50 protein-coding genes and 1 riboswitch (2 of these 51 only partly in view) are annotated in these 57,671 nt (G+C 59.3%); of the genes, 31 read left to right on the top strand and 19 right to left on the bottom strand.

Annotated features, from left to right (window positions below; genetic code table 11):
* On the top strand, positions 1-666 hold the 3' portion of the coding sequence (gene zigA, locus EC836_RS12855; protein ID WP_123333655.1) for a zinc metallochaperone GTPase ZigA. It extends 555 nt beyond the left edge of the window; only the last 666 of its 1,221 coding nucleotides appear in the window; the start codon falls outside the window, past its left edge; it ends in the stop codon at positions 664-666.
* 94 nt (positions 667-760) lie between these two features.
* On the opposite strand, the gene EC836_RS12850 is transcribed toward zigA, so the two are convergent.
* Positions 761-1,168 (bottom strand): Exc2 family lipoprotein, encoded by a 408-nt coding sequence (locus tag EC836_RS12850; RefSeq protein ID WP_123333653.1) that lies wholly within the window; start codon positions 1,166-1,168, stop codon positions 761-763.
* Positions 1,169-1,344: 176 nt separating this feature from the next.
* Here EC836_RS12850 and EC836_RS12845 point away from each other — a divergent pair, with 176 nt between their 5' ends.
* The 9 genes from EC836_RS12845 to EC836_RS12805 all read left to right on the top strand — a co-directional run bounded on the left by EC836_RS12845 (position 1,345) and on the right by EC836_RS12805 (position 9,276).
* Entirely contained in the window at positions 1,345-2,076 is a 732-nt protein-coding gene (locus EC836_RS12845) for an HPP family protein (protein ID WP_123333651.1), read from the top strand.
* Between the two features lie 331 nt (positions 2,077-2,407).
* On the top strand, positions 2,408-3,370 hold the full coding sequence (locus EC836_RS12840; RefSeq protein WP_123333649.1) for a LysR family transcriptional regulator: 963 nt from the start codon (positions 2,408-2,410) through the stop codon (positions 3,368-3,370).
* A 290-nt stretch (positions 3,371-3,660) separates the two neighbouring features.
* Complete coding sequence (locus EC836_RS12835; protein ID WP_123333647.1) at positions 3,661-5,130, top strand: NAD(P)-binding domain-containing protein; 1,470 nt, start codon at positions 3,661-3,663, stop codon at positions 5,128-5,130.
* Positions 5,127-5,609 carry a hypothetical protein gene (locus EC836_RS12830; RefSeq protein ID WP_123333645.1) on the top strand — a complete coding sequence of 161 codons (483 nt, stop codon included), beginning with the start codon at positions 5,127-5,129 and terminating at the stop codon, positions 5,607-5,609. The genes EC836_RS12835 and EC836_RS12830 overlap by 4 nt, the downstream gene beginning before the upstream one ends.
* Positions 5,606-6,172, top strand: a complete 567-nt coding sequence (locus EC836_RS12825; protein WP_123333643.1) for a peroxidase-related enzyme — start codon at positions 5,606-5,608, stop codon at positions 6,170-6,172. The genes EC836_RS12830 and EC836_RS12825 overlap by 4 nt, the downstream gene beginning before the upstream one ends.
* Positions 6,173-6,214: 42 nt before the next feature.
* On the top strand, positions 6,215-6,952 hold the full coding sequence (locus tag EC836_RS12820) for an amino acid ABC transporter ATP-binding protein (protein ID WP_123333641.1): 738 nt from the start codon (positions 6,215-6,217) through the stop codon (positions 6,950-6,952).
* A gap of 22 nt (positions 6,953-6,974) precedes the next feature.
* Positions 6,975-7,793 (top strand): transporter substrate-binding domain-containing protein, encoded by an 819-nt coding sequence (locus EC836_RS12815; RefSeq protein WP_123333639.1) that lies wholly within the window; start codon positions 6,975-6,977, stop codon positions 7,791-7,793.
* 84 nt (positions 7,794-7,877) lie between these two features.
* Entirely contained in the window at positions 7,878-8,570 is a 693-nt protein-coding gene (locus EC836_RS12810) for an amino acid ABC transporter permease (protein WP_199735169.1), read from the top strand.
* Positions 8,571-8,583: 13 nt separating this feature from the next.
* Complete coding sequence (locus EC836_RS12805; protein ID WP_123333635.1) at positions 8,584-9,276, top strand: amino acid ABC transporter permease; 693 nt, start codon at positions 8,584-8,586, stop codon at positions 9,274-9,276.
* Positions 9,277-9,415: 139 nt separating this feature from the next.
* On the opposite strand, the gene EC836_RS12800 is transcribed toward EC836_RS12805, so the two are convergent.
* The gene (locus EC836_RS12800) at positions 9,416-10,018 is read right to left on the bottom strand and encodes a LysE family translocator (RefSeq protein WP_123333633.1); all 603 of its coding nucleotides are present in this window, start codon (positions 10,016-10,018) and stop codon (positions 9,416-9,418) included.
* 180 nt (positions 10,019-10,198) lie between these two features.
* Between EC836_RS12800 and EC836_RS12795 the strand changes: the two genes are divergently transcribed.
* The gene (locus EC836_RS12795; protein WP_123333630.1) at positions 10,199-11,071 is read left to right on the top strand and encodes a DMT family transporter; all 873 of its coding nucleotides are present in this window, start codon (positions 10,199-10,201) and stop codon (positions 11,069-11,071) included.
* 261 nt (positions 11,072-11,332) lie between these two features.
* On the opposite strand, the gene grxB is transcribed toward EC836_RS12795, so the two are convergent.
* The 6 genes from grxB to EC836_RS12765 all read right to left on the bottom strand — a co-directional run bounded on the left by grxB (position 11,333) and on the right by EC836_RS12765 (position 17,171).
* Positions 11,333-11,968, bottom strand: coding sequence for a glutaredoxin 2 (gene grxB, locus EC836_RS12790; protein WP_123333628.1), 636 nt, complete (start codon positions 11,966-11,968; stop codon positions 11,333-11,335).
* A gap of 250 nt (positions 11,969-12,218) precedes the next feature.
* Positions 12,219-12,911: a DUF421 domain-containing protein gene (locus EC836_RS12785; RefSeq protein ID WP_123333626.1), complete on the bottom strand. Its 693-nt coding sequence runs from the start codon at positions 12,909-12,911 to the stop codon at positions 12,219-12,221.
* Positions 12,912-12,995: 84 nt separating this feature from the next.
* Entirely contained in the window at positions 12,996-13,907 is a 912-nt protein-coding gene (locus EC836_RS12780) for a nucleotidyl transferase AbiEii/AbiGii toxin family protein (protein ID WP_123333624.1), read from the bottom strand.
* Positions 13,908-14,687 carry a type IV toxin-antitoxin system AbiEi family antitoxin domain-containing protein gene (locus tag EC836_RS12775; RefSeq protein WP_123333622.1) on the bottom strand — a complete coding sequence of 260 codons (780 nt, stop codon included), beginning with the start codon at positions 14,685-14,687 and terminating at the stop codon, positions 13,908-13,910.
* A gap of 268 nt (positions 14,688-14,955) precedes the next feature.
* Positions 14,956-16,368, bottom strand: a complete 1,413-nt coding sequence (locus EC836_RS12770; RefSeq protein ID WP_158612789.1) for a porin family protein — start codon at positions 16,366-16,368, stop codon at positions 14,956-14,958.
* Positions 16,369-16,418: 50 nt separating this feature from the next.
* Positions 16,419-17,171: a Slam-dependent surface lipoprotein gene (locus EC836_RS12765; RefSeq protein WP_158612788.1), complete on the bottom strand. Its 753-nt coding sequence runs from the start codon at positions 17,169-17,171 to the stop codon at positions 16,419-16,421.
* A gap of 413 nt (positions 17,172-17,584) precedes the next feature.
* A riboswitch (TPP riboswitch) is annotated at positions 17,585-17,709 on the top strand.
* 99 nt (positions 17,710-17,808) lie between these two features.
* On the opposite strand from EC836_RS12765, the gene EC836_RS12760 reads away from it, so the two are divergent.
* The 6 genes from EC836_RS12760 to EC836_RS12735 are packed head-to-tail and all read left to right on the top strand — an operon-like array spanning position 17,809 to position 23,606.
* Positions 17,809-18,894 carry a long-chain fatty acid--CoA ligase gene (locus EC836_RS12760; protein ID WP_123333616.1) on the top strand — a complete coding sequence of 362 codons (1,086 nt, stop codon included), beginning with the start codon at positions 17,809-17,811 and terminating at the stop codon, positions 18,892-18,894.
* Entirely contained in the window at positions 18,891-20,339 is a 1,449-nt protein-coding gene (locus tag EC836_RS12755; protein ID WP_123333614.1) for an acyl-CoA reductase, read from the top strand. The genes EC836_RS12760 and EC836_RS12755 overlap by 4 nt, the downstream gene beginning before the upstream one ends.
* Complete coding sequence (locus tag EC836_RS12750; protein ID WP_123333612.1) at positions 20,329-21,090, top strand: ABC transporter ATP-binding protein; 762 nt, start codon at positions 20,329-20,331, stop codon at positions 21,088-21,090. Before EC836_RS12755 ends, EC836_RS12750 begins: the two co-directional genes overlap by 11 nt.
* Complete coding sequence (locus tag EC836_RS12745) at positions 21,087-21,836, top strand: ABC transporter permease (RefSeq protein WP_123333610.1); 750 nt, start codon at positions 21,087-21,089, stop codon at positions 21,834-21,836. Before EC836_RS12750 ends, EC836_RS12745 begins: the two co-directional genes overlap by 4 nt.
* A 1-nt stretch (position 21,837) precedes the next feature.
* The gene (locus EC836_RS12740; RefSeq protein ID WP_123333608.1) at positions 21,838-22,842 is read left to right on the top strand and encodes an ABC transporter substrate-binding protein; all 1,005 of its coding nucleotides are present in this window, start codon (positions 21,838-21,840) and stop codon (positions 22,840-22,842) included.
* Entirely contained in the window at positions 22,839-23,606 is a 768-nt protein-coding gene (locus EC836_RS12735) for an SDR family oxidoreductase (protein WP_123333606.1), read from the top strand. The genes EC836_RS12740 and EC836_RS12735 overlap by 4 nt, the downstream gene beginning before the upstream one ends.
* Positions 23,607-23,648: 42 nt before the next feature.
* Here EC836_RS12735 and EC836_RS12730 read toward each other — a convergent pair whose 3' ends face one another.
* Complete coding sequence (locus EC836_RS12730) at positions 23,649-25,679, bottom strand: choline transporter (protein ID WP_123333604.1); 2,031 nt, start codon at positions 25,677-25,679, stop codon at positions 23,649-23,651.
* A gap of 165 nt (positions 25,680-25,844) precedes the next feature.
* Here EC836_RS12730 and betI point away from each other — a divergent pair, with 165 nt between their 5' ends.
* The 3 genes from betI to betA are packed head-to-tail and all read left to right on the top strand — an operon-like array spanning position 25,845 to position 29,625.
* Positions 25,845-26,435: a transcriptional regulator BetI gene (gene betI / locus EC836_RS12725; protein WP_123333601.1), complete on the top strand. Its 591-nt coding sequence runs from the start codon at positions 25,845-25,847 to the stop codon at positions 26,433-26,435.
* Between the two features lie 18 nt (positions 26,436-26,453).
* Positions 26,454-27,926 carry a betaine-aldehyde dehydrogenase gene (gene betB, locus EC836_RS12720; RefSeq protein ID WP_123333599.1) on the top strand — a complete coding sequence of 491 codons (1,473 nt, stop codon included), beginning with the start codon at positions 26,454-26,456 and terminating at the stop codon, positions 27,924-27,926.
* Between the two features lie 22 nt (positions 27,927-27,948).
* Positions 27,949-29,625, top strand: a complete 1,677-nt coding sequence (gene betA, locus EC836_RS12715; protein WP_123333597.1) for a choline dehydrogenase — start codon at positions 27,949-27,951, stop codon at positions 29,623-29,625.
* 81 nt (positions 29,626-29,706) lie between these two features.
* On the opposite strand, the gene EC836_RS12710 is transcribed toward betA, so the two are convergent.
* Complete coding sequence (locus tag EC836_RS12710) at positions 29,707-31,086, bottom strand: diguanylate cyclase (RefSeq protein ID WP_123333595.1); 1,380 nt, start codon at positions 31,084-31,086, stop codon at positions 29,707-29,709.
* An 865-nt stretch (positions 31,087-31,951) separates the two neighbouring features.
* Between EC836_RS12710 and EC836_RS12705 the strand changes: the two genes are divergently transcribed.
* Positions 31,952-32,890 (top strand): omptin family outer membrane protease, encoded by a 939-nt coding sequence (locus EC836_RS12705; protein ID WP_123333593.1) that lies wholly within the window; start codon positions 31,952-31,954, stop codon positions 32,888-32,890.
* Positions 32,891-32,938: 48 nt separating this feature from the next.
* On the opposite strand, the gene EC836_RS12700 is transcribed toward EC836_RS12705, so the two are convergent.
* The 3 genes from EC836_RS12700 to EC836_RS12690 are packed head-to-tail and all read right to left on the bottom strand — an operon-like array spanning position 32,939 to position 38,325.
* A complete protein-coding gene (locus EC836_RS12700) occupies positions 32,939-34,528 on the bottom strand; it encodes an ABC transporter substrate-binding protein (RefSeq protein ID WP_123333591.1) in 1,590 nt (529 codons plus the stop codon).
* Between the two features lie 3 nt (positions 34,529-34,531).
* A complete protein-coding gene (locus EC836_RS12695; protein WP_123333589.1) occupies positions 34,532-36,217 on the bottom strand; it encodes a hydantoinase B/oxoprolinase family protein in 1,686 nt (561 codons plus the stop codon).
* Positions 36,214-38,325, bottom strand: a complete 2,112-nt coding sequence (locus EC836_RS12690) for a hydantoinase/oxoprolinase family protein (protein WP_123333587.1) — start codon at positions 38,323-38,325, stop codon at positions 36,214-36,216. The genes EC836_RS12695 and EC836_RS12690 overlap by 4 nt, the downstream gene beginning before the upstream one ends.
* Positions 38,326-38,552: 227 nt before the next feature.
* Between EC836_RS12690 and EC836_RS12685 the strand changes: the two genes are divergently transcribed.
* From EC836_RS12685 to EC836_RS12675, 3 genes are read left to right on the top strand one after another with little or no spacing between them, the layout of a single operon-like run.
* Complete coding sequence (locus EC836_RS12685; RefSeq protein ID WP_123333585.1) at positions 38,553-39,539, top strand: ABC transporter permease; 987 nt, start codon at positions 38,553-38,555, stop codon at positions 39,537-39,539.
* 3 nt (positions 39,540-39,542) lie between these two features.
* On the top strand, positions 39,543-40,415 hold the full coding sequence (locus EC836_RS12680; RefSeq protein WP_123333583.1) for an ABC transporter permease: 873 nt from the start codon (positions 39,543-39,545) through the stop codon (positions 40,413-40,415).
* On the top strand, positions 40,415-42,127 hold the full coding sequence (locus EC836_RS12675) for an ABC transporter ATP-binding protein (RefSeq protein ID WP_123333581.1): 1,713 nt from the start codon (positions 40,415-40,417) through the stop codon (positions 42,125-42,127). Before EC836_RS12680 ends, EC836_RS12675 begins: the two co-directional genes overlap by 1 nt.
* Here the strand turns inward: EC836_RS12675 and EC836_RS12670 are convergent.
* Both EC836_RS12670 and EC836_RS12665 read right to left on the bottom strand, forming a co-directional pair.
* Positions 42,124-43,389 (bottom strand): type II toxin-antitoxin system HipA family toxin, encoded by a 1,266-nt coding sequence (locus tag EC836_RS12670; RefSeq protein ID WP_123333579.1) that lies wholly within the window; start codon positions 43,387-43,389, stop codon positions 42,124-42,126. The genes EC836_RS12675 and EC836_RS12670 overlap by 4 nt on opposite strands.
* Positions 43,386-43,733 carry a helix-turn-helix domain-containing protein gene (locus tag EC836_RS12665; RefSeq protein WP_123333577.1) on the bottom strand — a complete coding sequence of 116 codons (348 nt, stop codon included), beginning with the start codon at positions 43,731-43,733 and terminating at the stop codon, positions 43,386-43,388. Before EC836_RS12665 ends, EC836_RS12670 begins: the two co-directional genes overlap by 4 nt.
* Positions 43,734-44,062: 329 nt before the next feature.
* On the opposite strand from EC836_RS12665, the gene EC836_RS12660 reads away from it, so the two are divergent.
* From EC836_RS12660 to EC836_RS12630, 7 genes are all read left to right on the top strand, one after another.
* Positions 44,063-46,120, top strand: a complete 2,058-nt coding sequence (locus tag EC836_RS12660; RefSeq protein ID WP_123333575.1) for a hydantoinase/oxoprolinase family protein — start codon at positions 44,063-44,065, stop codon at positions 46,118-46,120.
* A complete protein-coding gene (locus EC836_RS12655; RefSeq protein ID WP_123333573.1) occupies positions 46,117-48,138 on the top strand; it encodes a hydantoinase B/oxoprolinase family protein in 2,022 nt (673 codons plus the stop codon). Before EC836_RS12660 ends, EC836_RS12655 begins: the two co-directional genes overlap by 4 nt.
* Positions 48,131-49,207: a PotD/PotF family extracellular solute-binding protein gene (locus EC836_RS12650; protein WP_123333571.1), complete on the top strand. Its 1,077-nt coding sequence runs from the start codon at positions 48,131-48,133 to the stop codon at positions 49,205-49,207. The genes EC836_RS12655 and EC836_RS12650 overlap by 8 nt, the downstream gene beginning before the upstream one ends.
* Positions 49,204-50,298, top strand: a complete 1,095-nt coding sequence (locus tag EC836_RS12645) for an ABC transporter ATP-binding protein (RefSeq protein WP_123333569.1) — start codon at positions 49,204-49,206, stop codon at positions 50,296-50,298. Before EC836_RS12650 ends, EC836_RS12645 begins: the two co-directional genes overlap by 4 nt.
* Entirely contained in the window at positions 50,282-51,145 is an 864-nt protein-coding gene (locus EC836_RS12640; RefSeq protein ID WP_199735139.1) for an ABC transporter permease, read from the top strand. The genes EC836_RS12645 and EC836_RS12640 overlap by 17 nt, the downstream gene beginning before the upstream one ends.
* Positions 51,138-51,956: an ABC transporter permease gene (locus EC836_RS12635; protein ID WP_123333567.1), complete on the top strand. Its 819-nt coding sequence runs from the start codon at positions 51,138-51,140 to the stop codon at positions 51,954-51,956. The genes EC836_RS12640 and EC836_RS12635 overlap by 8 nt, the downstream gene beginning before the upstream one ends.
* A 124-nt stretch (positions 51,957-52,080) precedes the next feature.
* Positions 52,081-53,691 carry an ABC transporter ATP-binding protein gene (locus EC836_RS12630; RefSeq protein WP_123333565.1) on the top strand — a complete coding sequence of 537 codons (1,611 nt, stop codon included), beginning with the start codon at positions 52,081-52,083 and terminating at the stop codon, positions 53,689-53,691.
* On the opposite strand, the gene EC836_RS12625 is transcribed toward EC836_RS12630, so the two are convergent.
* The 4 genes in view from EC836_RS12625 to EC836_RS12610 are tightly spaced (at most 8 nt apart) and all read right to left on the bottom strand, a layout consistent with a single transcriptional unit that may run on beyond the window.
* Positions 53,674-54,492, bottom strand: a complete 819-nt coding sequence (locus tag EC836_RS12625) for a sulfurtransferase (RefSeq protein ID WP_123333563.1) — start codon at positions 54,490-54,492, stop codon at positions 53,674-53,676. The genes EC836_RS12630 and EC836_RS12625 overlap by 18 nt on opposite strands.
* A complete protein-coding gene (locus tag EC836_RS12620; RefSeq protein WP_123333948.1) occupies positions 54,489-55,457 on the bottom strand; it encodes an ornithine cyclodeaminase in 969 nt (322 codons plus the stop codon). Before EC836_RS12620 ends, EC836_RS12625 begins: the two co-directional genes overlap by 4 nt.
* A gap of 8 nt (positions 55,458-55,465) precedes the next feature.
* On the bottom strand, positions 55,466-56,464 hold the full coding sequence (locus EC836_RS12615; RefSeq protein WP_123333561.1) for a 1-aminocyclopropane-1-carboxylate deaminase/D-cysteine desulfhydrase: 999 nt from the start codon (positions 56,462-56,464) through the stop codon (positions 55,466-55,468).
* Positions 56,461-57,671: the 3' portion of a M20 family metallopeptidase gene (locus tag EC836_RS12610; RefSeq protein ID WP_123333559.1), read on the bottom strand. The gene runs 196 nt beyond the window's last position; the window shows 1,211 of its 1,407 coding nt (coding positions 197-1,407); the start codon falls outside the window, past its right edge — the gene reads right to left on this strand; the stop codon is at positions 56,461-56,463. The genes EC836_RS12615 and EC836_RS12610 overlap by 4 nt, the downstream gene beginning before the upstream one ends.

Here is a 57,671-nt window from a genome sequence, read left to right as displayed (position 1 = left end):
TTCTGCGACGTGCTGATTATCAACAAAACCGACCTGATTAGCGAAAAGCAGCGCGAGCAGCTTACCGGCATCCTGCGCAGCCTTAATCCCCGCGCACGCATTGAAATCGCCCGCTTCGGTCAGGTGGCGCTGGATAAAGTGCTGAATACCGGCCTGTTTGACTTTGCTGAAGCGTCGCAGGCACCCGGCTGGATGCAGGAACTGCGCGGTACCCACGTGCCGGAAACGGAAGAGTACGGCATCAGCAATTTTGTCTGGCGGGCGCGCAGGCCGTTTCATCCGGAACGCTTCTGGGACTTTTTCGGCGGCGAACTGCCGGGCGTGGTGCGTTCAAAAGGCTATTTCTGGCTGGCGAGTCGCCCGGAGTTTGCCGGCAGCTGGTCGCAGGCGGGCGGCGTATCCCGCCAGGAAATGGCCGGGCGCTGGTGGGTGGGCGTGCCGCGCGATCGCTGGCCGCAGGATGAAGAATCCCTGCGCTGGATCATGCAGCACTGGCAGGATGGCGTGGGCGATGCGCGGCAGGAACTGGTGTTTATCGGCATGCAGATGGATGAGGGGGCACTGCGTCGTCAGCTGAATGCAGCACTGCTCACCGACAGCGAACTGGCCGCCGGGCCGCGCAGCTGGGTGAATCTGCCCGATCCGCTGCCGCACTGGTTTAACTGACCTTCAATTTCAGGGTAATGAGCCGCTGGCTAAATGCGGCTCGTCGGGGCCAGATGAATCGGTGGATCTGGCCCCGGCACCGCAGTGGTTTCGATCAGCGCCCGTCAAAACCGTCCAGATAGGCACCCATCGCCTCGTTGATAAACAGCGCCCGCTGCTTGTCACTCAGCGTGCTGGCATAGCTGCTGTTAATAAAGGTGTGCTGGCTTTCCATCTTTTCTGAGGCTTTTTCTTTTTTGAAGTTGTCCACTTTCTGCAACGCCACCTCACGCGAGATTCCCGCCTGACGATCCTTTATACCGTCGTCATGATACGCTTTAAAAACCGGCTTCATCAGCTGGATGGTGCCGGAAATCTGGGTGGTATAGTTGGGGTCAAAGTCGCTTTTGGATTTAAAAACATAACTTTTGGTATGGGCGGTGACGCTATCCGTGCACTGACTGCAGGCGGCCAAAGAACCCACTAACATCAGCATAAATCCCTTCAGTACGAAACGACGCATTACAGCTCCTTGAAAATAACACAGCGATTTTATAAAGATAAAAAAATACCGTAGCCGAAAAACGGTCGGTTGAATATGAATAACCTTACTTTTTTGCAGGTTGTCTGCGGGGCGTAATCGGAGGAGAATCGCCCGCTCATAATATAAGAATTTTCTATGGATTAGTCACCTGCGCTATGAATCACACCCCTCCAGATAATCTTCTCGCGAAGGTTCGAATTTTCTTCGGCCGCCTGAAACCCCACCCGCTGGCAGTTGCCAGAAAGCAGATGGTTCTTGCCAGTATCGGTGCCGGTATCGGGCTGGCGATCACCAGCCTGTTCAGCCACTGGGTGCTGGGTGAGGTTAACTTGTGGTTTGTCGCCCCGGTGGGGGCCTCGGCCGTTTTATTATTTGGCGTGCCCAACAGCCCGCTGGCCCAGCCGTGGTCGATCGTTGGCGGTAATTTTATCTCCGCCCTGACCGGGGTGACCGTCGGGATGTGGATCGACAACCCGGCCATTGCCTGTGGTGTGGCGGCGTGCCTGGCAATTGCGCTGATGTTTAAGCTGCGCTGTCTGCATCCGCCTGGTGGAGCCGTGGCGCTGACCGCCGTACTCGGCGGGCCGGGCATCCACAGTACGGGCTATGAGTTTGCGTTTACCCCGGTTCTGCTGAATTCGGTGTCGCTGGCGCTGCTGGCCATTGTGTTTAATAACCTGGCCGGGCGCCGCTATCCGCATCCGCTGGGTGCAGCAGAACCCGCGCCGCCGCCGGTTGCCATCACCGTCTCGATCACCCGTGACGATCTGCACGAGGCGCTGCTGGCAGGCCAGCTGCTGGATATCGATGAAGGCGACCTGCAGGAAGTGCTGCTGCACGCCGAGAAAATTGCTGAACGTCGGCAGTTCAGTCGTACAACCGCGTAGTTAACTGAGTTCCCTGCGAAACCGTGGGGAAATCAGTCATCACAAAATCTTATTCCTTCCGCTGCCGCGATGTTATCGCGGCCTTCTTACAGGACGGATCCGGATGCCCTGCGCGGCTGTCCTGCGGAATTACAACGGTCGTGCCTGCGCGCCGATCGTCATCTTGAAACCGATAGCGGGATAACGCAAGATGTGCTCCGGTCAGCGTTAACCTGCCATGAGCAGGGAAATTAGCTTACCGCAATCGTTGCCGCGCTGAAGGGCGGCTTTGCCAACGCGCCGGTGATTGATACGCTGCTGGCCGAAACCCAATCAGCACAGGAATAAAGCCGTGACGCCACTGCAGGATTTGGATTTAAAACAGCTTGAGGCCTTTGCCGCGGTGATCTCCGCCGGGAGCGTGACGGCGGCGGCGAAAGCGCTGGATCGCTCACAGCCCGCTGTTTCAAGGCTGATTCAGGATCTGGAGCAGTCGCTGGGCTATCCGCTGTTTATTCGCAACGGGCCGCGCATCCACCCCACGTCGGAAGCGCTACAGCTGCATCAGTACGTGCAAAAAGCGCTGCTGTCGCTACAGCAGATCCGCCTGCGGGCGCAGGAAATTGGCAGTCAGCAGCATCGCCCGCTGCATATCGCCGCCACGCCCGCCCTGGCGGCGGGGCTGCTGCCGCTGGCGCTGGCCTCGCTGAGCCTGCAGAACAAGGTGCAGATTATCAGTGAATCCGCCGAGCACACGGCGCACGCGGTGATCTCCGGCGAAGCGGACATTGCCCTGTGCAGCCTGCCGCTGGAGCATCACGCGGTGGAACTGCACTGGATCGGCCAGTCGCGCTGCGCGGTGGCACTGCCGCAGGACGACCCGCTGGCGGCGCAGGAGCAGGTCACGCTTAGCGATCTGGCCGGGCGGCGGCTGATTGCGCCGTGGAACCCACTGCGCCTGCGCGGCCGCTTTGAAAAAGCGCTTAAAAAACTGAAAACGCCGCTGCACGAAACCATCGAAACTAACTCCTCCGCCAATATTCTATCCTGCGTGCGCGCTGGGCTGGGCGTAGCGATACTTGAGCCGGTTACCGCCTGGGGCATGCCGCTAGCGGGCGTCATCATCCGCCCGCTGGAGGAGGAGATCCCCTATTTCTTCGGTGTGATCACCCCGCAGGGGAGACCGCTTTCCAGCGCCGCACAGTCGCTGGTCAGCGCGCTGGCTGCGGCGGCCGCCACGCTGCTGCCCGGCTTCCAGCAGCTGCCTGCCGCTGAGCACCCGCGCGTGATGCGGCTGATCAATCAGGACAGTTGACGGGTAAACGGCGCGTTTACCTGAGGAAGGCGCCGTTATTCTTCCCTTCCGCATTCCGCCTATATATCAATTTCGGCATAAGATATAAGAAATCCGTCGTTCGAAATGTAAGCACTTTCTTGACACAAATCATGGTGCAGAGGATTATCCGAACATTGCGCATGATTATGTGAATATCTGATTGTTAGCGCCTAATCATGCTTTATTTGAATAATAGAAAATGATGATCTCCGGGCTTTTGCAGGCAGGCTGCCCGCCGCCCGAGGGAGACAGCATTCAGGAAAATAACCATGACGCATTCTGCTGCATCAGCAACGGCACTCGGCCTGCAGGCTCTGGAAGAGCGGCTCCGATCCGATCTTGAACTGCTTGAGCTTCCGGCAAAATCCTGGGTGCCGCCGCGCACCCTGCACGGTGAAGCCGTGCGCGACGTGGTGGTGATCGGGGCCGGGATGTGTGGCCTGGCGGCTACGGCGAAACTGCTGTTCACCGGCATTAGCAACGTGGTGGCCTACGACGCCGCTCCGGCCGGGCAGGAAGGGCCGTGGATCACCTTCGCCCGCATGGAAACCCTGCGTTCACCAAAAACGCTGCACGGCCCGGCGCTCGGTCTGCCGCAGCTGACTTTCCGCGCCTGGTTCACCGCCCAGTGGGGCGCAGAGGCCTGGCAGGAGCTGGATAAAATCCCGAAAGCACAATGGATGGATTATCTGGTGTGGTATCGCCAGGTGCTGGATCTGCCGGTGCGTAACAACGTTCGTATTACCGCCATCACGCCAATCGACGACCTGATTGCGCTGGACCTGACCGGTGCCGAAACCGCGCGAATTTATACCCGTCGGCTGGTGCTGGCCACCGGACGATCCGGTCTGGGCGGCGCTGCCGTTCCTGACTTCCTGCAGGGCGTCGATCGCCGCTTCTGGGCACACTCCGCTGACGATATCGACTTCGCGGCGCTGAGCGGGAAAAACGTGGCGGTGATCGGTGCGGGCGCATCCTCAATGGATAACGCCGCCACGGCGCTGGAAGCCGGTGCCTCTGCGGTAGATATGCTGATCCGCCGCGCTGAAATGCCGCGCATCAATAAAATGACCGGCATTGGCAGCCAGGGCGTAGTCCACGGCATGCACCGCCTGCCTGACGACTGGAAGTGGAAGTTTGTCGACTACACCTCTGCTTCACAGACGCCGCCGCCGCGCTCCTCCACGCTGCGCGTTTCCCGACATCCGCAGGCACATTTCTATCTGAACTGCGGCATCGTGGGGGTACGGGAAGAGGGCGACGGCCTGGCGATTACCACTACCCAGGGCGAGAAGCATTACGATTTCCTGATTGCCGCCACCGGCTTTGCCAACGATTTTAACGGCCGGCCTGAGTTCGCCGCCGTTGCATCGTTTATCCGCAGCTGGTCTGACGGCCGCTACGCGCCGGAAATGGGCACCCCGCGTGCCAGCATGCTGGATGCGCCCGACCTCGGGCCGGATTTTGAGTTCCGCGAGAAAGTACCGGGAAGCTGCCCGCAGCTTGCCCAGATTTACTGCTTTAACGATGCCGCCATGCTGACGCACGGCAAGGTATCCGGTGATATCCCGGCGGTCAGCGCCGGAGCCGAGCGCCTGGTTCGCGGCATTACCGCGTCGCTGTTTGCCGAGGACGTCACCCGCCATTACGCCAGTTTACAGGCATACGACACCCCAGAACTGCAGGGCGACGAGTGGGTAGATGCCTCGCCCCTGCTGAAAAAGGAGAACGCGTTGTGATCGACGCTATAGATAACGCCGCCGGGCTGACGCCGGACGATGCGCTGTTCCGCGCCCGTCGCTTTCGTACCGAATTCGTTGACGGCGCAGAAGCCTGCCGTCGTTCCGTACTGACGCCCGAACACGATCTGGGACTGAATGCGGCCCTGCGCCTGGCGCTGGCCCGCCGCATCGCCGCGCTGAACGGCGATGACCCGCTGATCGCCGAATATGATGCGCGGCTGGCAGAACAGCAGCCGGACGCATCGCTGCTGGCGCTGGCCGCCGGGGAGTCTGCGCTGGCGGAACCGCTGGCAACCCTGGCCCACCACAGCGACCTGATTACCCTGACGCCGGACCGCGCCGACGCCGACGCAATTCGTCGGCTGGAGCAGGCCGGGCTGAACAACCCGCAGATTGTCGCACTGTCCGAACTGATTGCCTTTGTGAATTTCCAGACGCGCGTCGCCGCGGGTCTGCGCCTGATGAGGTCCGCATGATCCCGTCCGTTACTTTGAAACCGCTGAGCTGGCACCCATGGATCGCCCCGGTTGAACTGGCCGATGCCACCCCGGAACAGCTGGCCGCCATGCAGGTCACGCCGTCGAACAAAAAGGTCTCGGAGTACGTGCGCACCCTGGCCCATGACCCGGAAAGCTACGTGGCCCGCACGCTGCTGTTCAACGCGATTATGTACGTGGAGGGCGGTCTGGACCGCGCCGACCGCGAACTGGGTGCGCTGGGCGCATCGCTGGTCAACGGCTGCAAATACTGCGCGGTGGTGCACGCCCGCCGCCACGCGCAGCTGCGCAAAGATAACGCGCTGGTCAGCGCCCTGTATTACCACCGCGAAGACCAGCTCGGCCCGCGCGATGCGGCCATCTATCGCTTCGCCCGCCGCCTGTCGGTCACGCCGTCGGAAGCCACGCCGGAAGATGTGGCGGCGCTGCGCGAGGTGGGTATGAACGACCACGAAATTATCGATCTGATCCACGCCACCGCCATTTTTGGCTGGGCAAACCGCCTGATGCACGTCCTCGGCCATGCCGGGGTGGAAAAATAAACCCGTTCTGCGCCCGGCACAGCCGAGAGGACACTGAATTCCATGCTTGAACTTAACGATATTACGCTTTCCTACGGCAGCACCCCGATCCTGAAAGGCGTCAACCTTTCGGTCAATCGTGGCGATGTGGTGTCGATTATCGGCCCGAGCGGCACCGGTAAAACCACGCTGCTGCGCTGCATTAACTATCTGGCCAAACCGTCGTCAGGCACCATCACCTTCGACGATATCCGCATGGACTATCGCGCGGCGGATAAAGCGGCGATTCAGGCTATCCGCCTGCGTACCGCCATGGTGTTCCAGCAGTTCAACGTCTTCAAAAATATGACGGTGATTGAAAACGTGATGGATCCCCTGATGGTGGTTCAGCGCAAATCGAAAGAGGAAGCGCGGGAAATTGCCCGTCAGGAACTGGATCGTGTCGGCCTGTCGTCCAAGCTCGACAATTACCCGTCGCAGCTTTCCGGCGGGCAGTTGCAGCGTACCGGCATCGCCCGCGCGCTGGCAGTGCGCCCGGATGTGATTCTGTTTGATGAACCGACCTCATCGCTGGACCCGGAACTGGTGGGCGAAGTGCTGAAGGTGATTAAAGATGTGACGTCTTCCGGCATTACCTCGCTGCTGGTGACGCACGAAATGCAGTTTGCCAAAAGTATCTCGAACCGAATTGTATTTATGGATCAGGGCGTGGTGGCCGCAGAAGGCAGCCCGGCGGAGATCTTTGATAATCCGTCAACGCCAAGACTTGCGCAATTCCTTAACGCTGAACGCATCATCTAATAATTAAAAGGAAACGAAGACAATGCCTGCATTCAAAACTGTTTTACGCCGTCTGGCCCTGCCGGTTGCCGTCACGCTGGCGATGACCGCCGCCGGTGCCAGTTACGCGGAATCCGTACGCACCATCAAAATCGCCACTGCAGCAGAATCCAAGCCGCTCTCCTGGGGCGCGATCGGCGTGGAGCCGCAGGGCTACGAGCCGGACGTGCTGAAGGCGGTTAACGCCAAGCTGCCGCAGTACAAATTTGTGATGGAAGGCGCGGCCGATATCGCGCAGGAAACCGGTCTGGTCACCGGAAAATACGATATGGCCACCGGCGGCTATTACAAAGCCCCCGCGCGCAGCAAGCAGTTCCTGATCCCGGACAGCCCGATGGGCGCCAGCCTGATGAAGATCTACAGCCGTAAAGACGACAAGATCGTTGATATGAAATCGCTGGTCGGCAAGAAAATCGTACCGGTCACCGCCGGTGGCGGCGTGTACAAGTTCATCACCCAGTGGCAGCAGGAAAACCCGGCCGACAAGATTGATATCAAAGCGTCCAGCGCCGGTATCCCTTACCCGGACCGCCTGAAAGAAGTGCAGAACGGCAAATACGATGCGCTGATCCTGCCTTCCAACCTCGGCGAGCAGACGGTTATCGACAACCAGAAGCTAAACATCGTGGCCAGCGAGCCGGTGGTGATCAACAACACCTACGCCCTGATCCACAAATCGGATGAGAACAAAGTCCTGAGCGATGACATCAGCAAAGCGCTGAAAGAGCTGAAGGAGGACGGCACGCTGGATAAGCTGTCGGTGAAATGGTTTGGCGAAGACGTCAGCAAGTACATCAAGTAACGCCGCCGCTTTAACCCGAAGTCTTCAGCCGGGCACACCGGCTGAAACTGTATTCAGGAGTAGTGTAACGTGGATCTCGCTTCCATGATTCCCGAGCTGCTGTCGGCCCTGCCGCTGACGCTCGGGATTATGTTCGTCGCCATCATCGTCGGGTTTTTCCTCGCGCTGATCGCCACAACCCTCCGGGTTTACCGGATCCCCGTGGTCGGCCAGTTGGCCGACCTGTACGTATCCTATGCGCGCAGCGTGCCGGTGGTACTGCAGCTGTTCGTCGCCTTTTACGGACTGCCGCTGGTGACATCACTGCTGGGTCTGGGCGATGTGTTCTCGGCCAACGTGGCGGCGATGATCGGGCTGAGCCTGTATCACGGCGGTTATCTGTCTGAGGTGCTGCGCCCGGCCTGGCTGGCAGTTGAACGTGGACAGCACGACGCGGCAGACAGCCTCGGCTATTCGTTCCGGCAGAAAATGTTTCGCGTCATCGGCCCGCAGGCGGTGCATATCGCGCTGCCCGGCTACGGTAACGCAATCATCTACCTGATCCACAACGTGGCGCTGGTGATGTACATCGGAGCCGCCGACATTATGGCAACGGCGCACCTGATTATGGAACGCGACTATAACCAGTATCAGTTCGGCACCTATCTGGTACTGGCGGTGATCTACTCGCTGCTGTGCCTGGTGGCCTGGCTTATCGTGCGCTTCTTTGAACGCCGTCACGCGAAGTACAGCTCAAGAACGGCCGCTTCGAAGGTGAAGTTCACGACGAGTCTCTGACCGGGAGAGAGTGATGTTTGATATTGATGTATTACTGCCGGACTTCTGGAACATTCTGGATGCCGTGCCCGTTACGCTGGCAATGGCGGTGCTGATTTTTATCACCTCCACGCTGGTCGGTGGCCTGTTCGCGCTGGTGGAATACCGGCGCATCCCGGTGCTGCGTCAGATGGTGATTGCCTATAAGGTGGCATTCAAAGGGATGCCGATGGTGGTGGTGATATTCCTTGCCTACTACGGCCTGCCGCCTGCATTGCACTTTGTTGCCTCGGTGCTGGACGTGGAAGTGAACGCCCATTCCCTGCCGAACTGGGTCATCATCATCGTGGCGCTGACCGCCTGCGTGTCGGCGTTTCAGGCCGAGGTGGTTAAGGGCGCGCTGAACGCCTTCGACAGCGGCCAGTCCGACGCCGCGCATTCGCTGGGCTACAGCAACTGGCAGCTTTTCCGCCGTGTGATGTTCCCGCAGATTATCGTCTCGGCGATACCTGACCTGGCGAACTCGTTTATGGTGATTATGAAGGCGCTGTCGCTGGCCTTTGCGATTGAGGTGGTGGATATCTTCGCCCAGGCACAGCTGACCGCCGCGCTGAACTTCTACTATCTGGAAGCCTTCGCGATTGCGGTGCTGTTCTATATGGTGATTGCATGGGTGGTGACCAAGGTTGCCGACAAGATAGAGGCGGCGCTGCGGGTCAGGACGTAACGGGTTAGTCGTTCCGCTTAGAAAACACCGCTGGCGTTGTGCTGGCGGTGTTTTTATTTCGACACAGTAAATTCACGACCTCTGGCGGATGCACCTCAGCAGTAGTACCGTCTGCAACGGTAGCCATAGCTGAAATCGCTCAGTGAAAAGCCGCCAGAATTGAAAAGATAATTAACAGCGCACCACCGGCAATATTCACAGTTTTTTTAATCTTCACCGGATCGGCTTTGCTGGCGGAGAAAATCAGTAAATAGCTGACAACAATCAGCCATGCCACCATCACCACGATATGCACCGACGCCAGAACCAGATAATCGGTGATATCACCCTGTCGCCCGGCAAACTGCGACACCACGGTCAGATAAAACACGATGGCCTTGGGGTTGAGTACGTTCGCCAGCCAGGCACTCTTTAGCGTGATGGCCCCTTCACCGCCGCTGAAATCCTTCGCGTCCGCTTTTAAACCGCTGCGGATCAGCTGTACCCCGAGCCACAGCAGATACAGTGTCCCGGCCACTTTCAGCACGCCGAACATCGCGGGGGAAGCCACCAGAACGGCCGTCACCCCCAGCCCGATCAGTAGCGCGTGGGTATAAATCCCCAGCGCGGTGCCCACCAGCGTGCGAACCAGGCCGCTGCGGCCACCGGCGAGGGCGCTGTTCATCGCCAGCGTAAAGCTGGCTCCAGGCGAAAGCGCAACGGGGAGCAGAGCGGGGAGAAAGCCCGTCAGGTTAACATCCATCACCAGATCCTGTTTCTATCAGATTTTAGTGAATTAATATTTTCGCTCGATATATAAAGCGGAAGAAAAATTCCATACAATTTACCGGTATCATGACTCATCCTGGCAGAGAACGAGCGAAAGCCAGCATCGCCGCACCAGCAAAGCATACATCATTTTTCAACGACTTAAGGACTGAACATGTCGTCACGGCAGGGCAACGCAGATATCTTTTTGGTATGTACCACGCTGATTGCCGCATTCGGCTGGATCTGTTCCAGAGAGGCGGTGTCCGGTATGCCCACCATGGCATTTCTTGGTTTGCGTTTCCTTCTGGCCGGCCTGCTGCTGCTTTGCTTTTGCAAACGCAGCGAATTAAGACAGGCTCTGCACCACCGTCGGTCGGTACTGATCAGCGGGCTGCTGCTGGCCTGCTGTATGCTGCTGTGGATATACGGCGTCGCCACCACCCGATCGCTGGGGGAGGGGGCATTTATTATGAGCCTGTCGATGCTGTTTGTTCCGATTGTCGCCTGGGTGATTTTACAGGCTCGTCCGTCGGCGTCATTCTGGATTTCGCTGCCGGTCGGGATGGTTGGCCTGGGCCTGCTGACTCTGAAAAAGAACATTGTATTTGAGCCAAGCCAGTTCTTTTTCCTCGGCTCGGCCATCCTGCAGGCCATCTACTTTTGCTATAACACCAAATACGCCAGCTTTGTTTCCGTGCGTCCGCTGGCGTCCTTCCAGCTGATCTGTACCGGCGTTATTGCTTCCGTACTCTCCCTGCTGCTGGAAACCTGGCCGCCGCAGGTTGCGCTGTCCACATGGGGATGGCTGGCCGCCAGCGTGCTGATCGCCACCAGCCTGCGCTTCTGGCTACAGCTGAAAGGGCAGAGTATGACCAGCGCCGCCAACGCCGCGCTGATTATGCTGCTGGAACCGCTGCTGACCGTGGTCGCCGCCGCACTGTGGTTTACCGAGATGATGAGCCTGCAGCAGATGCTGGGATGTGCGCTGATCCTGCTGTCGCTTTTATATTATCGGGTGAGGGCGGGAAAGCAGGTAAGCAGGTAAGCAGGTAAGATTTAAAGACAACGCAAATATCTTCGAGTGGGCTGGGGGCTGCTTCACCAGGACAATCCGCAGCGCAGAACGAAATAAGGAAGCCCGGATTCGCCCTCAGGGAAGAGGGCGAAAGGCACCGCCGGGCCAGGGATGGACCGTCTGTGCCGGTTCGTCAGGCTGACGAATGCAGTGATGGGACCGCGTAGCGGCGCGAGGACCCGTCCAGGTGGAGCAACCCCCAGCCCGCGTGCTCCGGGACGAAAGCGTGAATCAGAGCGCCTTCTCAATAAACAACGGTACCTTGCTCAGCGCAGAAACCTTCTGCAAATAGGCTAAACAGGCCGGGCTGAACGGAAAATCTTTCACGATGCTCAGGCTGTTCAGCACGGGGAAAAGAATAAACTCGCTGGTTGAAACCTTACTGAAGTTTTGCAGATAAGGTTCAATCTCGGTCAGCTTTTCCACCGTCTCAGCAATAAACGCCTCGCTCTGCGCCTGCAGCTCTTCCAGATTACCGAACGCATTAATTTCGCGTTGGGTATAGGCGGCGCGGGCTTCCGGCGTTGCCAGCTCAGCAAAATCAGCGCGGGTAAAGCGCGGGATCGCCAGCTTATAAATCGCGCCTGATGCCTGCTTGCTCCACTCAACAATGGCTTCATCCGCTGGCTCTGCCGCCACGCGATCGCCCTGCAGACCATCGACGTAGTGAACGATATCCATGCTCTCCGGCATGTAAGTTCCGTCATCTTTCTCAAGGATCGGCACCACTTTTTTACCCACCATCCGGGTTGGTGTTTCCACATCACCTTCCATGATCACCGACAGCTCAACGGGCTGATTTTTAAAACCAAAAATCATGCGCGCACGGTTACAGAAAGGGCAGTGCTGATAGATATGTAGCTTCATCGTGTTTCCCATAGTTGATTCAGAAAAATGTCTGCGGCCTGGTAATTTAGTATCACCATCGCACTGAGCTAAGTTATACGAGGTTCTGGTGAGTAATCACAACAGACTATCGCAAAAAACGCTGATTTTGAGATAGTTGAAAGATTTCAGTCTGTCTCTACTTTTTTGATTCTGTTCCTGATTGCCACAAGGCACGCACGTTCGAGTTCACGTGTATCGATAACGTTAGCAACTGAACTCTCATTAACTGCTACTGCGCGCGTCGGGTCGCCAGTGCCGCCGACCAAAGCGTATTTTTGCAGCGGGGGCAGGGTGGGCTTTCACCGCCGGTAATTTGCCCTGTTTGTCCGCAGCGGGTGCAGGCATATAACCCCGTATTGGGCACCCGGGTAAACGCGGGTCGATGCTCCGGCGGCAGCACGCTGAGGCCGGGTCGCACGTCCTGAGCATCGAAATAATACAGGCTCAACTGCCCGTCCAGTTCAATCAGCGCCAGCCGCACCTGTCCCAGGTGCTCAACCCCGCTCTGGCGCAGCTCCATAAAGAATTCATCTTCGGAAATGTTCAGCCCGTCCAGGCTTTTCAGTTCGTAGAGGCCGTTAACGATCAGCGTAATGACTTCGCCCTCGATCAGCTTCGACAGCTTTTCACTGTGGGCAATGCCCCAGGTGGTCAGGCGATAAAGCAGCAGCAGAACCAGGAAAACCACCAGCACCGGCAGCACCGGCACGTCGTCATAAAAAGTGACATCACCCGACGCTGAACCCAGGGTTAAGATCACCACCAGCTCGAACAGGGAAAGCTGCTTGATGCCCCTCCGCCCGGACACCTTGAGAAATACAAACACCACCACATAGGCAATCAGCACCCTCAGGCTGACCTCAATCAGGAAAGAAAGCGGTTTATCATCAAGAAAGAATCGATGCCAGTCGAAAGCGTCCATTTACGGTCGTCACCTTGCTGTGCCGGAGAAGAGGGAGTGACATAAGCATAGTTGAGGACTTTGCAATCCCGCAGAAAGTGACGGTCAAGCTAATAATTTACGAAGCCGCTCCAATGCTACAGCGTGTTTGTCCGCAGACATCTTGCCAAGATTTTGTAGCTTCCAGCGAACGGCGGGAAGCTGGTCTACACCTTGCAGCCCCAACAGCGTCCAGTCTGGCGACCTGCTTTTGAATGACAGCAAAAACTGACGTTCAGAATCGGTGAGTGAGGAATTAACCAGGGAGATTAATGCTGACCTGCAGTTTTCCAAATCGCTAAGAGGGACATCTATCTCCGCCATATGACTAAATTCACCTTCATATATAGCGGTAATATCCTTTAACTGGGGTTGCAGCAGCTCTGAGATTGGACGAGGATGGCTGATGATATACACCAGCAAAGCCTTACGTAGCTCATCGGAAAGACCTTCATTTTCGAGTAACCACTTAACGTCAAAAAGATCCCTGGGATGTTGGCGATCGAGGGCGGCACAAATTTTACCGGCAAATAAATCAGCAAATGCCACAACCTGCATTTCTGCAAATCCAAACTCATCTTCAACAGTTTCACTTACTACCATGATCTGACTTTCATAAACCGTTCCGCGTAACACAGGTGAAAGCTCAATCTTAACGATTACGCCCTCCCGGTCGATGGTCAGCCGCAATGCATCATTTTTATCCTCATAAGACTTCGCCACCCGACAGCCAGAGATAATTTCCGTCGCTTCATTTGCGATTTCATCCAGTGCCGACTTGATCGCCTTTAGCGAGTCATCCCTTTCCATCACGGGCAAAAAGACCAAATCTATATCAACAGATAAACGCGGCAGGTCCCGAACAAAAAGATTGATTGCCGTGCCGCCTTTTAAGGAGAAGCAACTGTGCTGCGCAATGACAGGTACCAACCTTAGCAGCAGTTGAACCTGACGATAGTAGATATTCTCTCTGTCCATTTAAAACGACATCTCCCTGGGTACGGTAATATTCCATGCTTTGTCTAGACGTCCACCCGATGCAAGTTCACGCTTGCCGCTGCCAAAGTCATAGTTCTCCGGCTTCAGATGTTTAAGCCAGGGATGATTATGCCGCTCGGCCAGCCACATGAATAACCGTTTTGACTTAATACTCGTGCTGGCCTGCAAAATAAGGTCAAGACGTCGGGGGGAAAGGGTAGACAATCCTTCCATCAGCCGATCGGCGTGTTCGAAGCTGATGGATTTAGGGACATCGGAAAGTAGCTCAATAATGGCTTTTTCCGGCACTGAATAGATAACGGGTGGAAGTGTTTCACGCCAGGCGTCCTGACGAAAAAATTTTGCTTCATCAGTCTTAAGCGGCTGCCATAGCTGACGTGTCCCATGCCATTTAAAGCGAGTATTCCCGTCAAGTTTTCCCAACCATGCCGGTGGTGGAGCATCCGAATAGAGATGCACCAGGCTGAGTTTTCCCCTTGCCTGATAATGGGCCAGCCCTTCAAGGTTTAGCGCTGACAGCCCTCCAACCGCGATGGGATCCTCAGACATACGCTGGAGGGAGGCAATTATGCCTTTCCAGGTTAACGTGGATTCATATCGTGCATAGACGCCGGGTACCAGGACTTTCAGCAGACGGCCTTTTACCGCATTATCAATAAAATGCAGGCTGAGCCCCTCCTGGCGCAACCATGTTTTTGTGGCGATCAGTTCATGAGGAACCAGCGTAGTTAGCCTTTTCCTGCTTTCAAGATCGAGCATAGCGCCTCGGGTTTACAAAAAATGAAATATACGGCAATTATCGCCGCGTTTGGTGCGTTTGTAAAACCAGAAGAGATAGTGAGTTTATAAAAAAACAAATACACGGCAATTATCGCCGCGTATTTATCGTCATGTAAACCTTAACGACCCTCACCATCAGGCCTGTGGTGGACGTATTCCACGACCGAGCCATCAGGATAAACGCCATTGCGTCACCGAGTGATCCACATTAGCCGGAAGCCGGATAACCCGGACGGCGGTCCGGTTATCAGAAGTTTTTATCCAGCGAAATACTGATATTGCGCTGATGGTAGTCGTAAAAATCGATGTTGCTGTTGACCCGTTTATAGGTGAAATTCAGCTTTGGCATCACACCAAACAGGTCGAGATCGCGGTGCCAGACGGCCAGGCTGTAATACTGCTCGTTGTCCCTGCGCCGGATGGAAAAGATATCGCTGTCTGCCTCGTACTGACGGCGGGAAAACGCGCCCATCGCGGAGAATGAGAGTTTCCAGGGCAAATCAACCTGGGCGCCGGTGCGCAGCCCGATGCGGCGGTTATTTTCGCTCTGCGTCAGCGTTTGCTGGTCCAGCAAATCCACCCCGCCAAACAGGGAAACCCGCGAATTCAGCGCATGGGAAAGCGTGGTGGAGGAGAGCCGGTTATGGCCGCGCAGGAACGCATAGTCGCCGTTGTCATAGCCGAGTTTCTGGTACTCCAGCGCCTGGCTTATCTGCCAGCGGGGAGAGAGAAGATAGCTGTATTCGGCGCGCACGCCGGGACCGGAGGAGTAGCTTTCGGTACCGTACCAGCGCTGTTCATAGAACGGTAAAACGGCGAACTGCTGACGGAAATCGCGCCACTGATAGCCGGCATACACGCGCCCGGTAACGTCGTCAAAACGGTGGTTGTTCCAGTAGCTTTTGCCATACACCGTGCCGAGGAAGCGCAGGCCGTGCTGGTTGTACAGCTGCACATCTTTTTGCAGCGCGCCGCTGAACTGCACCCCCTCACCGCGCTGCGGGAGGCTGTCTTTATCGCGGATAAACAGGCGATCGCCGATGCGCACCGTGTCACCCGATGAGGCATTATTCACGTTGCTGTCGTTAAGGTAGCTGACGCTGAAACTTCCCGTTAGCGGGCTGCCCTGGTGAATACGATCCAGATATTGCGCGATAATGTGCTGAATATTCTCGGGCGGGTCACTTTTCAGCACCCGGCGGAACTGATATTCCGCGGCGTCGGTCTGGCGGTTTTCATACATCGCCCGCGCCAGCTCCAGGCGCACCGCATCAAAATCGGGGTGGGCGCTGAGTATCGCGCGGTAGTGTTTTATCGCCCGATCGTAATGCCCCTCGCTGCGGGCCAGACCGGCGCGGGCGAAGTGAATCAGTATCTCGTCCGGCTGCGGGGAAGCGGCGTAAACCGGTAAAATCGCACGAACAACAGGCCACTGGCCTTCACTGACGGCACGGTCCAGCATCGCTTTGGCCAACTCAGGCTGCGCCGCAAGATCGCTGTTGTTGATGCGTTGCGTAGGGCGACCGTCACCGGTAGCGGCCGTTTTCTCAAGGCGGTCTAAATGACTGGCCGCGGGGAGATAATTAATTTCAGGTGGCGCAGCAAAAAGCGCGCTGACCGGGCATAAAAATCCCAGTACAGCTAAGGCCCGGACTTTCATAGAGATTACCATCGCAGGAATACCGGCCAGGCGGGCTGGCCGGAAAGGGATTATTTTTTCGTCGCACCAAACGAGGTGTTTTTAGTGGCATCGCTGAACTGCGCAACGCCACCCAGCTCTTCGGCTGCCGGGCCGTTGAAGTGGCCGATAAAGGTGCCGTTCTGGCCGCCGGACTGTGCGTCGCCGCTAAAGCCGCCGTTGCTGATTTTGCCCTGCATGGCGACCGCGCTGCCGTAATCGCCGCCGCCGGCGATACTGCCGTTAATTGTTTTCGCACCAAAATCAACGTTGAAGGTGGCGTCGCTGCGGGTGCTTTCGCGCATGCCGCTGCCGGCATAGGTTGCCGTTCCCTGCGTCGGTACGTTGGCCGCCAGCGTGGCATCGCCGGTGTAGAACACGTCATGCGTGCCCTTTTCAAAATGCGTCCAGGTGCCGTAGGTGGTATAGCTCATCGTGCCGCAGCACCAGGACGTGGCGGAAACCTGGGTGCCGTCGGTGCGGGTCAGCATCTGGGTGAATACGCCAGTCACGACGAGACCCGGTTGGCGCATGGTGTATTCACTGCCGTCCGGCGTAGTGTAGGTGTAACCGGAAATTGTCCCGCCGGTGGCGTAGCTGGCTGCCGGTGAAGTGGGCAGCGTTGGGGTGGTGCCGCCGCTATTCTCGCCGCCGCTGCCGTTATCGGTTTCGCCCGGCGAGGTGGTGACCGGCGGTGCGCTGTCGTCGCCACCGCCACCGCCGCCTCCACCGCAGGCGGTGAGAGCAATAACGGAAAGTAACAAGGTCGTTTTAAAGTTGAACATTAATGAAAGCCCTTTGTTTGTAATAATCCATGTCTTTTTACGTCTTTTTGTATACATAAAGTTACACGGAAAAATTGGTCCTCCCCTATAAATAATCCTTACCTGACAGCATTATGAGAATTATCCGAACCCAGGTGCGTAATTAATTAAACAGGGAAGCGATAACTCAAGAAAAAGTGAATGAGTTGATGAGGTTGAAGACAGAATCAAGGCAGGAATAATCTTATTCTCTGTTTAATAAAATAAACACTTCTGCCTGGAAAGACATATTATCCATCACCCTCCGGAATTAATTACCCGTTCCGTTTCACCCGCCAGCCGCGAAGAAACGGATCCTCCAGCCTCTTAAACCCGACAGTTTGTGACGAATTGTAATCATCTTGACACCCGGTCCACGCGCGCCCTAGACTGCGCCTTGTTCCAAGGGGTGCCCTGTCAGGGGGCTGAGATTCCACCGGTTTGATACGTTCAGACAGCGTGGTGACCCTCCGAACCTGATCCGGCTAATACCGGCGTAGGGATGCGGGACAATGGGTGCCCACACGCCCTTTTTCCATCTTTGTGCTTTGCAGCGGACAGATCTCGCTCTCCATGCTTTACCGGGGAGCCGTTGCACAATACCTGGATGGAAACGGACATGACCGAAGCGGCAATCATTTCAGCCTTACTGACCTTTCTGCAGCGCGACGATACCACCGACGCCGACTTCAACCGGCTGGCGCTGGATATCTTCAGCTATCAGTTTGAACACAATCTTTCCTATCGTCGCTTCGCCATCCAGCGAGGGCGCACCCCGCTGACGGTAAAAAGCTGGCAGAAAATCCCCGCCGTGCCGATCACCGCCTTCAAGGATCTGACGCTCAGCTGTCGCCCGGTGGAAGAAATCTCCACGGTGTTTATGACCAGCGGCACCACCGGCAGCGTTCGGGGCCGCAGCTACCATCCCACGCTGGACGTATGGAAGCAGTCAATGCGTCTGAACTTCCGCCACCGCTTTATGGCCGGAACGGAACGCATCCGCATGGGGATCCTGTTTCCGGATAACCGCACGCTGCCCAACTCTTCGCTGGCGCACTATCTGACCCTGGCGGTGGCGGAATTTGGTACCGCGGACAGCGAGGTGCTGGTCAGCGCCGACAGCGGGCTGGAACTGACGCGCCTGTTTGCCGCACTGGAAAATGCCGAAAGCAGCGGCGAACCCTATGCGCTGCTGGGGGCCAGCTACAGCTTTGTCCACCTGCTGGATGAGATCCAGCGCCAGCAGCGCCGCTTCCGCCTGCCCGCAGGCAGCCGAATTCTTGATACCGGCGGGTTTAAAGGCCAGTCGCGGGAAATTCAGCCGGACGAATTCTATGATGCGCTGGCGGAAGCGCTTGGCGTACCGCGCAGCCACTGCATCAATATGTACGGCATGACCGAACTGAGCAGCCAGTTCTACGACGACGGTAACGCCGTCTGCCCGCCGGTGAAATCCGGCCCGCACTGGATCCGATCCCGCGTGGTCAATCCGCTGACCGGAGAGGATGTCCCCGAGGGGGAGGTTGGCGTGCTGGTGCATCACGATCTAGCGCACTTTAACTGTGCCGCCGCCATCCTGACCGAAGATGCGGGCGTGAGAGTTGCGGGCGGTTTCCGGCTGCTGGGCCGGGTGGCCGGAGCGGATGCCCGCGGCTGTTCGCTGGCGATGGAAGATTTTCTCCGCGCGGCGCAGGTGACGCCGTGAGGGAGGTCGCCGGTTATCTGCCGGGCCTGGACCCCAGCGAGGTGCAGTGGCGCAGCCTGCACTTCCGCCGCGATGGCGAAAGCCTGGATGTCTGCGTACCGGAGCTGACCGAAGCGCAGATTGAGGCGCTGTCCACGCACATCCGCCGCCATGCCCGCGACTACCTCAGCACGCTCAGCGTCGCGCAGATCGTAACCATCATCGACCGGGCGGTGGCGAAGCTGCTGGACCGCAGCCATCCGCTGCGTATCCGCGCCGAACGGCTGCTGCCGCTGGTCACCGGCTATGACGCTGAGACGATCCGCCTCGGGCTGACCGGCTACCTGAAAACCTTTCGCCAGCCGCAGCTGAAGCGGTTTCTGGCCGAGGATTTCGCCGATCCGCAAATGCTCGACGATTTCCAGCCACGGCCAAAAGGCGGCTTTGCCCGCGCGTACGGCCCGTCGCTGCTGCTGCATATCTGGGCAGGAAATGTTCCGGGCCTGCCGCTGTGGAGCCTGATCGGCGGCCTGCTGGTCAAGGCCGGAACCCTCGGCAAGCTGCCGGGCAGCGAGCCGCTGATGGCGGGCTGGTTCGCGCAGCTGCTGGCGGAAGTCGACCCGAAACTCGGCGACTGCCTGGCGGTGGTCTGGTGGAAGGGCGGCGAAATGGCCACCGAAAACGCCTGGCTGCGGCAGGCGGATACCGTACTTGCCTACGGCAGCAACCCGACCCTGGCGGCCATCCGGCAGCGGCTGCCGGTCACCACGCGATTTTTGCCTCACGGTCATAAAATCAGCTTCGGGCTGGTTTCACGCTCGGCGCTGGACAGCCGTAAAGGCCCGGATCTGGCTCGCCGCGCGGCTTTTGACGTGATGCGCTACGACCAGGCAGGCTGTTATTCCCCGCAGATGCTGTTCGTGGAGCGCGGCGGCACGCTCTCGCCCGAAGAATTTGCTGCCCGCGTCGCCCACGCGCTGTCCGCGCTGGAGCGCAAATACCCGCGTGGCGCGCTGACACTGGCTGAACAGAACGCCGTTGCCACCTGGCGCAGCGCGGAAGAAATGCGCGCGCTGAGCGGTGACCGCACGCTGTTTGGCGATCCGGCCGCCGGCTGGGCGGTGGTGTATGCCCACCAGGCTGAACCGCTGTCGCCTTCGGCGCTCGCCCGCACGGTGAAAATCGTGCCGGTTGACTCGCTGGACGAGGTGACTGGCCTGATCACCCCGCAGCGCCGCTTTTTGCAGACCGCCGGCGTGGCGGCTTCGCCGGAGGAGCTGTTCACCCTCGCAGGCAGGCTGGGGCAGGTCGGTGTGACCCGCATCGCCGCGCTGGGTGCCATGACCTTGCCGGAAGCGGGCTGGCATCACGATGGCCGTTTCAGTCTGCTCGATCTGGTTACCGTCACCGAGATCGACGGGGCCGCCGAGGCCGCCAGCGAGGAGTACGCCGCCTATGCCGACTGATGCTGACGCTGCGGCGTTTGTCGCGATTGACGAGGTGCGTTTTTCCCACGGCAGGGCGCAGCCGGTGGTGGATCGGGTCAGCTGGCACATCCCACGCGGGGCCTTTCACTGCCTGGTTGGCCGTAGCGGCTGCGGCAAAACAACGCTGCTGAAACTGACGGCCGGACTGCTTTCGCCGGACGAAGGCCACATCCGGGTGAACGGGCGGGCGCTGCACGGCCCGGATCCGTCCACCGGCTTTGTTTTTCAGTCACCGACGCTGCTGGCGTGGCTGAGCGTGCTGGACAACGTGCTGCTGCCGCTGGCCCTTAAACGTCAGCAGAAGCAGGGCGTTGAGAAAGCCGTGGAACTGCTGAACCTGCTGGGTATTGGCCACCTGGCGGAGCGCTTCCCGCACCAGCTGTCCGGTGGGCAGCAAAGCCGGGTTGCCATCGCCCGCGCACTGATCGGCGACCCGCACCTGCTGTTGCTGGATGAGCCGTTTGCCGCGCTGGACGCCCTGACCCGCGAACAGCTGCAGGACGACCTGCTGGTGCTCTGCAACAGGCAGCAGATCGCCGCGCTATTTGTCACCCACGATATTGCCGAAGCGGTGTATATGGCGCACCGCGTTGCCGTGATGGACGAGGGGCGGGTGAACTTCGTGCTGGATATCGACCTGCCGAGGCCGCGCACTGGCGATATTCGCTACGGTCAGCCCTTTAACGCTTTGTGCAGGCAGCTGCGGTACGCCATGGACAGTCTGCGATGAGGGCCAGGCTCTGCGCGATCCTGCTGCTGCTGATCCTGCTGGCGGGCTGGGAACTGGCCTGCCGCATGGGTGGGGTCTCCCCGCTGGTGGTCCCCGCCCCCGGCCAGGTTTACCAGACCCTGTGGCAGGAACTCGCCAGCGGACGGCTGTGGCCGCATATTTTTACCACCGCGCTGGAGATGTCCTTCGGCCTGGCGCTGGGCTGCGCCATCGGCCTGCCGGTTGGAATCGTGCTGGCTGAGGTTGGCTTTCTGCGGCGGCTGCTGCACCCGTATATCGTCGCCAGCCAGGTGATCCCCAAACTGGCGCTCGGCCCGCTGTTTATTATTTGGTTCGGTTTCGGTATGACCTCAACGGTGGTAATCACCGCCCTGATCTGCTTCTTCCCGCTGATGGAAAACACCGTGGTTGGCCTGACGCGGGTCGATCCCGCCCGCCTTGAACTGTTCCGCATGCTCGGGGCAACGCGCCTGCAAACGCTCTGGCGGCTGAAGCTGCCCACCGCGCTGCCGGTGATTCTCGCCGGTCTGCGGATGGCGGTAGTGCTGGCGCTGGTCGGGGCCGTCGTCGGTGAGTTTATCGGCGGTCGCGCCGGGCTGGGGGCATCGATCATCGCCGCACAGGGGGTGATGGATTCGGCGCTGATGTTTGCCCTGCTGGTCGTTATCACCGTGCTCGGAATGCTTTTTTATCACGCCGCGCTGACGCTGGAACGCGTTCTGCTGCGCCATCACAGGAATCATTAAAATGTCCCGACCGTTCTGCCGTCTTAGCTCGTCGTTCTCCCTCGTTTTTGGCCTGCTGTTCGGCAGCCTGCCCGCGCTGGCGCACGGCGAAGAAACCGTCACCGTGGCGGGCTGGAGCCAGCCGATTAGCGAAATCACCAACCTGCTGGCCGAACCGGATAAAGGGTTCTTTAAAAAGCAGGGCATCGCGCTGGATTACGTGCCCGGCACCGGCGGTGCTTCGGCCATCCAGACCATGCTGACCGGTAGGGCGGACGTTGCCTTCACCGATCCGGCCTCCTTCTATCACGCTCTGGATAAAGGGGAGAAGCTGATCGCGATTTACAATATCTATCCGCAGAACGTGTTCAACGTGGTGGCACCAAAAGCGTCCGGCATCACCAGGCCTGCCGATCTGAAGGGCAAGCGGATTGGCGTTTACAGCCTGTCCAGCGGTACGCGGCAGAACCTGCAGGTGCTGCTGAACCAGGCGGGCATGGGCGAAGCCGACGTGAAGCTGGAAGTCACCGGGCTGCTGAACTTCGCGCCGCTGATCCAGGGACAGGTGGATGCCACCGCCGCCACCGATACCGGCCTGCTGACGGGCCGCCTCAAGGGGCTGCCGGAGGTCAATGTGATCGAGGTGAAAGACTACCTCAACGTGCCCAGCGATATCTTTGTGGTCACCGAGCAGACCTGGCGGACGAAAAAACCGCTGCTGACGCGCTTTCTGAGTGCGTATCGCGACAGCGCCGCGTGGATGATTGCTGAACCGCAGGAAGCGGCAAAAATTGCCGTGACCCGGGCGATTAACGGACGGGATGAGGCGATCAACCTCGAAGTGATTAAGCTGCGTAATCTCTCCAGCGTTTCCGCCACCACGCAAAAAGCGGGGCTGGGGCATTTCGATATGGCACTGATGCAGCAGGGCGCGGATGCCTTTACCCGCCTTGGAATCATTTCACGCTCGCTGGATATGAGTGAGGTGGTGAAATCCGACCTGATCCCGAACGGAGCCGCCCAGTGAAATTTGCCAATCGTACAATCCTGGTCAGCGGTGCCAGCCGGGGAATCGGCGCGGCGATCGCCAAAGCCTTTGCCGCCGAAGGGGCGCTGGTGGTAGTGAACTACCTGCGTAATGCCGCCGCCGCCGGGGAGGTGGTGGCAGAATGCCGGGCGCTGGGCGGGGAAGCGCTGGCCGTCCAGGCCGATGTCACCTCGGCGGAACAGGTGGCCGCGCTGATGGATCGCATCGCCACGTCTTGCGGCCGCCTGGATGCGGTGGTCAATAACGCCTTTGCGCCTTACGTTTTCGATACCGATAACCGCCCGCGCTTCTGGGAAACGCCGTGGTCCGCCTGGCAGACGCAGTTTGACGGCGCGGTCGGCGCGGCGTATCAGGTCTGCCAGGCCGCGCTGCCGCTGATGCGGTCCCGCACGCGCGGCAGCATCGTCAATCTGGTCAGCGATCTGGTTGCCCGCCCGTCCGTTCCCTATCACGACTACATTACCGCCAAGGCGGCGCTGATCGGCTTCAGCCGCACGCTGGCGGCCGAGCTGGGTCCGCTGGGTATTCGCGTCAACTGCGTGGCGCCCGGGCTGGTTTACCCAACGGATGCCAGCCGCACAACGCGGCAGGATGTCCGCGCAGCGCTGGAGGCACAAACCCCGCTCAGGCGGGTGGCAGGCGTGGAGGATATCACCGGGCCGGTGCTGTTCCTGGCGTCGGACTGGAGCGAATTTGTTACCGGACAAACGCTGAATGTGGATGGCGGGCTGGTAATGAACTGAGGGGGGAAAGCACGCGGCAGAACGCCGCGTGCGGGACTGCATTTACATATCCGGGAAGGTCAGGTTGTTACCCGGCGCTTCGCGGTTAAGGTGGATAAAGTTCAGGTGACGCTCGTACTGATCGAGAATATCGATAATCACCTGCTCCTTGCTGTAGTCCATCAGGTCGTTGCCCTGGCTGCCCTCCAGCAGGAAGGTTTCCAGACGGAAGTAGCTGGATTTGCCGCTGCGGGCGCGATAGGTAAAGCCCGGCACCGAGTATTTCTGCGGCCACACCTGATAGACGAAGTCCTGCTCGTCACCAAGGTGTACGCGAAGCTCGAGATGGCCGAGATCTTCCCCTTCCTGCGCCGGCAGGCTTTCCAGCATCACTTTGCCACCGCGCAGCTCAAGCTCCTTCGCCACGTCCTGCATCGCCGGATAAACCACGCCCTGCATCATCTGCTCGGTATAGCGCGAGCCGGGATAGTTCATCAGGCGCGACAGGCGTTTCTTCCAGGTCAGGCGGTCATGCGCGCTAGCCAGATACGGTGCCGTATCACGGTTGGCGCTTACCCGGCGGTAGTCTTCTACCTTCAGGGATTTATACAGACCGGCCATCACAAAGAAGATCACAAAGCTGAACGGCAGCCCCATAATCACCGTGGCATTTTGCAGCGCGGAAATACCGTTCGTCATCAGCATACCCAGGGTTAACAAACCGATGGTGACCGACCAGAAAATACGGATCCAGTTCGGCGCGTCGCTGTTGATGTCCTTCAGTTTGCAGGTAAAGTTCCCCAGCACCAGCGATCCGGAATCCGCCGAGGTGACGTAGAACAGCATGCCGGTGATCGTTGCCACCGAGGCGCTGAATTTAAACGCCGGGTACTGAGCCAGCAGGCTGTAGAAGCCGCGCTCGGCGTGGTTCATCACTTCCTGACCGAAGCCCGCATCGCCGTGAATAATCTCGTACAGCGCGGCGTTACCAAACACCGACAGCCACAGCAGGGTAAAGGTGAACGGAATAATCAGCGTGCCGAGCACGAACTCACGAATGGTACGGCCGCGTGAAATACGCGCGAGAAACAGGCCAACAAACGGTGACCAGGCTACCCACCACGCCCAGAAAAACAGCGTCCAGCTGTTCATCCATTCGACCGGGCGATCGAAGGCGAAGGTATTCAGCGTCATGCCGGTAAAGCGGTTGATGTAGTCCCCGACGTTCAGCACCAGCGCGTTCAGCAGGAATTCGGTGTTACCGAAGAACAGCACGAACAGGATCAGGAACAGCGCCAGCGCCACGTTCAGCTCGGATAAAATGCGGATGCCCTTATCCACGCCGGAGGTGACGGAAATCGTGGCAATAATCACCGACAGCACGATTAACGCAGTCTGCGCCCCCAGCCCTTCCGGGATATCAAACAGCACCTTCAGCCCGTAGTTCAGCTGAACCACGCCAATTCCGAGCGTGGTGGCGATACCGAAGATGGTGCCGATAACTGCGGCGATATCCACGGTGTGGCCGATGGGGCCGTTGATACGTTTACCAAAGATCGGGTAGAGCGCAGAGCGAATGGTCAGCGGCAGATTGTAGCGGTAGCTGAAGTAACCCAGCGCAATGCCCATCAGGGCGTACATCGACCAGCCGGTCAGGCCATAATGGAACAGCGTCCAGACCATCGCCTGACGGGCCGCTTCGATCGTCTGCCCCTGGCCTTCCGGCGGCTGCAGATACTGCGTCACCGGCTCGGCCACGGAGAAGAACATCAGATCGATACCGATACCTGCGGCAAACAGCATCGCCGCCCAGCTCAGAATGCTGAACTCCGGCTTCGACTGTTCGGGACCCAGTTTGATCGCCCCGTAGCGCGAACAGGCCATATAAATCACAAACACCACGTACAGCGTGGCGGCCAGCATGTAATACCAGCCAAACGTGGCGGAAACCCAGTTAACGGCGCGCAGTATCCAGCTCGCCATGAGGTCGCTGTAGAGAATCGTCATCAGGGAAAACAACAAAATCAGCCCGGCGGACGTGTAAAACACCACGGGATTGATTTTGTCCTTTTCACTGGCAGGTGGATTATTCATCAATTACCTCTGGTTTTGACTCAACAAAAGAATTAACAACAATTACTTGCGGTTCGTAACGAATCGCCTGCAACACATACATACTAGCAACAAAACATTTTATATTGAACGTTCAATCAATAAAAAGTTACACTAGGGTCTCGTTTTACTCGTGGAGTTGAGGATATGCCAAAGGTAGGGATGCAGCCAATCAGGCGGAGACAGCTGATAGATGCCACGCTGAATACCATCAATGAAGTCGGCATTAACGATGCCACCATTGTGCAGATTGCAAAGCGGGCTGGCGTGTCTACCGGCATCATCAGCCACTACTTCAAAGACAAGAACGGTCTGCTGGAAGCGACCATGCGTGATGTGACCCGCCAGCTGCGCGACGCGGTAGCGGCGCGGCTGGATAAGCTGGTCGATGCCGGGGCAGAAGCCCGCTTGTGCGCCATCGTTGAAGGGAACTTTGATAAAACGCAGGTCCACAGCGCCGCCATGAAGGCCTGGCTGGATTTCTGGTCCAGCAGCATGCATCAGCCTTCATTACACCGCCTGGAGCGGGTCAGCAGCGGCAGGCTGTTCAGCATGTTAGTGGTGGAATTTCGCAGGGAACTGCCGCGAGAAGCGGCGCGCATTGCCGGGCACGGACTGGCCTCGTTGATTGATGGCCTCTGGCTACGTGCCGCGCTAAGCGGCAAACCGTTTGACGAAGAGCTGGCGCTGACGCTGACCAGCCGCTTTATTCGTCAACAGCTTGCACGAACCGAATAACCTGAGAAAGGAGATACCATGTCACGATTCCCGGAGCAGAAACTCTATATTGATGGCGGCTACGTCGCAGCAGAAAGCGGTGAGCGTTTCGACACCATCAACCCCGCTAACGGTGAAGTGCTGGCCCAGGTGCATGCCGCCGGTGCCGCCGACGTCGATCGCGCCGTGAACGCAGCGCGTAAAGGCCAGAAAATCTGGGCCGCGATGACCGCCATGGAACGCTCACGCATTTTACGCCGTGCGGTCGACATCCTGCGCGAGCGCAACGACGCGCTGGCGGAGCTGGAAACTCTCGACACCGGTAAACCGCTGAGCGAAACCGCCAGCGTCGATATCGTTACCGGTGCGGACGTGCTGGAGTATTACGCCGGTCTGGCCCCGTCGCTGGAAGGCCAGCAGATCCCGCTGCGTGAAACCTCATTCGTTTACACCCGCCGCGAACCGCTGGGTGTGGTCGCCGGCATCGGCGCGTGGAACTACCCGATCCAGATCGCCCTGTGGAAATCCGCCCCGGCGCTGGCCGCCGGTAACGCGATGATCTTCAAACCAAGCGAAGTCACCCCCCTCACTGCGCTGAAGCTGGCCGAAATCTACACCGAGGCGGGCGTGCCGGACGGCGTGTTTAACGTCCTGCCGGGCATCGGTGCGGTCACCGGACAGCTGCTGACCGAGCATCCGGGCATCGATAAAGTCTCCTTTACCGGTGGCGTGGTGAGCGGCAAGAAAGTGATGGCCAACGCCGCAGGCTCGACCCTGAAAGAGGTGACGATGGAGCTGGGCGGGAAATCGCCGCTGATTATCTTCGACGACGCCGATCTGGATCTGGCGGCGGATATCGCCATGATGGCCAACTTCTACAGTTCAGGCCAGGTCTGCACCAACGGCACCCGCGTGTTTATTCCTTCGGCCCTCAAGAGCGCGTTTGAAGCCAAAATCCGCTTCCGCGTTTCCCGCATTCGCGCCGGTGACCTCAACGATCCGCAAACCAACTTCGGCCCGCTGGTCAGCTTCGCCCATCGCGACAACGTGATGCGCTTTATCGACAGCGGCAAGGCAGAAGGCGCACGCGTGCTGTGCGGCGGCGAGCGCTTAACCGGCGAAGGCTTCGACGACGGCGCGTGGGTGGCACCCACCGTATTTACCGACTGCCGTGACGAGATGACCATCGTCCGTGAAGAAATTTTCGGGCCGGTAATGTCGATCCTCAGCTACGACGACGAAGAGGAAGTGATTCGCCGCGCCAACGGCACCGAGTTCGGCCTGGCCGCCGGTGTGGTCACCCGCGACCTGAACCGTGCGCACCGCGTGATCCACCAGCTTGAGGCCGGTATCTGCTGGATCAACACCTGGGGCGAGTCCGCCGCCGAAATGCCGGTAGGCGGCTACAAGCACTCGGGCATCGGCCGTGAAAACGGCGTGATGACCCTGCAAAACTACACGCAGGTGAAGTCAGTACAGATTGAGATGGCCACCTTCCAGTCGGTGTTTTAATCCCAGCTTAAAGGAGCAACTCATGGAATTTGATTACATTATTATCGGTGCAGGTTCGGCAGGCAACGTGCTGGCCACCCGCCTGACCGAAGACGCAAACACGAACGTGCTGCTGCTGGAAGCGGGCGGCCCGGACTATCGCTTTGATTTTCGCACGCAGATGCCGGCGGCGCTGGCCTTCCCGCTACAGGGAAAACGCTATAACTGGGCGTATGAAACCGACCCTGAGCCGCACATGAACAACCGCCGTATGGAGTGCGGGCGCGGTAAAGGCCTGGGCGGTTCCTCGCTGATTAACGGCATGTGCTACATTCGCGGCAACGCGATGGATCTCGACGGCTGGGCGCAGCAGCCCGGCCTGGAGAACTGGAGCTACCTCGACTGCCTGCCGTACTACCGCAAGCTGGAAAACCGCGACACCGGGGCCAACGACTGGCACGGCGGCGACGGCCCGGTGAGCATCACCACGCCGAAGGCGGGCAACAACCCGCTGTTCGCGGCGATGGTGGAAGCGGGCGTGCAGGCCGGTTATCCGCGCACCGAAGATCTGAACGGCTATCAGCAGGAAGGCTTCAGTCCGATGGATCGCTTCGTGACGCCGAAAGGCCGCCGCTCCAGCACCGCACGCGGCTATCTGGACCAGGCGAAACCACGCCCGAACCTGAAAATCATCACCCACGCGCTGACCAACCGCATCGTGTTTGAAGGCAAGCGCGCCGTGGGCGTGGAATATCTGGTGGGTGACGGCGATACGCTGCATCGCGCCAGCGCCCGTAAAGAGGTGCTGCTTTCCGCCGGGGCGATTGCCTCGCCGCAGATCCTGCAGCGCTCCGGCGTCGGCCCGGCCGAACTGTTAAAGCAGTTTGATATTCCAGTGGTGCACGACCTGCCCGGCGTGGGCGAGAACCTGCAGGACCACTTGGAAATGTACCTGCAGTACGAGTGCAAAGAGCCGGTTTCGCTTTACCCGGCGCTTAAATGGTGGAACCAGCCGAAAATCGGCGCGGAGTGGCTGTTTAACGGCACCGGCATCGGCGCCAGCAACCAGTTTGAAGCCGGTGGCTTTATCCGCAGCGACGCCGCGTTTGCCTGGCCGAACATTCAGTATCACTTCCTGCCGGTGGCGATTAACTACAACGGCTCCAACGCGGTCGAAGCCCACGGCTTCCAGTGCCACGTCGGCTCGATGCGTTCCAAAAGCCGCGGCCGCGTGCAGCTGAAATCCCGCGATCCGCGCCAGCATCCGAGCATTCTGTTTAACTACATGGCCGATGAAGAGGACTGGATTGAATTCCGCGCGGCGATCCGCATCACCCGCGAGATTATCAATCAGCCCGCGCTGGATGCCTTCCGTGGTAAAGAGATCAGCCCCGGTGACGCGTACCAGACCGACGCAGAGCTGGATGAGTTTGTGCGCAACCACGGCGAAACGGCGTATCACCCGTGCGGCACCTGTAAAATGGGCAACGACGAGATGGCGGTGGTCGACGGAGAAGGGCGCGTGCACGGCCTGGACGGCCTGCGCGTGGTGGATGCTTCGATTATGCCGCTGATTATCACCGGTAACCTGAATGCCACCACCATTATGATCGGTGAAAAAATTGCCGACGCCGTTCGCGGCCGCACGCCGCTGCCGCGCAGCACCGCCGATTATTATGTGGCGGGCGATGCGCCGGTACGCGGCAAGCCTTTGCGTTAATTCTCTTCCGCTCAGACCCCGGGTGGCGTGGAGCAGGGACGCTTCGCCACGGAGTTAATTCGCTGAGCGATAGTTTCGAATTTAAAAACGCTCGATGCGGTTCCTGCCGTTGCCCTTCGCGGTGTACAGCGCGGCATCGGCGTTTTTCAGCAGCAGGTTGTAGTCCGGATGGCCGTTATGGATCGCGTAGCCAATACTGACGGTAATCTGGATGGTTTCCCCCGGCAGCACTTCAAAAGGCGTACTGGTGATCGTTCTTCTAATCCGCTCCAGCGAGGTGCGGGCGTCGAACTCACCGGCCTCCACCAGAATCAGCAAAAACTCTTCCCCGCCGTAGCGGAACAGATAATCACTTGAGCGGATATTATCGCCCAGCAGTCCGGCAATATGCATCAGCGCGCGATCGCCAACGGGATGGCCCCATTTGTCATTAATCTTCTTGAAATAGTCGGCGTCAATAATCGCCACGCTCAGCGGCAGCTTATTTTCAATCGCCAGACTCACCTCATGTTTTAATATCGTCGGCAGATAGCGTTTATTCAGCAGATTAGTCAGCGCATCTTTGCCGTCTTTCATATTCGCGGCGTCGCTGAATAACATTTCCAGATTCATATGTATCTGCTGGCAGTTGGAATGGATCACGCGCAGCAGTTCCTGCGTTTGTTTCACCTCCAGCTCCACACTGGTATCAACGGCCAGAATTTCCCGGTCGATGACCTCAATAAACTGGCGAATTTCGCTAACCTTACGATCTTCACCGAAATTCTTCACGCATTTATGGCGGAACCAGAGGCCAAACCCGGAACTGGACAGGCTGATTAACGACTCAGTCTTCCTGGCGCCGCTGATCAGATCGTACATCACGCCGTTTTCCCAGCTCGATAACGCCGCCTGTTGCTTGCCCTGTTCGAGGTCCGAATTGTTCATCAGCACGTGCAGGCGATAGGACTCTTCGTTCTGCGTGGCGCGGTGATGAGACATCGCATAAGCATGGCTCATTAATTCTATCGCCATATCAATGGCCATTGAGGAGTAATGCTTCACTTCAAAAATCACCGCACGATCGGCGTCATGCGCTTTTAAATACTGGTAGATGCCGTACTTAATCTGGCGGGAGCCGCGCTGGACAAACTGAATGGGGATGCCGATCCGCGCATGCACGCCGCCGATGTGATACTGCTGCCTGGCCAGCGGTTCCAGCTCGTCGGTCTTCACGCAGAGCACGGCCTTTAACCATTTGATCAGTGAACGGCTCAGCTGCACCTGCACCAGTTCATAGGAGAGGTGTGAGGCGGTATCGGGATCTTTCAGCATGCTGTCATAGAATTGGCTGGTCAGCGCTTCTGACTCAGCTTCGGCTATTTGAGATAACAACGCGACGGTGTCTTCGCGCAGGCTTGCTCTCAGGGGAATCCATTCATTAAGAATGACTGATATGTACCGATCTATCTCGTGCTGCATAACTCTACACCAGTGGAAATACAGATGATTTTAAATGCAAATCTACCATGATTTCAGCAAAAGGCGCCAATAAAAATCATTTATTTCATGGGTGTGGAATTTTTTATGATAACGCCGAATTCAGATAAATAATGCTAATTTCTTTACTAAAAAATGATAATTGAATTACCTTTCACTGAAAGTTTGAAATTAAATCATCCTATTGAGTTAACGATTAACAATAATGATAAGTGACGCTTCATCTCTTTATTTCCTGCTGTTTCCTGAAATTGTCATCACGTTTTCCTGAGTCTTTTCATATTTAGGCCTGGCGTTACGACCGTTACGAAATTCGTTACCCTGCTAATAATAAGCATCATAGATGCACGTCCGTTTGCTGATGCCATTCAGTACTTTTTTGATACATTTGTCGCCACTGGATAAAGGCGGCTTTCTCTATCAGGCAGAATATCGTTGAAGACCATTAATCAGCGGATCGCATAACGGTTATTTCACCTTAAACTTTCTCTGCTTCCACGCTGAAAAGCCATAATACCTTCGTTGGTGCAAAATCGGACCAGTCGGCTATACACCATTCACTATTTCTCGTATCTTTCGTTAATGCTCAACATCATGATTAAAAATAGTTTTTTACTGTTTTTTTATGGCGCGAAAACTACTCACCCGTAGAGAAAAATAATAACAAATTTCACGAAGAAAAATAAGAAGGTTAATTTTTAAATTCAGTAAGAATCATCCCACCACGATAACGGCAGCATCACGCCGATTTCACCTTAATAGAATCCTTACACTTGCTTTACAATTTGTCATGATTTAATCTGCGCGCGCAGTTTAAGGATTAATATAATTACCCACAGGAAATATAATGAAAAAAAGTATTATCTGCATGATGGTGATGGCTGGGATTTCCGGAACGGCTTCCGCTGAGTCTTCACAATATATACCGAATTTATCCTCTGACAGCCTCAGCGTTGCCACCTCCGTGGGCCTGCTGAGCGGCAAATCAACCGAGCTGGTTTATGACGAAACCACCGGTCGTAAACTCAGCCAGCTGGACTGGAAAATTAAGAATGTGGCGATCCTGAAAGGGGATTTCTCCTGGGATGCGTACTCGTTCCTGACGCTGAACGCGCGCGGCTGGACATCGCTGGCATCCGGTTCCGGCCATATGGATGACTACGACTGGGATAACAGCAATCAGTCAGGCTGGACCGATCATTCGTCCCACCCAAGCACCGACGTCAATTATGCCAACGAATATGACCTGAACGTGAAGGGCTGGATCCTGCAGGGCGAGGATTACAAGGCCGGTATCGTGGCCGGTTATCAGGAGACGCGCTTCAGCTGGACGGCGACCGGCGGCTCTTACAACTATGACAACGGCAGCACCGTGGGCAACTTCCCGAACGATCAGGTCGGCATTGGCTACAGCCAGCGCTTCACCCTGCCGTATATCGGGCTGGTGGGTCAGTACCGCTTCAATGACTTTGAATTCAATACCCAGTTCAAATTCAGCGACTGGGTGCGCGCCCACGATAATGACGAGCACTATGTTCGCGAGCTGACCTTCCGCGAGAAGACGTCCGGCTCCCGCTATTACGGCGTGTCCGTAGATGCCGGTTACTACGTGACGCCAAACGCCAAAGTCTTCGCTGAATTCAGCTACAGCAAATACGAAGAAGGCAAGGGCGGTACGCAGATTATCGACAACAGTACCGGTGAGTCGGGCTCAATCGGCGGTGATGCGGCCGGTATTGCTAACAAAAACTACACGTTGACCGCGGGCCTTCAGTATCGCTTCTGATCCTGACACCGCGAAAGGGAGGCCGTCAGCGACGGCTTCCCCCATTCCTTAGGGTTTCTCCAGCCAGACCTGAGAAAGATTCCCCTCCACGCCGTCGGCGGTCACCGAATGATCGTGAACCTTGCGGTTATAGATCGTAATAAACTGTGGAGATATCAGGTTGATATCGGGCAGTTCCTGTTCAACGATTTTCTGGAAGGCTTTAAACTCCTCAACGCGCTTCTGCGGATCGTTTTCCACCTGAGCGGCTTCCAGCAGACGGTCAACTTCCGGGTTGTGATAATCCGATGCGTTAGAGAACGGCACGCCCTTGCGGAAGTTTTTCGACCAGTACACGCGCTGCACGCCCACCGTCGGGTCGTACAGATTGCTGTGCCCATTTATGGTGAAAGAGAAGTCCCTGTCGGTATAGATGCGGCGTACAAAGCTGGAGAGATCCTGAGCGCGCAGCGTGACTTTAATACCGATTTTCGCCAGCGCCGAGCGGGTGTATTCCGCCGTTTTGCGCAGATCCTCTGAAATAGGATTGTAATCCAGCGTCACGCTAAACCGCGTACCGTCGCTGCCCTTGGCAAAGCCAGCCTGATCCAGCAGCGCATTGGCTTTACTGATATCAAAGTCATAAGGAGACGGAGAAGGGTCGTGATAGGCCTTAATCCCCGGTGCAATCGGTGACGCTGTCACCTGACCCAGACCAAAGTAGGCCACCTGCAAAATCACATTACGGTTTATTGCATGGGCGACGGCCTGCCTCACCCGCAGATCTTTGAAATGCGCATCGTCGAGGTTGAACTGCAACGAACTGACGTTGTAAGAGTAGCTGTTACCCTTTGTTTCAAAGCCCAGCTGCGGCAGCGTTTTCAGCCGCGCAACATCATTCAACGCTACCGGGGTGCGATAGCCCAGATCGGCATCGCCGGTTTCAAACGCCACCGAGCGCGCTGCCGCATCGGGAATAAACTTCACCACCAGCTGGTCCAGATACGGGCGGTTATTGTCCCAGTAGTGAGGATTCCGCTTATAGAGGATGTAGCTGCCCCGCACCCACTTGTCGAAGACATACGGGCCGGTACCAATCGGCGCATTGTTGTGCGGATTGGTCAACGCGTCGGTACCGTCATAGATATGTTTGGGCACGATCGGTGACTCGGCGGCGGCAAACGCTTTAATCAGATAAGGTGCGGGTTTCGACAGCACCAGCACCGCCGTCAGCGGGTCGGGCGTTTCCACTTTCGTGACGTTGGCGAAGGTACTGGAGGCACGCGGATGCACTTTTTTCAGCAGCTCAATGGAGAACGCGACATCGGCGGAGGTGAAATCCTGCCCGTCGTGCCACTTCACGCCGGGGCGCAGATGGAAGGTGTATCGCGTGCCGTCCGGGCTGACCTCCCAGCTCGTTGCCAGCTGGGGCTGAGGATTCAGCTCATAATCGTAGCTGAGTAGCCCTTCGGTCACCTTGGCGCTGACGCTGAGCGCCGGCGTGGCGACCGTGGTCAGGGCAATCAGTGCGGGCGGCTCATAGTTCAGCACCAGGTTTAACGTACCGCCCTTTTGCGGCCCGGCGGCCTGTGCGCTGCCGCCAATCAGGCTGGCACCCAGTGCCAGCGCCAGCAGCGAGCGGCGAAATGTATTCAGCATGTTTTACTCCGTTTTATTCGTTGACTGAGCCGGGTGGCCGTACGATGTCGCAGCGGCCTGGGGGCTAATAAGCTGGTGGGTGAGGTCGCGGGCAACGCTGGCGGCAGGGCGTTCGCGGGGATTCCCCAGCCCGCCGCCGCCGGGCGTTTCCACAATCAGGTGGCTGCCCGGTGGCACGATCTGCCTGCCTTTACCGGATAGCGTCTCGCCGGTGGAGAGCGTGACCCGGCCCGGCGCGCCGGACAGGCCGCCCTCGGCACCCTGTGCAGGGAAGTGAATGCGATCCCATGCGGCACCCAGTTCCATTGGCAGGTCCTGGCCGTGCGACAGTTCGATTACCTGGCCCAGCCCGCCACGCTGCTGGCCCGCACCGCCTGAATCCTGGCGATATTCTTTGCGCCAGAACACCACCGGACTGATCGACTCCAGGATCTCCAGCGACACGTTACGGACTCCGCTGGGGAACGACGTGGTGGACAGCCCGTCGAGTCGGGGACGCGCGCCGGTGCCGCCGGTAGAGAAGCTGGTGATGGAAAAACGAGGCTGCGTCAGGGTATGAACGGCATCGTACTCCGGCAAAATATGGCCGCCGGAGAGCTGAATATTCCACAGGCAGGATGCCCCTTCGGCCGGGACTTCGCCCGGACGCGCCTGCCGCAGGCAGTTGAACACCACGTCGGGCAGCATCTGGCCGATAATATGGCGGGAGGTGACTGCCGCCGGATAAGGCGCATTGAGTATTGACCCCTCCGGCGCATCAATTTTAATCACGCCGAGAGAACCGGCATTATTGGGAATATCCGCACCAATCAGGCAGCGAATGCCGAAGGAGGTATAGGCGTCGGTATAGGCTTTGACGACGTTAATCCCTTTAGCAACGAAGCCCGCACTGCCGGCAAAATCAACGTGAATGCCGTCGTGGCCGAGGGTCAGTTTCGCCTGTAGCCGCAGCGGCCGATCGTAGCCATCCACCCACAGTTCACTTTCCCAGCTTCCGGCAGGCCAGCTTCTGACCGCTTCCAGCATCGCCTGCTCGGAGCGCGTTAAAATATACTCGCCCACCTCCAGCAGGTCGGTCAGGGCAAACTCATCCAGCAGCGTCAGCAGACGGCGGGCGCCCACGTCGTTACAGGCCACCAGCGCCAGAAAATCGCCTTCCACCTGCGCCGGTTCACGGACGTTGGCCTTCACGATATTCAGCACGGTCTGGTCGAGCCGTCCGGCATGGATAAATTTGAGGATCGGCAGGAATAATCCCTCATGCCAGATCTGCTGACCGTCCGGTCCCGGGCCTAACCCGCCGATATCAATCACGTGCAGCGTGGAGGCAAACAGCGCCACCGGGCGCTGGTGATGAAATACCGGCGTAACCATGGTGATATCGTACAGGTGCCCGGTGCCTTTCCAGGGATCGTTGGTCAGCAGCACATCCCCTGGCTGCAGGGTATCCAGCGGGAATTCACGCAGGAAATGTTTAACCGACTCCGCCATTGAATTGACGTGCCCCGGCGTACCGGTAACCGCCTGAGCGATCATGCGCCCATCGGGTAAAAACACCCCAGCGGACAGATCGCCCGCTTCGCGCGTAGCGGTACCGAAAGCGGTGCGAATAAGGGCCTGCGCCTGCTCTTCTACCACCGAAATCAAACGATTCCAGATCACCTGAGACTGAATAACCTGTTGGCTCATTGTGCCGCTCCTGTCAGGGGTTGACGTTCCAACAGCAGATGGCCTTCGCGGGTGCTGCTGACAGTAAAGTATTCATCCACCAGCGTGGTGGTTTCGGGATCGACCACGACCAGCGGGCCGGGGCGCTGCCCCGTTTGTGCAATATCGGCGCGGGTTACAACCGGCACCTGAATCCGCTGCTGCTGTTGAAGGGAGTAGATCGTGCGTTCGGCCGCACCATTGCTGCGGGCCGACGGCTCGCCGGGAGCAGGGAAGGCAATTTCCGGGGCGGCCGTGGTGGCGGTGACCGTCCAGCTGATGGCTTCCACCGCCACGTGATCGAGGCTGCGGCCATAGAGCTGGCGATAGGTCCGGGTAAAGCGTTCATGCAGTGCGGTCAGCTCCTGCTCATCAACGCGCTGCCCCTCAAGTGGTATCGCCACCTCATGCCCCTGACCGGCATAGCGCAGATAAACGCTGCGCTGCAACGTCACTTCCGCCGTTTCATCGGCCTGCTGAACGATGCGAAGGGACTGTTCGCTCAATGTATCCAGCAGGTCATTGACCGCCGCATAATCGGGATTATCCAGCCGCTGATAAAAGCTGCGTACGGCCTGATAGGACGCCGGTGCCCACAGGAAGCCCAGCGCCGACCCTACGCCTGCGGCATGTGGGATCACCACGCGATCGATGCCCAGCTTGCTGGCAAGTCGGGCGGCATGCAGCGGTGCCGCACCGCCAAAGGCAATCAGCGTGTAGCTGTCCACCTGCTTACCGGATTCCGTGGCATGAACACGCGCCGCGTTGGCCATGTTCTCGGCAATAATTTCAGTGACCGCCAGTGCGGCTTCATCCGTTCCCAGACCCAGCGGAGTACCGATCTGCTGTGTCAGCGCCGCGGCCGCTTTAGCAACATTCAGCTCGACTTTGCCACCGGCAAAACTGGCCGGATCGAGCAGCCCCAGCTGCGCATTGGCATCGGTAATCGTGACCCGTTCACCACCGAGGTTATAGCTGACCGGGCCGGGGGAAGAACCGGCGCTGTCGGGCCCCACCTGCAGGCGCTGCAAATGATCGATGCGGGCAATCGACCCCCCTCCGGCACCGATTTCCACCAGGTCGATCACCGGAATACGAATCGGTAAGCCGGAGCCTTTCTGATGACGATGCACGCGGCCAAACTCAAAGCTGCGGGAGATTTGTGGCTGGAAACGATCGATAAAGCAAATTTTGGCCGTAGTACCGCCCATATCGAATGACAGAACCTTTTGCAGACCGAGCTGGCTGGCGATATTACTCGCCAGAATCGCACCGCCCGCCGGGCCGGATTCCACCAGACGGACCGGCTCGCGGATGCCGTTTTCCAGGGTGGTAATGCCGCCGCCGGAGGTCATCAGATAGGGCGGAACCCGCAGACCGTTCGTTGCCAGCTGCTGTTGCAGGCGATGCAGATAGCCCGCGACCAGCGGTTGTACGTAGGCATTGGCTGAAACCGTTGACAGCCGCTCGTACTCGCGGATTTCAGGGCAAACCTCGCTGGAAAGTGACACGGTCACCCCGGGCAGCAAATCGCGCAGGATCTCAGCGGTGCGCTGCTCATGCTGCGGATTGATAAAGCTCTGCAGATAGCCAATCGCCACGCTCTCGAACTGCTGCGCCCGCAGCTCTGCCGCCAGCGCGACAACCTGCTCTTCGTTTAGCGGAATGCGCACCTCTCCCTGGGCATCGATGCGTTCTTCTACGGTGAAGCGCCATTCGCGCTCCACCAGTGGCCGGGGCTTTTGCAGAAAGACGTCATACTGGGCAAAGCGATCTTCCTGGCCAATTTCGACCAGGTCGCGAAATCCGGCTGTGGTAATCAACGCCGTACGCGCGCCTTTGCGTTCAATCAGCGCATTGGTGGCTAATGTTGTCCCCAGAATCAGTGCATCGATATCGTTAAAGGTTAATCTCGCCTGATCCAGCACGTCGCTGATGCCTGCAATCACCGCACGTTCCGGTGCGTCGGCACTGGTCAGGATTTTTGCGGAAAATTGCGTACTGCCCTGGAGCATCACGATATCGGTAAATGTCCCGCCAACATCTACAGCAACCCGATTAATGGGGCTGTTATCCCCTCTCTCTGCCATACCTTCGCCTTAATACATAATAAAAAGTGGAGGGCGTCATTAACCGGTATCAGGTAAACGATGGCTACTGAGTATTTCGGGTTAACTCATTCGGTATTTGCAAAAGCGGTCACTGGTCTTCAATCGCTTTATTTCAGAAAAGGTTTCCCGGAAAAATTATTAAGTGAGAAAAACATCGCCTGTTAATTTCGACTCTCTCTACAGGTTGTGATTTAAGGACGCTGGCTATGCAGCGAGAACGCCATTGGCTGCCGATATTTTTATTTAAAAGTGCGCTTCAGGTCGTGCCAACGTTTATTGGTATTCTGCTGATCATGTTTATCATCCTCAAAACCATTCCCGGCGATGCCGTTGACGTGCTGGCAGGGGAGTCGGGCGGAGCGAGCGCCGCCAGCATGGCGCTGATGCGTGAGCAGTACGGTCTTAACCTGCCCGGCTGGCAGCAGTTTCTAAACTGGGGCGGCCACATCCTGCAGGGAAATCTGGGATTTTCGCCCCGCTTTAATACCCCGGTCAGCACGTTAATTATGTCGCGGCTTCCCGCCACGCTGATGTTAATGCTGGCCGCGCAGGCCATTGCATTACTCGTTGGCCTGATTTTCGGCGTGATAATGGCGCTATTCGTCGGGCGCTGGCCTGACCGGGTATTATCGCTCGTCAGCCTGCTGCTTTATTCCCTGCCCGGATTCTGGATTGGACTGATGCTGCTGGTGCTGTTTTCCGTGCATCTCGGCTGGCTGCCCAGCAACGGCAATATGACTATCGGTGCCGATCTGCACGGCTGGGCCTATATCAGCGATCGGCTGAAGCATGCGGTGTTACCGGTGCTGTCGCTGGCGAGTTTTTTCCTGGCGATTTACGCTCGCCTGACGCGCGCGGCAATGCTGGAAATCGCCCATCAGGATTTTGTGCGCACCGCCCATGCCAAAGGGCTGTCGCCGCTGCGCGTCACGCTGGTTCACACCCTTCGCTGTGCGTTAATTCCGCTGGTCACCGTGAGCGGTATGCATATCGCGACGCTGCTCAGCGGCGCAGCGGTGGTGGAAACGGTGTTTTCCTGGCCGGGGCTGGGCAGACTGGCGCTGGATGCGGTGATGGCCCGCGACGTCAATATCCTGCTGGGCATCCTGCTGTTTTCATCGCTGATGGTGATACTCGCCAACTTTATTGTGGATCTTCTCCACGCCTGGTTAGACCCCCGAATTGCGAGATGATCTATGGCCACTCTGTCCGTTGTATTTGTTAATGCGCCGGTTAACCGCCGTGCCCTGCGCCAGTTTGTGCGCAATCCAGCGGGCCTCGCCGGGTTAGTTATCCTGCTGCTGACCGTCGCGATGGCCGTGGTGGCCCCCTGGCTGTTCCCCGGCGATCCGCTGGATATGGTCGCCTCACCGCTGCTGGCACCCTTTACCGACCCGGTCTGGCCGCTGGGAACCGATGCGATGGGGCGCGATCTGGCCGCGGGTATTTTTCACGGCGCACGCGTCTCGCTGCTAATCGGGCTGGGTGCCACGCTGATCGGATTGCTGCTCGGTACGCTGGTCGGCAGCCTCAGCGGCTATTTCGGCGGGAGCGTTGACTATCTCCTGATGCGCATCACCACGCTGTTTCAGACCATGCCCGCCTTTCTGCTGGTGATTATCATTCTGGCGATCTCCACGCCGACAGCGACCTTAATCACCCTCAGTATTGGTGCCACCACCTGGCCGACCATAGCGCGACTGGTTCGGGCCGAATTTCGTACCCTGCGCGGTTCTGACTTTGTGCTGGCCGCCCGCTGCCAGGGCTTTTCCTCAGCGCACATCATCTTTCGCGAGATGTTGCCCAATGCCCTCCCGGCTATTGTGGTGACCTCATCCGTGATGGTGGCTTCCGCCATCCTGATGGAGGCCGCACTGTCCTTTCTCGGCCTGGGCGATCCTAACGTATTGAGTTGGGGCTTTCTGATCGGCAGCGGCAGGGAAATGCTCCGCACCGCATGGTATCTGACCGCCGAGCCGGGCGTGGCACTGGTGATAACGCTGCTGGGGCTGAATCTGCTGGGCGATGCGCTGAATGATGCCTTTAATCCAAGACTGAGTGACCAATAATGCAACCACTTCTCTCCGTGGAAAATCTGCAAATTCGTTTCGGCAGTCATGCCGCGGTTAACGACGTGAATTTCAGCCTGGCACAGGGGGACATGCTGGCGCTGGTCGGTGAATCAGGCAGCGGAAAATCCGCCACCGCGCTGGCGATAATGGGCCTGTTGTCCGGCCAGGCGAAGGTCAGCGGACGCATTGAATTTGCCGGGCGCGATGTGCTGAAACTGCCGTCCTCCGCCCTGCGAAAGCTGCGCGGTGATGCGCTGTCGATGATTTTCCAGGAGCCGATGACCTCGCTGAATCCGGTGTACAGCGTTGGAGCACAAATCGCGGAAACCCTGCGGGTCCATCAGCGGCTATCGCACAGACAGGCCCGCGCCCGCGCCATCGAACTGCTGTCGCTGGTGAATATTCCCGATCCTGCCAGGCGGGTGGATGATTTTCCGCATCAGCTCTCCGGCGGCCAGCGGCAGCGGGTAATGATTGCGATGGCCGTTGCCTGTGAACCCCGACTGCTGATCGCCGATGAGCCGACGACCGCACTCGACGTCACGGTGCAGGCCAGCATTATGTCGCTGCTGGACCGGCTGCGCCGGGAACTTTCTCTGAGCGTGCTGATGATCACCCACGACCTCGGGCTGGTTTCCCGCTGGGCCGATAGCGTCGCCGTGATGCACAACGGCAGGATTGTCGAGCAGGGGGCCGCCGAGGCGATACTGCACCAGCCAGGCCATGATTATACGCGTGGCCTGATGGCCGCTTCGCTGACGGGCGAGCACGATTTGCACTATCGCCAGCGCCTGCTCACCGAAATTCGCCACAACGGTGCCGATCGCTTTCATCTCTATCAGCCCGCTACGCTGTCGTTTCCTGAGACGTTCAGCCAGCGGGAAACACAGCCGCTGCTGTCGGTCAGCCAGCTCAATGTGAGCTACAGCCGCGGCCGCACGCGCATCCCCGCCCTGAAAGACATCAGCTTTGATCTCCACGCCGGTGAAACGCTGGGCCTGGTCGGCGAATCGGGCTGCGGGAAATCAACGCTGTCGCGAAGTATATTGCGCCTGCTCCGCCCGGACAGCGGCAAAATACTGCTGGACGGCACGGATCTTACCCCTTTGCCGGAATCCCGGCTGAAAAACCTGCGCAGGAGCGTACAGATGATTTTTCAGGATCCCTACGCGTCGTTAAACCCACGACACACCATTTTCACCATTCTGGATTCCGTACTGCATCTGCACGATCCTGCCCCGGCCTCACAGCGCTTACAGCGCATCCACACCATGCTGGACCGGGTGGGCCTGCCGCGGCAGTCGCTGCATCGTTATGCCCATGAGTTCTCCGGCGGCCAGCGCCAGCGTATCGGCATTGCCCGCGCGCTGATTGTCAAACCCCGGCTGGTGATCTGCGATGAGGCGGTTTCTGCACTGGATGTCTCGGTGCAGGCGCAGATCCTTAATCTGCTGCTGGAGATGAAGCAGGAACTGGGTCTGAGCTATCTGTTTATCTCCCACAACCTGGCCGTGGTGCGCTATATGTCAGACCGGATTATGGTGATGAATCAGGGGGAAATCATTGAAGCAGGGGATGCGGCCGATGTCTGGCACCGGCCACAGCACGTCTGGACCCGCCAGCTTCTGTCTGCGGTTGGCGGGGCGGAAGCGCGTCAGCTGCCGTTGCCCGCAGCGGCCGAACCGGCATTCGCCTTCTCGCCGGGTTAAAGCGCGCGGATGCTGGCCTTAATCTTCGCATTCACCTCGTTAAGCACCGCCGCCGGAATCGCATCGCCCAGCTCTTTTGCCGTAGCGACAAAGGCTGCGGCAACGTCGCAGACTTCTTCGATAATCCTATTCATCGTCTTCTCACTGATATCGGCCGATTTCGCGGCCGTCATCAGCGCCCTGCGGCTGATGTTTTTCCCATGTCCGGCAACGGAAGATTGATGCTGACCGCCCGGTCCGCTCTGAAAGGTGATGTCGTAGGCGGGCGAAAGCCGCCATTCTTCGTTCTGATTCAGACTGAAGGCAAAGTTTTTGGCGTGATCGTCCTGATTATTCACGATCACGTTAAACACCATGCGGCGTGCCTGCGCTTCCCGCTCGGTAGCCGAACGGGTAATCATCGCCGTGGCCTGCAGGATATCGCTGTAGTCCAGGCAGGGCAGGCGGAAATCGGCCTGCAGCGCACCCGCCATGCTAATGGTCGGCACCCGCATTCCCTGCTGGCGATCGAAACGCTTCACGCCGAAGGCCGACAGCCCGTCACCCAGCGCAAACCAGCGGCTTTCGGGGAATTCAATACCGGCTTTTCTCGCCAGCCGGGCATAGACTTCTTCCAGCGCGCAGACCCAGGCGGCTTCCTGCGCCGCCGGGAATTTGATCAGCCAGGGATCGCTGCCGGCAAACGGCGACGACTGAATTTTTCCACTGGCGGGGTCAAAATCCAGCAGCACCTTGGGCCGCGCACCGTGCGGCGAGCCGCCCAGCCGCACCAGCTCCGGCAGCACGTCCGAATCCAGTCCGGCGACCTCCACCTCGATTTCACGCGCCAGCAGCAGAAGATCGTTAATCGTATGCTGCTCCGCTGCCTGCCCCGGAACCTCCATCACCGGCCGGTAAGTGAGCGCCCCCATGGTGTTGCTGCCCAGCATCGCCAGCCTGTCCAGCGGAGAGAGTGCCGCAGGCTCAATGGCATTGCGCCGCAGGAGCCGGTCCATTAACAGCCGACCCCAGCCGTCGGGCAGCGAGTCAGCAATAAAACCGGGGATACCTTCCTGATGGCGTTCAAAATCGGCGTAGGTGGTGCTGACCGGGGGATGGAGCAGCGGCGAAAACTCAATGCCGCGATCGATGCTTTGGGCGGAATATTCAAACAGCCACTCGCCACGCTGGCGACCTTCGGCCAGCGTACCCAACACCCAGTGTTCTCCCCAGCCTTCGTAGATCACTTCCAGTCGGCGGAGAGGGACATAATTATTTTTCATTGTTTTCCCTCTTTTGTGCCTGAACCCTGTACCGCAGTCGGCGTCCTGCGTTTAGCCGCCCGCTGCCGGGTGGGCGCTTTCAACGCCTCGACCTGCGCGATGCTCATTGCCGGGAGTTCAAACAGGCCGGTCATCTCTCTCTCCAGCCGCAGGGCAAACACCACCTTCATAAAGTTTTCCAGCGTCACTCTACCGTCGCTTTCCAGCTTTTTCAGCGCCGAGACTGAAATCCCCGCCTTTGCGGCCAGCTCTTTTTGCAGCAGGTTGCGGCGTAACCGATGCTCGCGCAGGCGTTGCCCCAGTTGGGCAATCAGTGTCGATTCGGAATAGAGCTTAAGAGACATAATAAAAGCTCCTGATAGTTAAAATCATCGACAAGGGGTGTTTTAAGCTCTTTTATCACAACAAATGATTTTAACGTCAAGTCTACCATAAGAGTTGTTTTAACGCCTTTAAAAGCGATAAATCCATCATAAAAGCTTAGATTAAGCCCCTTAAATCTATTGTTAGTGATATTTCATCTCAGCATCCGTTAAGTGAAGAATCCACTTCATGCGTTTTTCGGCAAAGCTAAGTCATTTTTGTTATTCGTGAAATCCGGCAAATCAAGGGAGATTAAGGGGTTACGGACCATACCGATTATCTCAGTGACTTGTAATGCAGGAGAAGTAAGGTGGATAACAGCCCCGCAGCCGGCGCAACCGTCGGCGTGGACGTCGGCGGAACCTTTACCGACTTTGTTCTATTTGATCCGCAGCGCCAGCAGCGTTTTTACCATAAACAACCCAGTACGCCCGCCGATCCTGCCCTGGCCGTCAGTGAAGGGCTTCAGGCGGTCCTGCAAAAAAGCCAGCTGCCGGCCAGCGCGCTGTCGCTGGTACTGCACGGCACCACGCTGGGGCTGAATGCCATTATCCAGCGCCGCGGGGCGGATATTGCCCTTGCGATCACCACAGGATTTCGCGATGTGCTGGAGATTGCCCGCGCCCGTATGCCGTCCTCGTTCGATTTTCACGCCGATCGCGAAGCACCGTTTTTACCGCGCCGTCGCGTGGTGGAGATCCCGGCGCGTTTCAGCCCTGAGGGTGAGGTGACGCAGTGGCCGACCGAGGCCGCGCTGGCACAGGCTGCCGAAGAACTGGCCGCGTTGAACGTCAGCGCGGTGGCGCTGGTGACCATCAATGGCTACGCCAACCCGGCGCGGGAAGCGGAACTGGCGGCAGCACTGGCGGCCAGGCTCGGCAATGTGCCGGTACTCTCTTCAGCGCAGCTGTGGCCGGAAATTCGCGAGTATGAACGTACGCTGGTGGCCGGGCTTAACGCCTATATCCAGCCGCTGATGCAGCGCTACTTTACCCGTCTTAACACATTGCTGACCGGGCAGGGGATTGAGGTTCCATTATTGATCACCGCCTCTAACGGCGGCGTGCTGCCGCTGGATGCCGCTCAGCAGCGCCCGGTGGATACGCTACTGTCGGGTCCGGCCTCCGGGGTCACGGCAGCATCGCGGCTTGCCGCAGGTCGCGGGTTCGTTTCCTTCGATATGGGTGGCACCAGCAGCGATATTTCGCTGTCGGCAGAAGGGGAAATCGAGCGGGTAAACCGCACCGAAATCGGCGGCCTGCCGCTGATCCTGCCGGTGGTCGGCGTATCGGCCATCGGCGCAGGCGGTGGCTCGCTCGTGCAGGTGGATGAATACGGCATCCTGAAAGTCGGGCCGGAAAGCGCCGGAGCCGATCCCGGACCGGTGGCCTACCGGCGCGGCGGCACGCAGCCGACGCTGACCGACTGCTATCTGGTCAGCGGCATCCTGTCTGCTGAAAACCGCCTGGCGGGCAGTATCGAACTGGACCGTGAAGCCGCCACGCGCGCACTTCAGCAAACAGGAGAAACGCTGGGGATGGATGCTGCTGAGGTTGCACGCGGTGCGATTGCGGTGGCGACGGCCCAGATGGCCACCGAGCTGAACAAGGCGCTGGCGCAGCGCGGTCTTGCCTCCGATGAGCTGACGCTGATCCCGTTTGGCGGCGCAGGCCCGACGCATGCCAACTTCTTCGCCGCCGAAGCGGGACTGCGGCGTATTCTGGTGCCGCTGCGCCCGGGAACATTCTGCGCCGACGGCGCTATCGGTGCAAATATCCGGCGAGATTTTGTCCGCAGCCTGCGCATTCAGCTCACGGCGGGCAGCTGGCGCAAAATCGCCGCCACGCTTGAAGACCTGCATCAGCTGGCCGAAGGCTGGTTTACTCAGCAGGCCCGCCGCCTCAGCAGCCGGGTTGATTACGGCGTGGAAGCGGATATGCGCTATGTCGGGCAGGCCTACGAGCTCAGCGTGAGCCTCGGTTCTCCGCAGGACGTCACGCTGGAACAGCTCAAGACCAGATTCCAGCAGCTGCACCGGCAGCGCTACGGCTTTATTACCCCGGAAGCCGCCGTTGAGCTGACGACTCTGCGCCTGTATCTGAATGCGGCGCTGCCGCAGCCGGAGGACAAACCGTTCGATGCGCAAACGGCCCACGTTGCCCCGGCGAGTCGGTCGATTTTCCTTGCCGACGGCTGGGCGGATGCCGCGATCTGGCAGCGTGAGAATCTGTGCACCGACAGCGTCATTCAAGGCCCGGCGGTCATCGAACAGGATGACACCACCACGGTGATTTTACCGGGCTGGACGGCGAATCCCGATGCCCACGGTAATCTGTTGATCGTCCGTATTCCGGGAGGCACGGCATGAAGCTTGATGCGATTACGCTTGAAATCCTCAACCAGAAACTGACCGCGCTGACGGAAGAGATGTGCCATATTCTGCAGCGTACCGGCCGCACGCTGTACGTGAAAGAAACCGCCGACTTCTGCTGCGCGGTGGCGGATTTGCAGGGGCGTTTTTTTGCCTATCCCAAAGGCATTGGGGTGTCCGGCTTCGTCGGGCTGAATGCCCTGACGGCGATGTCCGCCGTCGGTGAAGTGGCTCCTGGGGATGTGATCCTGACCAACGATCCGTGGCGCTCACGGGGGCTGGCCACCCATATTCCCGACCTGCAGCTGCTGGCCCCGTGGTTTATTGACGGTGAGCTGGTGGCATGGGGCTGGGCATTCCTGCACGCCTCAGACGTTGGCGGGCGCGTACCGAGCAGCATCTCGCCCACCAATAGCGATATCTACCAGGAAGGATTGCAGATCCCACCGGTGAAGCTGCTGCGCGCCGGGGAGCTGAATCGCGATGTGATGGCGATCCTCACCGCCAACAGCCGCACCCCGGAGGCGATTAGCGGCGATATTCAGGCGATGCTGGCGGCGCTGAATGCGGGCCGCGAGCGTCTGAGCCGGATTACCTCACAGCACGGTGTTACGGCGGTGCGCCAGGCACAGCAGGATTTGCAGGCTTACTCGGCGGCGCGTGCGCGACAGGTGCTGAAAACCATTCCCGACGGCGTCTATCAGTTTGAAGACTATCTGGATGATGCCGCAGGCAGCGGCCTGCCGGTACGGCTGGCGATAACCGCCACCTTCACTGACGGCCAGGTCCACCTGGATTTTACCGGCAGCGACGCGCAGGTGGCGGCCGCCATCAATATTCCCAGCCACGGCGATCCCCACGCGTGGCTGACGCTGCGAATCCTTGCGCTGGTGTGCACGCTGGATAAAACGGTGCCGCTGAATGCAGGTCTGCTGGCTCCGGTTACGCTGTATGCACCACCGGGCTCACTGGTCAATCCGCACTATCCGGCCGCGGTGGGTGTGCGCCATGCGGCGGCGGTACGGGTAAACGACCTGCTGAACGGACTGCTGGGCCAGCCGCTGCCCGACGTGATGCCTGCCGCCAGCGGCGGAACCATTATCCCGCTGGTGATTGCCGAATCGGCGCGTCACGGCCGGGAACAGAATGTGCAGGTGATTGAGCCGCTGGTTGGCGGCGGCGGCGGGCGGGCAGGGCGCGACGGCATCGATGGCCGCGATAACAGCATCTCCAACCTGGCGAACAACCCAGTCGAGATGGTAGAGGCGGAAACCCAAATCGAAATTCGCCAGTACGCGCTGCGGCCCGGTTCCGCAGGCGCGGGTCAGTGGCGCGGCGGTATGGGCCAGCAGATCCGCGTGCGGATTTTACAGGACGACAGTACCCTGTTGGCGCGCGGCCTGGAACGTATGCTGTTCCAGCCGTGGGGTGTGCAGGGCGGTCAGTCCGGTGCGCCCACCACGCTGACCCTCAATCCTGACAGCCCCGAGGCGAAAAAACTCGGCAAAATCGATCTGCTTAGCGTCAACCGTAGCGATGAAGTGCTGCTGCAAACCCCGGGCGGCGGCGGCTGGGGCGATCCCTGGCTGCGCGATCCTCTCGCGGTGCAGCGGGATGTCGATAACCAGTTGCTGACCGTCGAACAGGCGCTGCGGCACTACGGCGTAGCGATCGGCGCACAGGGCGTTGATGACGCCGCCACGGCAGCCGCGCGCAGCCAGCCGCGCCACGCCGATAATGCAACGTCTGACGCGCGGACCAACTGGCTGAGCGTGTTTGACAGTGCCGCACTGACCCGGTTGAACGGGCTGCTGTATCCGCTCAGCCCGGCCGAACGGCAGCGCCATAAGCAGGCGGTCTTTGCCGCCGCGCTGGGCAGCCTGCCGGAAAATTTCCCCCGTTCTGTTTCTGCCGATCCTACCCCTGCGCGGCGTGCATTTGCCGACGCGCTGGAAAGGCTGGCGGAGCAGCTTGCCGTTTCAGAGACCTCAATACCAGGAGACAACAATGCCTAATATTCATCATAAAAAACGTCTGCTCGCCGCGCTGGTGGGCATCTTTATCGGCCACGCCGCCGTTGCGGCCGAGGACAGCCATTCTGTGGTCGTGGGCGTATACGGCGGAGACTGGGAAAAAAACATCCGCGCCTCCGGCCTTGAGCAGTTTGCCAAAGATAATCACCTGAAGCTCACCATCGTGCCGGGCGCAGATGCGGAATGGTTTGCCAAACTGCGTGCCGCCAAGGGACGCCGCGCGCCGTATGACGTGGTGGTGTTCCAGCCCGATACCGTCCAGCGCGCGCAGGCCGCAGGGCTGTTGCAGCCGCTGGATGCCAAAGATATCCCGAACCTGAACAACCTGTATAAAACCGTGCAGTCGCGTTTTGTTTACGATAATCAGACCTATGCCGCCGCGTTCAGCCTCGGTCAGCTGGGCCTGGCCTACCGCACCGATCTGGTGAAAAACCCGCCGAAAAGCTGGCTGGATCTGTGGAACCCGGAATATAAAGGCCACGTTGCTATCTCCTCACCGACCTATGCGGCCGGGCTGCAGTTCTTTGCCGGTCTGGTTCATGCGCTCGGCGGCGAGCTGAACCAGCCTGCGGCGGTGGACAAGGCGTTCAGCAAACTGCAGGATCTGCGCGGCAATGCCGTGGCGTTCCCCGACAGTCCGGGTGCGATTCAGACGCTGCTGGAGCGTGGCGATGCGTGGGTGGTGCCGTACTGGGACGGCCGGGTCTTTGCGCTGAAGCAGCAGGGGATGAAGATTGATTTTGTCTATCCGTCGGACGGCCCGGTGGTGGGTGCGGCAAACTGGGTGATCCCGAAAGGCGCACCTAACCTTACCAACGCCTACAAGCTGGTGAATGCCATGTCCGCCCCCGAGGTGCAGAAAGCGTTCTCGGATAAATCACTGTACGGCATGACCAACAAAGACGTGCAGTACAGCGACAGCCTCAAGAGCCAGGTGAAGGTGGGTGAAGAGGCCTACAGCAAGCTGATCTGGATCGACTACAGCACGGCCACCCCGCAGCTGGCCGACTGGACCCGTCGCTGGAGCCAGGCGCTGGGCGGTAACCAGTGAGTTCTGTCGTCATCGACGGCGTGGCGCGGCAGTTTGACAACCACCGCGCGCTGAATGACGTCAGCCTGACCATCGCGCAGGGGGAGTTTTTCTCCCTGCTCGGGCCGAGCGGCTGCGGTAAAACCACCCTGCTTAACATCATCGCCGGTTTTCTCGCCCCGAATCAGGGGCAGATTTTACTGGGCGGCAGGGAGGTGACCGCGCTGCCGCCCTACCAGCGCAATATCGGTATGGTGTTTCAGAACTACGCGCTGTTCCCTCATCTGAGCGTGGGGGACAACGTGGCGTTTGGCCTGAAGGTGCGTAAAGTTTCCCGCAGCGAGCAGGAGAAACGCGTGGCCGATGCGCTGCGGCTGGTCCGACTGGAAGGGCTGGCGCAGCGTATGCCGCATCAGCTTTCCGGCGGGCAGCAGCAGCGTGTAGCGATTGCCCGCGCGCTGGCGATTGAACCCCAGGTGCTGCTGTTGGATGAACCGCTGTCCAACCTGGATGCGCGGCTGCGTAAAGAGATGCAGGACGAGCTGCGGGCGATCCAACAGCGCGTCGGTATCACCACCATCCTGGTCACGCACGATCAGGAAGAGGCGCTGACGCTGTCGGATCGTATCGGCATCCTCGGCCACGGCGAGCTGCAGCAGGTCGGTACCCCGGCGGCGCTGTATCGCCAGCCCGCCAACCGCTTTGTGGCGGAGTTTATCGGCCAGGCCAATCTCTTTCCCGTCGCGGCACAGGGTGAGGAGTACGCCGCGCGCGAGCATTTTGTGGCCGACGGCGTGCCGCTGCGGCTGCGGGCGGCCACGGCGGTGAATGCGGATCTGCTGGTGGTTCGCCCCGAGCGCGTGCAGTACAGCGCTGAACCCGGTATCGCCGGAGTGAATGCCTGTGCCGCCGTGGTTAGAGAGGTCAGCTTTGCGGGCGCAACGCTGCGGCTGGCGTGCGATTTACCGGGCGGGGGAGAAATCCGCGTACAGCCCGCCGAGTCACACTTCGCCCGGCTGCCCGCGCCGGGTGACCGCTGCTGGCTGCACTGGCAGGCCGGAGATGTGATTGTTCTGCCGCAGCAGGCGCGGGGTGATGATGCGCACGCGTAACCTGTTTCCCTGGCTGATGCTGATGCCCTGCCTGCTGTTTCTGCTGCTGTTTTTACTGGTGCCGCTGCTGCTGCTGTTCGACCAGAGCCTGACCGATGTCGACGGCCTGCTCAATCCGCTGCCGGGATTCAGCCTGGCGCAGTACGTAACGATCTTCCGCGATCCCCAGTACCTGCACGCGCTCTGGACCACGCTGTGGGTGTCGCTGTTGACGGCGGCCATCACGGTGCTGCTCGCCTGGCCCGCCGCCTGGTTGCTGGTCAACGCCCGTCAACGTCACTGGCGCACGCTGCTGTACGTGGTGCTGATTTCACCGCTGCTGACCAGCGTGGTGATCCGCACCTTTGCCTGGATTGTGCTGCTGGCGCAGAACGGCCTTATTAACGGCTTTTTACTGTTTACCGGGCTGATCCCACAGCCGCTCAGCCTGCTGTGGAATATGAATGCGGTGGTGATCGCCTACGTACAGGTAATGCTGCCGTTTGCCGTGCTGCCGCTGATCACCTCGCTGAATGAGATTGCCCCCGCGCTGCGTCTGGCGGCGATGAGCCTGGGTGCCACGCCGGGGATGACCTTTCGCCGGGTGATCCTGCCGCTGACGCTGCCGGGAATGCTGACCGGTTTTATCATCGTCTTCTCGCTGGCCGCAGGCAGCTATATTACCCCGTTGCTGATTGGCGGACGCCTGCAGCCGCTGCTACCCATTGCGATTTATCAGCAGGCGATGCAGATTGCCAATCTGCCGCTGGCGGCGGCGCTGTCGCTGACGCTGCTGGTGATGACGCTGGCGGTGGCGGGCGTGGCCGGTATTTTCCTGAAACGCTGGGAGAAAAAAAATCATGGCTGATGTCTTACACCGTCTGTCGCTGCGGCTGAGCCGCCTGACCGTCACCCTTGCCGGTATCCTTGTTTACCTGTTTCTGGCACTGCCGGTCGTAGTGATCGTGCTGTCGGCGTTCAGCCCGGAACCTTACCCGCAGTTTCCGCCGCAGGGGCTGTCACTGCGCTGGTTTGAAGCGCTGTTGCAGGACCCGGCCTGGATTGAGTCACTGTGGGTCAGCCTGCTGCTGCTGGCGATTGTCACGCCGCTAACGGTGGTGCTGGGCACTTTTGCCGCCTGGTCGCTGGCGCGGCTTAATTTCCGCTACCGCGAGGCGCTACAGGCATTTATTCTGTCGCCGCTGATGATCCCGCAGGTGGTACTGGGCATCGCGCTGTTGTACGTGCTGACCGCCGCCGGGATCGCCGGAACGCTCAGCGGGCTGGCGATCGGCCATGCGGTGGTGGCGTTGCCCTACGTGGTGCGCACCGTCAGCGTCAGCCTGGCGGTGATGGATAAACGCCTTGAGTCGGTGGCGATGAGCCTGGGAGCCGGGCGCTGGTATACCTTTCGCACGGTGACGCTGCCGCTGATTAAACCGGGAATTTTAGCCGGTGCGGTCTTTGCCTCCGTCACCTCGTTTGGTGAGGTGTCGGTCAGCCTGTTTATGACCGCTCCCGGCACGATTACCGTCCCGGTGCAGGTCTTTAACTATGTCGACCAGACTTTCGATCCCACGGTAAACGCCATTTCGGTCATCTTTATCGTCATTGCCATCCTGCTCTTGATGGTAATTGAGAAAACCATTGGTCTGGTGAAACTCAATCAAACGGGATAAAAAATAAAACGCCTGACCCGATCGGGCTTATTCCATTCGGGTCAGAATGAAAACCTATTGTTCTTGAGGCGCTATTGCGCAGAATATATCATGTATTCTTTAAGCCTGAAGAGAACCTGCTCCGATGACGCATTCCCGCCTGCTGTCCGTTGAAAACCTGTCGCTGGAAACCCCCGACGGCCGCCTGCTGGTCGATAATGTCTCATTTCATCTTGACCAGCGGGAGATCTTGGCCCTGGTCGGAGAGTCAGGCTCAGGTAAGACGCTGACGTCGCTGGCTGTGATGGATCTGCTACCTGCGGGCGTGCAGAAAGCGGCGGGCGAGCTGAACTTTGCCGGCCAGCGGCTGGAAGCCGGCAACGTGCAATCGCTGCGCGGCTGCCGCATAGCGACGGTATTTCAGGAACCAATGTCGAGCATGAATCCCACGTTACGCATTGGTGAGCAGATCGCCGAAGTGCTGGTGCGCCATCGCCAGATGAGCTGGAAGCAGGCGCAGCAGGAGGCAATTGCTCTGCTGGATCGCGTGGGCATCGTCAATCCTGCGCTGCGCGCGCGGCAGTATATCCACCAGCTTTCCGGCGGCATGCGCCAGCGGGTGATGATTGCCAGCGCGATTGCCGGTCAGCCACAGCTGCTGATTGCCGATGAACCGACCACCGCGCTGGACGTCACCATCCAGGCACAGATTCTCAGTCTGTTGCAGGAACTTCAGCGGGAAATGGGCATGGGCATTCTGCTGATCACCCACGATCTGTCGGTGGTCGCCCGTTATGCCGACCGCGTCTGCGTTATGCAGCAGGGGCAGTTAGTGGAGCAGGGGGAAACGGTCGCCACGCTTGGCAACCCGGTTCATCCCTATACCCGCAGGCTGGTTGCCGCATCGGTGGCGCAGCTGCCGTCGCAGACCCCAGTCAAAACCCAGCCGCTGCTTGAGCTGAGCGCGCTGTGCAAAAGCTATCCGCTACCGCGCCCGCTGCCGTTCTGGCCCGCTAAGCGACAAACCGTGCTGCATCCGCTGGATCTCAGCATCGCAGAGGGCGAAATCGTCGGGGTCATCGGCGAGTCCGGCTCTGGGAAAACCACGCTGGGCAGCGCTGCAATTGGGCTGATTGAGGCCGATAACGGGGAGATCCGCTTTCAGGGGGAGGCGCTGCACGGGCGACAGCGTAAAATCCTGCGCCGCCACTGTCAGATCATCTTCCAGGATCCCTACTCAAGCCTGAATCCAAAGATTACCGTCGGCGAGCAGATTGCCGAGCCGCTGCGGGTCTGGCAGCTGCGCAAAGGCGAAGCGGCGGTGCAGGCCCGGGTCAAAGAGCTGTTAACGCTGGTGGGATTGCAGGAGCAGCATGCAGGTCGACTGCCGGGCGCATTCTCCGGCGGGCAGCGCCAGCGCATTGTAATTGCCCGCGCGCTGGCAATGGAACCGAAGCTGCTGGTGGCCGATGAAGCTGTCGCCGCGCTGGATTTATCGGTGCGCGGCCAGATCCTGGCGCTGTTTAACGAACTGCGCCACAAGCTGGGTTTATCGGTGCTGTTTATCAGCCACGACCTCAGCGCGGTGCGCCAGCTGTGCGATCGCATCGTGGTGATGTATCACGGTAAAGTGGTGGAAGAAGGGATGACAGAGCAGGTCATCAGCCAGCCGCAGGATCCTTACACCCTGCAGCTGCTGGCCGCCGCGCCCGATGTCCATCAGGCGCTGGCACAGCGCTCAGCTGCCGCGCAGTAGCGGCAGTTCGGGGTGTTCGGCCCATTCGTGCCATGAGCCGACGTACACTGAAACATCGTTGAATCCCGCCCGTTTCAGCGCGGCCAGCACCGTAGCCGCCCGCGCACCGCGATGGCAGTAAACCTGCAGTTTTGCCTCTTCGCGCAGCCCGGCAACAAGCGCGCGCTGGCGGATTTCCTCCGGCGGCAGGAAATGCCCCCCGGCCACCACATCCTCCCAGAACAGCAGCGTGGAATGCGGAATGCGCCCCGCGCGCGGGCAGCAGTCGTGGGCAAAGCTGCCGTCGAACTCGCTGGGGCGGCGGGCATCAACGTTAATCACCGCAACGCCGTCGGCCTCCTCCACCTGCTGACGGGTGCAGACCAAATCCCGGTTCCAGAACGGCGCTTCTGCCACCGACTGATGCGCGATCGTCCGGCTTAACCCCTGCCCGGCGGCGGTTGCAAACCCGGCTTCTCGCCAGGCCTCAATGCCGCCGTCCAGGATCAGCGCATCCTCATGGCCGAGAAGCCAGGCAAACCAGGCTCCGCGCGGTGAACGCATGCCGACCTGACTCTCAAAAAAGACCGGCGTGGCGCCGGGATAGGAGGCCAGCAGCGGTTCGAGCGCGGTGGCGGCCTCAGCGGCCATCAGCGCCAGCCCCGCCTCGGTGCTGTCGGCAATAAAATAGTCATACACGTTACAGTGTAACGCGCCGGGTATCGTGGCCTGCTGCCATTCGGCGGCATCGCGCACGTCAATCAACAGAAAGTGCTCGCCGCGCGACTGGCGCAGGTGTAGCGCTTGAGCTGAGATAATCATTGAAGTGCTCCCGTAAACAGCGACTGCCGTTGCCCGACGCCGTCCCGCTCCGCAGCCTGCAGCACGCGGGCGGCAAGGGCGATATCGAAAACGTTCAGGCCAAAGGAAGAGAAATAGACGCTCTCATCCGCTGCGGCGCGCCAGCCGTCCAGCAGCAGCGCGGCCAGATCGGCGGCCACCTCCTGCGGCTGAAACAGCCCGGCGCGGTACATCTGGAACAGGCTCTTGGCGCTGCGTTCGGCAAAATCGCCCCACGCGTCCACCACCACCCGATCGCTGGCGCGAATGACGTCAAAGCTTACCTCGTGGTAGCCCACCTGAATCACAATCCGCCCGGGACGGACGGCGGCCTCGGTTAACATCGGCCGGTCCGCACTGGTGCAGGTAATCACCGCGTCATACGGCTGTGCCAGCGCCCGATCAAGGTCGGTTTCCACCGTCAGGTCGGCGGCGGGGGTGATTTTACCGGGGGTGCGATTCCAGACGCCAATCTGCGCCAGGCCCGGGAACAGCTGCCTGAGCATCTGCAGATGAGCCTGTGCATGGATACCGCTGCCGAGCAGCAGCACCCGCTTCACCGGCTGCGGCGCGGCGTGCTGTAATGCCAGCGCGGTGACGGCGGCGGTGCGTGCGGCGGTTAACGCGCCGCTGGCCAGCAGGCCGCGCGGCACGCCGTTCTGCGCATCGTTAATCAGCGTCACGGCTAGCGCGGCGGGGAGGGCATCCGGCCGCAGCGGCCGGTGCGCCGTCCACTTCACCCCGGCGGCATTGAAGCGGCCTCCGACGCGGGCGGGCAGCGCATAGGCTTTGCCCAGCGGCGTGGCGAGGTCGACGGCGTTCTCGGCGGGCATCTGCGCCTCGCCGAGCCGCATCAGCTTCACCACCTCACGAACATCCTCCAGCGCCAGCGCCACGTCTGCGCCGCCCAGCCGGGCGACGTCAGCGTCATTAAGGACGCGCAGCATGCCGTCCACTACTGCTCCAGCAGGCGATCGGCGAACGGATAAAGCGCCGGGGAACCGCCGCAGTGAATAAAGGTGACGCGCGATCCCTGCGGGATTTTCCCCTGCTCAACCAGCGAAAACAGCCCGTGCATCGCCTTGCCGGTATACACCGGATCTAACAGCACGCCTTCCGACTGCGCGAGTTTGTAGATCGCCTCAATGCCACCGTCCGACGGCACGCCGTAGGCCTGGCCGACATAGCCATCCTCAATCCAGATATCTTCCGGCTGCCATTGCTGCGGCCACTGCAGCAGGTTAGCGCAGTCCTGTGCCATCCCGGCAATGCGCGGCTGGAACCAGTCGGCTTTCGCACTGACGCTGATACCCACGACACGGCTGTCGGGCCAGTAGCGGCGGGTGCCCACGTGCAGCCCGGCCAGCGTGCCGCCGGAACCGGTCGGCGCCACGATAAAGTCCGGGGCGGCGGTGCCTGTTGGCTCCAGCTGTGCGGCAATCTCTTCCACCGCGCGCACGTAGCCCAGCGCCCCCAGCGGCGTCGCGCCGCCGAGCGGGATAATCAGCGGGGTTTCGCCGTTGGCAACGGCCTTATCGGCATGCGCCTGCATCGCCCCTTCGATCTGGGTGAAGTAGCCGTCCGGATCAAGAAACTGCACTTCGGCCCCGAACAGCTTGTCCAGCAGCAGGTTACCCTGCCAGCTGGACGGCGGGTTGCCGCGCAGCACCAGCACCGGACGCATACCAAACTTGCGTGCCGCCGCGGCCACCATGCGGGCATGGTTCGACTGATGCCCGCCGGTAGTGATCACCACATTGACCCCGGAACGGCGGGCCTCGGCCATCAGATATTCCAGCTTGCGGACCTTATTACCCCCGCCGCCGAAGCCGCTGTAGTCATCGCGTTTAATGCTCAGCGTAATCCCCAGCGCCTCGCTGAGCCGGGGTAGCGGCTCAAGCGGGGTGGGGAAGAAGCCGAGCGGAACGCGTTCGAACTCTTCAACTGATTTCATGGTTTTTTACCTGTTTTAATAGTCTTTGGTGTTTCCCTGGTGTGGCGCGCGACCCGGCCAGAGGCCGGATCATTGAATCCTGTGAGCCAGAGGCTCAGCGACTGCTGGAAGCGTTCGAGTCCTTCCAGCGTGACAAACTCATTCACGGCGTGGGCGTTACCGCCGTGGCCCAGCCCGCCGATCAGAAAGGCCGGGGCAACCGCCGCGAAGGCGTAAGCGGGCGCGCAGCCCGGCGCCCACGGCCAGATTTGCGGCGTGGCGTTCAGCGCCCGATAGCTGGCGATCAGCGCATCCACGCCGTTGGCGCTGCGGGCGAAGCGAATCCCGGGGTAGCTGTCGAACAGTTCAAGTTCACTCCCGGCCAGAACCGGCTGCACCAGCCGCTGGCGGGCGCGTTCGATCATCGCGTCCTGGTCAAAGCCCGGCGGAATGCGAAACGCCAGCTCCGCACTGGCACGATACGGGATCACCCCACGGCCGCCGGGCGGATCGCTGTGCAGCTCGGCGAGGGTCAGCACGGCGCTGCCGAGCAGCGTCTGCAGGCAGCTCAGGGTGTCGCCTTCGATCATCAGCCGCTGGCTGCGGCGAAAACGTAATTCATCTTCCAGGCTGAAGGATTCGGCAAGCGCGGCCAGCAGCAGGTTCGCTTCCTCGTCCGGCATCAGGCGGCCCAGCACGCCGCTGTCGGCGGCGGGGGCAATGGCGTTCAGCGCATTGACCAGCTGCCACGCGGGGCTGGCAATCCATCCGGCGTTGCTGGCGTGAATTGCGGAAGACGGCCCGCCCCATTCGCCGCCGCTGACGCTTAAACGGCCCGTTGCCAGCCCGGTAAAGCCGAGGTAAACGCGCGGTGCACCGCCGCCGTATTCGCACAGCGACGGAAACAGCACCGCCTCGGCAGGCGCGATCGGGCAGGGCTGCTGTGCCAGATAGCGGCGCAGGGTGCCGCTGCCCACTTCCTCTTCGCCTTCCAGCAGAATTTCAATATTGAAGTCCAGCCGCCGCTGCTGCTGAAGCTCGCAGAGCAGGATCAGCATCGCGGCAACCGGGCCTTTATTATTTTCGGCACCGCGCCCGACAAACACCCGGCCCAGTTCGGGCCAGTCGCAAAGGCCACCCACAAACGGGGGCACGTCCCAGCCGCTGTCGTCGGCGGGCATCACGTCGTACATGTTGTAAAGCACCACGGTGCGCTCAGCGCCGTTAT

Source organism: Erwinia sp. JUb26 (assembly GCF_003751505.1).
Lineage (GTDB): Bacteria > Pseudomonadota > Gammaproteobacteria > Enterobacterales > Enterobacteriaceae > Erwinia.
Note: the sequence above shows the minus strand (reverse complement) of the source record. Positions and strands in the feature narration are given on the sequence as shown.

Bases quoted from the DNA above. Each gene is read 5' to 3' on its own strand.
- EC836_RS12850 (WP_123333653.1), bottom strand. From the start codon at position 1,168: ATGCGTCGTTTCGTACTGAAGGGATTTATGCTGATGTTAGTGGGTTCT.
- EC836_RS12845 (WP_123333651.1), top strand. From the start codon at position 1,345: ATGAATCACACCCCTCCAGATAATCTTCTCGCGAAGGTTCGAATTTTC.
- EC836_RS12835 (WP_123333647.1), top strand. From the start codon at position 3,661: ATGACGCATTCTGCTGCATCAGCAACGGCACTCGGCCTGCAGGCTCTG.
- EC836_RS12825 (WP_123333643.1), top strand. From the start codon at position 5,606: ATGATCCCGTCCGTTACTTTGAAACCGCTGAGCTGGCACCCATGGATC.
- EC836_RS12820 (WP_123333641.1), top strand. From the start codon at position 6,215: ATGCTTGAACTTAACGATATTACGCTTTCCTACGGCAGCACCCCGATC.
- EC836_RS12815 (WP_123333639.1), top strand. From the start codon at position 6,975: ATGCCTGCATTCAAAACTGTTTTACGCCGTCTGGCCCTGCCGGTTGCC.
- EC836_RS12810 (WP_199735169.1), top strand. From the start codon at position 7,878: ATGATTCCCGAGCTGCTGTCGGCCCTGCCGCTGACGCTCGGGATTATG.
- EC836_RS12805 (WP_123333635.1), top strand. From the start codon at position 8,584: ATGTTTGATATTGATGTATTACTGCCGGACTTCTGGAACATTCTGGAT.
- EC836_RS12800 (WP_123333633.1), bottom strand. From the start codon at position 10,018: ATGGATGTTAACCTGACGGGCTTTCTCCCCGCTCTGCTCCCCGTTGCG.
- EC836_RS12795 (WP_123333630.1), top strand. From the start codon at position 10,199: ATGTCGTCACGGCAGGGCAACGCAGATATCTTTTTGGTATGTACCACG.
- grxB (WP_123333628.1), bottom strand. From the start codon at position 11,968: ATGAAGCTACATATCTATCAGCACTGCCCTTTCTGTAACCGTGCGCGC.
- EC836_RS12785 (WP_123333626.1), bottom strand. From the start codon at position 12,911: ATGGACGCTTTCGACTGGCATCGATTCTTTCTTGATGATAAACCGCTT.
- EC836_RS12780 (WP_123333624.1), bottom strand. From the start codon at position 13,907: ATGGACAGAGAGAATATCTACTATCGTCAGGTTCAACTGCTGCTAAGG.
- EC836_RS12775 (WP_123333622.1), bottom strand. From the start codon at position 14,687: ATGCTCGATCTTGAAAGCAGGAAAAGGCTAACTACGCTGGTTCCTCAT.
- EC836_RS12770 (WP_158612789.1), bottom strand. From the start codon at position 16,368: ATGAAAGTCCGGGCCTTAGCTGTACTGGGATTTTTATGCCCGGTCAGC.
- EC836_RS12765 (WP_158612788.1), bottom strand. From the start codon at position 17,171: ATGTTCAACTTTAAAACGACCTTGTTACTTTCCGTTATTGCTCTCACC.
- EC836_RS12760 (WP_123333616.1), top strand. From the start codon at position 17,809: ATGACCGAAGCGGCAATCATTTCAGCCTTACTGACCTTTCTGCAGCGC.
- EC836_RS12750 (WP_123333612.1), top strand. From the start codon at position 20,329: ATGCCGACTGATGCTGACGCTGCGGCGTTTGTCGCGATTGACGAGGTG.
- EC836_RS12745 (WP_123333610.1), top strand. From the start codon at position 21,087: ATGAGGGCCAGGCTCTGCGCGATCCTGCTGCTGCTGATCCTGCTGGCG.
- EC836_RS12740 (WP_123333608.1), top strand. From the start codon at position 21,838: ATGTCCCGACCGTTCTGCCGTCTTAGCTCGTCGTTCTCCCTCGTTTTT.
- EC836_RS12730 (WP_123333604.1), bottom strand. From the start codon at position 25,679: ATGAATAATCCACCTGCCAGTGAAAAGGACAAAATCAATCCCGTGGTG.
- betI (WP_123333601.1), top strand. From the start codon at position 25,845: ATGCCAAAGGTAGGGATGCAGCCAATCAGGCGGAGACAGCTGATAGAT.
- betB (WP_123333599.1), top strand. From the start codon at position 26,454: ATGTCACGATTCCCGGAGCAGAAACTCTATATTGATGGCGGCTACGTC.
- betA (WP_123333597.1), top strand. From the start codon at position 27,949: ATGGAATTTGATTACATTATTATCGGTGCAGGTTCGGCAGGCAACGTG.
- EC836_RS12710 (WP_123333595.1), bottom strand. From the start codon at position 31,086: ATGCAGCACGAGATAGATCGGTACATATCAGTCATTCTTAATGAATGG.
- EC836_RS12705 (WP_123333593.1), top strand. From the start codon at position 31,952: ATGAAAAAAAGTATTATCTGCATGATGGTGATGGCTGGGATTTCCGGA.
- EC836_RS12700 (WP_123333591.1), bottom strand. From the start codon at position 34,528: ATGCTGAATACATTTCGCCGCTCGCTGCTGGCGCTGGCACTGGGTGCC.
- EC836_RS12695 (WP_123333589.1), bottom strand. From the start codon at position 36,217: ATGAGCCAACAGGTTATTCAGTCTCAGGTGATCTGGAATCGTTTGATT.
- EC836_RS12690 (WP_123333587.1), bottom strand. From the start codon at position 38,325: ATGGCAGAGAGAGGGGATAACAGCCCCATTAATCGGGTTGCTGTAGAT.
- EC836_RS12685 (WP_123333585.1), top strand. From the start codon at position 38,553: ATGCAGCGAGAACGCCATTGGCTGCCGATATTTTTATTTAAAAGTGCG.
- EC836_RS12680 (WP_123333583.1), top strand. From the start codon at position 39,543: ATGGCCACTCTGTCCGTTGTATTTGTTAATGCGCCGGTTAACCGCCGT.
- EC836_RS12675 (WP_123333581.1), top strand. From the start codon at position 40,415: ATGCAACCACTTCTCTCCGTGGAAAATCTGCAAATTCGTTTCGGCAGT.
- EC836_RS12670 (WP_123333579.1), bottom strand. From the start codon at position 43,389: ATGAAAAATAATTATGTCCCTCTCCGCCGACTGGAAGTGATCTACGAA.
- EC836_RS12665 (WP_123333577.1), bottom strand. From the start codon at position 43,733: ATGTCTCTTAAGCTCTATTCCGAATCGACACTGATTGCCCAACTGGGG.
- EC836_RS12655 (WP_123333573.1), top strand. From the start codon at position 46,117: ATGAAGCTTGATGCGATTACGCTTGAAATCCTCAACCAGAAACTGACC.
- EC836_RS12650 (WP_123333571.1), top strand. From the start codon at position 48,131: ATGCCTAATATTCATCATAAAAAACGTCTGCTCGCCGCGCTGGTGGGC.
- EC836_RS12640 (WP_199735139.1), top strand. From the start codon at position 50,282: ATGATGCGCACGCGTAACCTGTTTCCCTGGCTGATGCTGATGCCCTGC.
- EC836_RS12635 (WP_123333567.1), top strand. From the start codon at position 51,138: ATGGCTGATGTCTTACACCGTCTGTCGCTGCGGCTGAGCCGCCTGACC.
- EC836_RS12630 (WP_123333565.1), top strand. From the start codon at position 52,081: ATGACGCATTCCCGCCTGCTGTCCGTTGAAAACCTGTCGCTGGAAACC.
- EC836_RS12625 (WP_123333563.1), bottom strand. From the start codon at position 54,492: ATGATTATCTCAGCTCAAGCGCTACACCTGCGCCAGTCGCGCGGCGAG.
- EC836_RS12620 (WP_123333948.1), bottom strand. From the start codon at position 55,457: ATGCTGCGCGTCCTTAATGACGCTGACGTCGCCCGGCTGGGCGGCGCA.
- EC836_RS12615 (WP_123333561.1), bottom strand. From the start codon at position 56,464: ATGAAATCAGTTGAAGAGTTCGAACGCGTTCCGCTCGGCTTCTTCCCC.